We start from the raw sequence: 57,671 nt of genomic DNA, 5'->3' as shown, positions 1-57,671 counted from the left end.
TTCGCCCACCGCGGGTTACGGGGTGCCGGTGACGGCGGCGGGGACCGCGCTCCTGATCTCCCTCGCCGTGTTCACCCGATCGAATCGCTTCACCCATCTCCGCGCTAACCATTGACGAAGCCCCGTCCCATCTCTACCTTCGGCCGTCGAAGCGCTTCGACACCGCCGTCGAACGGGTTCGATGTCCGACGGCGGTGCCCTGTTCCCATCCGACTCCCCTGGAGGCACTGGATGTTGACGGCACGACGGCGTGTGGTGGCGACGGCGGTGATCCTGGCCGGATCACTGCTGCTGGCCTCCTGCGGTGGTTCGGACAGCGGCTCGGGCGGCGACGGCAGGACGCTCCGCCTCTGGCACTACGAGGCCCCGAACAGCGCGATGGGCGTGGCCTGGGCGGAGGCGGTCAAGGAGTTCGAGGCCAAGCACCCGGGCGTGGAGGTGAAGTTCGAGGAGAAGAGCTTCGAGCAGATCCAGAAGACCGCGCCCATGGTCCTGAACTCCTCGGACGCCCCCGACCTCATGGAGTACAACAAGGGCAACGCGACGGCGGGCCTGCTCTCCAGGCAGGGCCTGCTCACCGACCTGAGCGCGGAGGCGGAGAAGCGCGGCTGGGACGACAGGCTCGGCGCGGGCGTCCGCACCACCAGCACGTACGACGAGAACGGCGTGATGGGCTCCGGCAACTGGTACGGCGTCCCGAACTACGCCGAGTACACGATGGTCTTCTACAACAAGGACCTGTTCAAGGAGTACGGCGTCGAGGAGCCCACCTCGTTCGACGAGCTAACCGCCGCGATGGACACGTTCGTCGACAGGGGCGTCACCCCGCTCGCCAACGCGGGCGCCGAGTACATCGCCCACCAGTACCTCTACCAGCTGGCCCTCTCCCGGGCCGACCGCTCCTGGGTCGACGCCTACGAGCTGTACCAGGGCGAGACCGACTTCCACGACGCGGCGTGGACGTACGCCGCCGACACCTTCGCCGACTGGGTCGACAAGGGGTACATCGCCAGGACGTCCAGCGGGACGAAGGCGGAGGCGGCCGGGGTGTCGTTCATCCGGGGCGACGCGCCGATCCTGTTCTCCGGGTCCTGGTGGTACGGCCGCTTCCAGGACGAGGCGGAGTTCGACTGGGGCACCTTCCTGTGGCCGGACTCCGACCTCACCCTGGGCTCGGGCGGGAACCTGTGGGTGGTCCCGGAGAACGCCCCGAACAAGGAACTCGCCTACGACTTCATCGACATCACCCTCAGCAAGCGGATCCAGAACCTGCTGGGCGAGAAGGGCGGCGTACCGGTCGCGGCCGACGCCGACGCCGTCACCGACCCGAAGTCGAAGAAGCTCATCGAGGACTTCAACACCCTCTCCGACCGCGACGGACTCGCCTTCTACCCGGACTGGCCCGCACCCGGCTTCTACGACGTGCTCGTCTCCGAGACCCAGAAGCTGATCACCGGCAGCGCGTCCACGGACGCCTACCTCGACGCGTTGCAGGAGGCGTACGACAAGGGCGTACCGAAGCGATGACGGGCACCGTCGAGAAGCGGTCACCCCATCGGCGGGTCTCCGGGAACAGCCCCCGCCGCCGCGACTCCTACGCCCTGTTCCTGCTCCCCGGCGCCCTCGCCTTCCTCGCCGTGATCGTGCTGCCGTTCGCGATGAACACGGGCGTCAGCCTCACCGACTGGCAGGGCGTGGGCGCCCCCGGCGCCGACGACTTCACGGGTCTGGAGAACTACCGGGAACTGCTGGACGACAGCGAGTTCTGGGCGTCGTTCCGGCACAGCCTGTTCATGGTGGTGGCGATGGCGGTCGTCCCGACGCTGCTCGGGCTGGTCCTGGCGGCGGCGCTGTTCGACTTCGTCGGCAAGCACTTCGGCAGCAGGACGGTCGCCGTGCTGCGGGCCTGCTTCTACCTGCCGCAGGTGCTGCCGATCGCGGTCGCGGGCATCGTGTGGAGCTGGATCCTCGACCCCGGGAACGGCTCCCTCAACGCGCTCCTGGAGGCGGTCGGGCTCGGCTCCTGGCAGCAGGACTGGCTGGGCGATCCCGACCTCGCGCTCTACACCGTGATGGGCGTCCTGGTGTGGGTGCAGCTCGGGTTCCCGCTGGTGGTGTTCATGGCCGGACTCCAGCGCGTCGACCCGCAGCTGTACGAGGCGGCCGAGCTGGACGGGGCCGGGTGGTGGCGCCGGTTCCGGCACGTCACGCTGCCGCAGATCCGGCCGGAGACGTACGTCGTGCTGACGTGGTGCTCGATCGCCGCCCTGAAGGTGTTCGGCGCGGTGTACGTGCTGACGAAGGGCGGTCCGGGCGGCGCCACCAACGTGCCGTCGTACTTCTCCTTCACCACGTTCTTCGAGAAGACCCAGGTCGGCTACGGCGCGGCGATCTCGACGGTGCTGACCGTCGTCATCCTCGCCCTGTCGCTGCTCGGGCTGAGGCTCCAGACCCGCGCGGAGGACGCCGAGGAGGGACTGAGGACATGAGCAGGTTCCCACGGCGCTACCCGGTGCTGGCCGCGCTGGTCATCGCGGCCCTCTTCATGGTCGTACCGTTCCTGGTCGTCGCCGTGAACGCGGTGAAGTCCCCGGCGGAGTACTCGCGGAACGGGCCGCTCGCCCTCCCCGAGGGGCTGTACCTGGACGGCCTGCGGGACTTCTGGGAGCGCGTCGACTACGGGCGGAAACTGGTCAACTCCGTGCTGATCAGCGGCTCGGTGGCGGTGCTCGCCGCGGTCGTCTCGGTGCTGAACGCCTACGCGATCGGCATCGGCCGGGTGCGGGGCCGCACCTGGGTGCTGGCGTTCTTCGTGCTGGCGAACATGCTGCCGCAGGAGGCGCTGGTCTACCCGGTGTACTACCTCAGCAAGGAGGCCGGCCTGTACGACACCAGGCTGAGCGTGATCATCGTCTTCACGGTGATCCAGTCGGCCTTCGGGACGTATCTGCTGGCCAGCGTGCTCGGGCAGTTCCCGCGCGAGGTCATCGAGGCGGCCCGGATCGACGGGGCGAACAAGTGGCAGGTGCTGTGGCGGATCGTCGTACCCGTCAGCCGCCCGACCCTCGGGGTGCTGCTGGTGTTCTTCTTCATCTGGACCTGGAACGAGTTCCTGCTGCCGCTGGTGATGCTGATCTCCAACGACAACCAGACGGTGTCGGTGGCCCTCGGCGTCCTCCAGGGCCAGCGGCTGATGGACGCCACCATGACCAACGCCGCCGCGCTGCTCGGCGTGCTCCCGGCGATCGTGTTCTTCCTCGTCTTCCAACGGACCCTCACCCGCGGCATCGCCGTCGGTGCGGTCAAGTGACCCGCGACTGAAGGGGGACCCCCCACGTGAAGTTCACCGACGGCTACTGGCTGCTCCGCGAGGGCGTCACCGCGGCCCACCCGGTCGAGGTGCTCGACGTCGCCGAGCAGGACGGCGCGCTGGCGGTCCACGCGCCGACCCAGCCCATCCGCCACCGCGGCGACCTGCTGAAGGGACCGGTCGTGACGATCACCGCACACGCCCCGATGCCCGACGTCATCGGCGTCACCGTCACCCACTTCCAGGGCGAGCAGCCCCGCGGCCCGGAGTTCGACCTGCACCGCACCGACTTCACACCGCAGCTGTCGTACGACGACGAGCACGCCACCCTCATCTCCGGCGCCCTGTCGGTGCGGATCGCCCGGGGCGGGCCCTGGCACGTCGACTTCCTCGCCCACGGCCGCGCCCTCACCACCAGCGGCCCCAAGGGCATCGGCATCATGCGGGACGCGACCGGCGCCCACTACCTGCGCGAACAGCTCGGCCTCGGCGTCGGCACCTGCGTGTACGGGCTCGGGGAGCGGTTCGGGCCGCTGGTGAAGAACGGGCAGGTCGTCGACGTCTGGAACGCCGACGGCGGCACCGCCACCGAGCAGGCGTACAAGAACGTGCCGTTCTACCTGACGGACGCGGGCTACGGCGTCTTCGTCGACCACCCGGGCAAGGTGTCCTTCGAGGTCGGCTCGGAGACCGTCTCCCGGGTGCAGTTCAGCGTGGAGGCGCAGGAGCTGACGTACTACGTCATCCACGGGCCGTCCCCGAAGGAGATCCTGCGCAAGTACACCGCGCTCACCGGGCGTCCGGCGCTGCCGCCCGCCTGGTCGTTCGGGCTGTGGCTGTCGACGTCGTTCACCACGTCGTACGACGAGGAGACCGTCACGTCGTTCATCGAGGGGATGCGGGAGCGGGAACTGCCGCTGTCCGTCTTCCACTTCGACTGCTTCTGGATGCGGGAGTTCCACTGGTGCGACTTCCAGTGGGACCCGCGGGTCTTCCCCGACCCGGAGGGGATGCTGGCCCGGCTGAAGGAGCGCGGGCTGCGCGTGTCGGTGTGGATCAACCCGTACATCGCGCAGCGTTCGCCGCTGTTCGCGGAGGGCAAGGCGCTCGGGCACCTGCTGAGACGGCCGGACGGCAGCGTCTGGCAGTGGGACCTGTGGCAGCCGGGCATGGCGCTGGTGGACTTCACCAGCCCGGCCGCCCGCGACTGGTACGCGGCGAAGCTGGAGGCGGTGCTCGCGCAGGGCGTGGACTGCTTCAAGACCGACTTCGGCGAGCGGGTGCCCACGGACGTGGTGTGGGCGGACGGCTCCGACCCGGAGCGGATGCACAACTACTACACCTACCTCTACAACCGCACCGCCTTCGACGTGCTGCGCAAGCACCGCGGCGAGGGCGAGGCGGTCGTCTTCGCCCGGTCCGCGACCGCCGGGAGCCAGAAGTTCCCGGTGCACTGGGGCGGCGACTGCGAGGCGACGTACGAGTCCATGGCGGAGTCCCTGCGCGGCGGACTGTCGCTGGGCCTGTCCGGGTTCGGGTACTGGAGCCATGACATCGGCGGCTTCGAGGGCACCCCGACGCCCGCGCTGTTCAAGCGGTGGCTGGCCTTCGGGATGCTCTCCTCGCACAGCAGGCTGCACGGCAGCTCCTCCTACCGGGTGCCGTGGCTGTTCGACGAGGAGTCGGTGGACGTGCTCCGGCACTTCACGGCACTGAAGCTCCGGCTCATGCCGTACCTGTACGAGGCCGCCCGGACCGCCCACACCGAGGGCACGCCGGTGATGCGGGCGATGGTCCTGGAGTTCCCGGACGACCCCGGGTGCGCGCACCTGGAGCGGCAGTACATGCTCGGTCCCGACCTGCTGGTGGCACCCGTCTTCAGCGACGACGGGGACGTCACGTACTACGTCCCCGAGGGCACCTGGACGCACTTCGTGACCGGCCAGACGGTGACCGGGCCGCGCTGGGTGCGTGAGCGGCACGGCTTCGACAGCGTGCCGCTGCTGGTGCGGCCGGGGGCGGTGCTCCCGGTGGGCGCGGTGGCCGACCGGCCCGACTACCCGCACGCCGACGGGGTGACCCTGCGGGCGTACGGCCTCCAGCGCGGCGCCCAGGTGACGGTGGCCGTCGGGGACGTCGCCTTCACCGTCGTCCGCGAGGGCGACGTACTGCGCGCCTCGTGCAGCGCCCCCGGCGCCCCGTGGGCGCTGGCCGCCGGGGCGGCGACGGCGCGGGCGGCGGCCGGGACCGGGTTCCTCACCCTGGAGCTGGGCTGATGGTCAGGATCACCGATGTGGCCCGGCACGCCGGGGTCTCCCCCAGCACCGTGTCCTACGCGCTCAGCGGCAAGCGTCCGATCTCCGAGGAGACCCGGCGCCGCGTCGAGGCGTCCATCCGCGCCCTCGGCTACCGCCCGCACGCCGGCGCCCGCGCCCTGGCCAGCAGCAAGTCGAACGTGCTGGCGCTGGCGGTGCCGTTACGCGCCGGGATCCACGTCCCCGTGGTGATGCAGTTCGCGGTGTCCGTGGTGACCACCGCCCGCGCCCACGACCACGACGTGCTCCTGCTCACCCGGGAGGAGGGCGAGGAGGGGCTGGGCCGGGTCGCGGACACGGCGCTGGTGGACGCGCTGATCGTGATGGACGTCGCGCTCGACGACCCCCGGCTGCCGTTGCTGCGTTCCCTCGAACGGCCGTCCGTGCTGATCGGGTTCCCGGCCGAGCCGACCGGGCTGACCTGCGTCGACCTGGACTTCAGGGCGGCCGGTGAGCTGTGCGTGGAGCATCTCGCGGGGCTCGGGCACCGGACGGTGGCGCTGGTCGGCTCGGCGCCGGAGGTGTACGTGCGGCGGACGGCGTTCGCTCAGCGCGTGGTGCGGGGGTTCACCGCCGCCGCCGACCGGTACCGGCTGTCGTCGTCCGTGCACCCCTGCGGGTCCTCGCCCGCCGCGGCCCGCGCCACCGCCGAACGGCTGCTGCGCGAACAGCCCGCGCTGACCGGTGTCGTCGTCCACAACGAACCCGTCCTCGAACCGCTGATCGACGCCTTCGAGCAGCTCGGACTGCGGGTGCCCGAGGATCTCTCGGTCACCGCGATCTGCCCGCGCGAGCTGGCGGAGTCGCTGCGCGTCCCCGTCACCTCCGTCGCCCTGCCGTCCGCGGAGATCGGCACCCGGGCGGTGGAGTTGCTGATGGGCAAGCTCGACGGCGCCCCCGTCGCCGGGTCCACCCTGCTGCCTGCCCAGCTCACCAGCCGGGCGAGCACGGCACCGCGGCGGCTGGCGTGAGGGCCGCTGGGGCGTGCCGGGCGTCGGGCGGCAGGCGGGACTCCCGCACCACGCCCTAGCCGGTGAGGCCCCACGTGGTGGCCAGCCGGTGGGCGGCGCACAGGTTCACGTCCAGGAAGTAGGCCCCGGCGGTGCCGCACTGGGTGGCGGCGGCGCCGGGGTCGACGGGCTGGCCGTGGCCCATCCCGGTCAGGGCGTACGTCTCGACGACCGTGCGCCCGGCCGGGCTGCGGAAGACCTGGTGCGGGTACCCGGCGACGGTGTCGCCGGCGTCGGCGGTCTGGTCGGCGCCGTGCACGTCGGTCCACTGCCGCATCAGGTCGGTCATGTTGACCGGCTTCACGGTGTAGTCGGCGGTGCCCTGGAACACGGTGAGCGTCGGCCACGGCCCGGTGTACCCGGGGCGCGCGGCCCGCACCCGGTCACCCCACTGCGCCGGGGTCTGGGTGGCGCCGACGTACATGCACACGTACGGCGACCCGGCGGCCTGCGCACACCCGTACGGCAGCCCGGCGACGACGCCGCCCGCGGCGAACTTCTCGGGGTACGCCGCCATCAGCACGGACGTCATGCCGCCTCCGGCGGACAGGCCGGTGACGTGGACGCGGGAGGGGTCGGCGCCGGTGTCGGCGAGGTGCCGGTCGACCATCTGGGCGAGGGAGGCGGCCTCGCCCTGGCCCCGGGTGGTGTCGCCGGTCTGGAACCAGTTGAAGCAGGAGGAGAGGTTGTTGCCGCTCTGCTGCTGCGGCAGCACGACGGAGAAGCCGTAGCGGTCGGCGAGGGGGAGCCACCCCGAGCCGGTGCCGTACCCGGAGGCGTTCTGGGTGCAGCCGTGCAGGGCGACGACGACCGGACGGCCGGAGGGCAGGCCGTCGGGGACGTAGCGGTACATCCTCAGCGCGCCGGGGTTGCTGCCGAAGCCGGTGACCTCCGTGAGGGAGGCGGCGGCGGCCGGGGTCGGGGTGAGCAGCACGGAGAGGAGGGCGGTCAGGGCGGCCAGGAGTGTCGCGGCTCTGGTCTGTCTCATGGGGAGGGACCGTAGGGGGAGAGCCGGGCCCCCGATATGGGGGCAGGCCCCATAAACACGAGGAGGACCCGGTGGCGCGCGGCCACCGGGTCCTCCTCGTGATGCGTCACATGGGAATTGTGGAGATGGCGGGAATCGAACCCGCGTCCAACGGTGCGGAACCAGGGCTTCTCCGTGTGCAGTCCGCTGCGCTTTTCTCAGCCCCGGAGATCACGCGGACGAGTCTCCGACGGGCTCAGTCACTGTTTGGTTTCCCTCTACACCCCGTGACCGGGTTTAGAGGTTTAGTCCCCTAGTCGATGCCAGGATCCGGGTCGGGAACATCCCCGGGCTGACACTCCCTTTAGTAGGAGGCTCGCTCGCGCTGCCTATCAGGCAGCGAGGGCGAAGGCCTGCTGGGAGGAATCGCGCTTGGAGTTGGCGATTATTGGTTTCGGCCTGTGGTTTACGAGATCATGGCCGCTTCCTCGACACGCTTCCCCTGCTTCGACAGCCGCTGTCGAAACCGATCATCCCCATGTTGATTTTTCAAACCGGATCGTGCGATCCAAGCGCACCCGCCGTGGGGTGCTGGTGCCATCGTACGTGACCAACGCGGGCGGAGGCCAGCGTATTCCCGGCGCCCCGGCCGGGGCTCAGGCGCGCTGCTTGCGGCGCACCGCGGACATGGCCCGCTCCGCCTCGCGGCGGTCCTGCTTCTCCCGGAGGGTCTGGCGCTTGTCGTACTCCTTCTTGCCCTTGGCCAGCGCGATCTCGACCTTGGCGCGGCCGTCCTTGAAGTACAGGGCGAGCGGCACGATCGTGTGGCCCGACTCCTGGGACTTCGACTCCAGCTTCTCGATCTCCGCGCGGTGCAGCAGCAGCTTCCGCTTGCGGCGGGCGCTGTGGTTGGTCCAGGTGCCCTGGCTGTACTCGGGCACGTGCACGTTGTACAGCCACGCCTCGTGTCCGTCGAGCTGCACGAAGCCGTCCGCGAGCGAGGCCCGTCCCTGGCGCAGCGACTTCACCTCGGTGCCGGTGAGGACCAGCCCGGCCTCGTAGGTGTCGATGATGAGGTAGTCGTGCCGCGCCTTCTTGTTCTGCGCGATCAGCTTGCGCCCTTTTTCCTTAGCCATAGTCAGGCCATTTTCGCACCATGGAGGGGGTGCGCGGGAAGTCGTTTACGGCTCCTGCCGCCCGAGCCCGTCGAGGACCGTCTCCGCGCGGCTGAGGGACTCCTGCCCGGCCTCCAGGTCGGGGGTGATGCCGTGGCCGTCGACACCGCGGCCCGCGGGGGTGCGGTAGTGGCCGACGGTCAGCTCGGCGACCGAGCCGTCCGGCAGCTCGCTGGGCATCTGCACGGAGCCCTTGCCGAAGGTGCGGGAGCCGACGACGACTGCCCGGCCGCGGTCCTGGAGGGCGCCGGTGAGCAGTTCGGCGGCGCTCATCGTGCCGCCGTCGACGAGGGCGACCAGGGGCCGCTCGGTGTCGCCGCCGGGCTCGGCGTGCAGGACCTGCTGCTCGCCGGCGACGTCGTAGGTGGCGACCAGGCCGCCGTCGAGGAACGCGGAGGCCGCGGTGACGGCCTCGGTGACCAGGCCGCCGGAGTTGCCGCGCAGGTCGAGGATGACACCGTCGCCGTCGGGTGCCCGGTGCACCGCCTCGCGCACGGCGTCGCCGGAACCCCGGGTGAACGCGGCGACCTTGATCACGGTGGCGCCGTCGGCGAGCCGCCGTACGGTCACCGAGTCGGTGGACAGGCGGGCGCGGCGCAGGGTGAGCGTCCACGCGCGCGTGCCGCGTTCCACGCCGAGCCGGACCGTGGATCCGGCGGAGGCGTCGGGCGCGTCGGTGTCCTCGGCGTCCCCGCGGAGCAGGGCGACGACCTCGGTGACGGGCCGCCCGTCGACACTCTCGCCGTCGACGCTGCGCAGCCGGTCCCCGGCGCGGATCCCGGCGTCGGCGGCGGGCGACCCGGAGTGCACCCTGGTCACCTCGATCCGGCCGGACCGCTCACGCCGCGTCCACAGGCCGACACCGGTGTACTCGCCGTCGAGGGCGTCCTCGAACTCCTCGTACTCGCCCTTGGAGTAGACGGCGCCCCAACGGTCCCCGCTGCGGCTGACGGCGCGCTCCGCGGCCTCCACCGGGGACTGGCCGGACTCCATCGCCTCCTCGGCGGCCCGCGCCACCTCCTCGGGGCGGCTGCTCGCGGCGGTGGCGCGCGCGGCGTCGGGCTGCCGTCCGCGGTCGGAGCCGGGCAGCGCGCCGGTCGCGGCACCGGCCACCAGGACGCTGGCGAAGACCAATGTCAGGGCGGCCCCGCGGCGGATGCGGCGGGGCGGACAGAACAGGTCGCGGCCTGACATGGCGGTGAGTCTAGGACAACGGGAAGGGCCGCACGGCCCGTTGACCGTACGGCCACCTTGGGTTACGTCACACCTTCAGGTACTTGCGCAGCGCGAAGAACGCTGCCAGCGCGGGCATGAGCACACTCGTCGCCAGGATGAGCGGCAGCTTCGTCAGCACCGCGTCCCAGCCGATGAAGTTGATCAGGTTCAGCTTCTCGGAGAGCGCGAGCCCGTTGTCGATGATGAAGTACCGCCCGACCAGCAGGAATCCGCACGCGAGCCCGCCGCCGATGAGACCCGCGACCGCGGCCTCCATGATGAACGGCGCCTGGATGTAGAAGCCGGAGGCGCCGACGAGGCGCATGATGCCGGTCTCACGACGACGGCTGAACGCCGAGACGCGCACCGTGTTGACGATCAGCATCAGCGCCACCACCAGCATCAGCGCCATGATCGCGCGCGCGGCCCAGTTCATGCCGTTCAGCAGGCCGAAGAGGTTGTCCAGGATGCCCTTCTGGTCCTGCACGGACTGCACGCCGTCGCGCCCGTCGAAGGCGGTCGCGATGACCTGGTACTTCTCCGGGTCCGTCAGCTTGATCCGGTAGGACTCCTGCATCTGGTCCGGGGTGAGCGAGCTGGCCAGCGGGGAGTCGCCGAACTGCTCCTTGTAGTGCTTGTACGCCTCGTCCTGCGACTCGTACGTCACCGAGTCCACGACCGACATCTTCTCCAGGTCGGTCTGGATCTGCTCCTTCTGGTCCTTGGTGACCGCGCCCTTGGCACAGTTGGGGTCGGACTCGGCGTCGCTCTTGTTGCACAGGAACACCGAGACGTTGACCTTGTCGTACCAGTACCCCTTCATGGTGCTGACCTGGTCGCTCATCAGGAGCGACCCGCCGAACAGGGCGAGCGACAGGGCCACGGAGACGACGACCGCGAACGTCATCGTCAGGTTGCGGCGGAGACCGACACCGATCTCGGACAGAACGAACTGGGCGCGCATGGCGTCTTCTTCAGGCCTTTCCGGGGACGTCTGCGAGGTCTGCCACGGCGGCCGTGGCCGCGGCGGCTGCGAACAGGGGCGGCATCAGTGCTGGTAGCCGTAGACGCCACGGGCCTGGTCGCGGACGAGGCGGCCCTTCTCCAGCTCGATGACGCGCTTGCGCATCTGGTCCACGATGTTCTGGTCGTGCGTCGCCATCACCACGGTCGTGCCGGTCCGGTTGATCCGGTCGAGCAGCTTCATGATGCCGACCGAGGTCTGCGGGTCCAGGTTGCCGGTGGGCTCGTCGCAGATGAGCAGCTTGGGCCGGTTGACGAAGGCCCGCGCGATGGCGACGCGCTGCTGCTCACCGCCGGACAGCTCGCCGGGCATCCGGTCCTCCTTGCCACCGAGCCCGACCAGTTCGAGCACCTGCGGCACGGACTTGCGGATCTCGCCGCGCGACTTGCCGATGACCTCCTGGGCGAAGGCCACGTTCTCGGCGACGGTCTTGTTCGGCAGCAGCCGGAAGTCCTGGAAGACCGTCCCCAGCTGGCGCCTGATGTGCGGCACCTTCCAGTTGGAGACGCGGGCGAGGTCCTTGCCCAGGACGTGCACCTGGCCGTGGCTGCACCGCTCCTCGCGGAGGATCAGCCGCAGGAAGGTGGACTTTCCGGAGCCGGAGGACCCCACGAGGAACACGAACTCGCCCTTCTCGACCTCCAGGGAGACATCCCTGAGGGCTGGACGGGTCTGTTTGGGGTAGACCTTGGAGACGTTGTCGAATCGGATCACGGATGCACCACGGGTCGCCGGGGGTAGATGAGCGTGACCATACGCGAACCGGGTGCACCAGCGCAGGCGCCGGTAGGGGTTGTGAGGGGGATGTGTGCTTTTGTTCCCGTCCGCCTCTTCGAGCGCCCGCGCCCTTTCCCGGGGAACCTGGCACAGTGGGAGGGGAACGTTCGCGGCCAGGCGGGCGTTCTAGAGGGTGTGACCGGCACGAGGAGGGCGAGCGCATGACGTACGACCGGCTGGTGTGCGCGAGCTGCGCCGCACCCGTGAGCGAGGGCCGTTGCCCCGTGTGCCGGGCCAACCGCCAGCGGCTTCAGCAGGAGAACCCCTTGGCGGCCCTGACCCCGGTGGCGCTGATCGCCCTGCTGGTGGTGCTGGTCGCGGCGGTGGCGCTGTTGGCGGCCCACCAGACCGCGTAGAGACCGACCGAAAGGGCCCGGAGCGTGCGCTCCGGGCCCTTTCGGTATGCCTACCGCTTACGTCCGGCTACCGTCAGGCAGCGGCGCCGCGGCCGCCCATGAGGCGGGGCAGCACCCGGAAGCCGACGCCACCGGCGATCATCGTCGCGGCGCCGACCACCAGGAAGGTGGTCTCCGCGGCACCGGTCTCGGCGAGTTCGTCGCCGCCGCCCTGCGCGGAGGGGTTGGCGGAGGGCCCGGAGCCGGTGTCCGTCAGCGCCGAGGAGCCCTCGTTCTGCGCGGAGTCGTTGGAGCCGCCGTCGGTGTCGGTGTTGCTGTTGCCACCACCACCGTTGTCGTTACCACCGTTGCCGTTCCCGTTGCCCGGGTTGCTCGGGGTCGGGTCTTCCTCGACCGGGTCCTCGGGCTCGCTGGGCTCCGGGTCCTGGGTCTCCGACTCACTCGGGTCCGGGTCCGGGGTGTCCGGGATGCTCGGGCCCGGGTCCGGGTCGTTAGTCTCGGACTCGGTCGGACTCGGGCTGGGCGACTCGGTCTCGCACAGCGCGAGACCGAGCTGGCACTCTTCCGACGGGTTGGCGGAGGCCACACCGGCGATGGTCAGCGACGCGCCCGCCGCGACCATGGCGCCCGCCGCGATCCGCGCGACGCGCACCCGCGTCTTGTTGGTCATCAGTTGCTACCCCCAGTAGCTCATCGTCAATGAGGCGGCGCCCAGGGCCGTGATCAACGGAGGTAGCTGAAGTGAAGCCCCCCGGTTCACATGCGCCCCATACATGCGCACGCCGCACCCCACCCTTCCCATTTTCCAAGAGAGCGTCAAGGCCGTTGCGGGCGGGATGTCCCGTTGCTGGGCTTTTGCCGGGGGTTTGAAGTGTGGAGGTGTGATGTAAACGGCAACTGCCGCCCTTGGGGCGGCAGTTGCCAAGTCGACAAAGCGTCGCGCTTACTTCTCCTGCTGCTTGCGCCAGCGAATCCCGGCCTCCAGGAACCCGTCGATCTCGCCGTTGAACACGGCCTCGGGGTTGCCGACCTCGAACTCGGTGCGCAGGTCCTTCACCATCTGGTACGGGTGCAGGACGTACGAACGCATCTGGTTGCCCCAGGAGTTGCCGCCGTCGCCCTTCAGGGCGTCCATCTTGGCCTGCTCCTCCTGACGGCGCCGCTCCAGGAGCTTGGCCTGGAGGACGTTCATCGCGGTCGCCTTGTTCTGGATCTGCGAGCGCTCGTTCTGGCAGGAGACGACGATGCCGGTGGGCAGGTGGGTGATGCGCACCGCGGAGTCCGTGGTGTTCACGCCCTGACCGCCGGGACCGGACGACCGGTAGACGTCGATGCGCAGCTCGGACTCGTCGATGTCGACGTGGTCGGACTGCTCGACGACGGGCAGCACCTCGACACCGGCGAACGACGTCTGCCGCCTGCCCTGGTTGTCGAAGGGCGAGATCCGCACCAGCCGGTGCGTGCCCTGCTCCACGGAGAGGGTGCCGTAGGCGTACGGCACCTGCACGGCGAAGGTGGTGGACTTGATGCCCGCCTCCTCCGCGTACGACGTCTCGTAGACCTCGGTCTTGTAGCCGCGCTGCTCGGCCCAGCGCAGGTACATGCGCTGGAGCCGCTCGGCGAAGTCGGCGGCGTCCACGCCGCCGGCCTCGGCGCGGATGTTGACCAGCGCCTCACGGGAGTCGTACTCACCGCTGAGCAGGGTGCGGACTTCCATCTCGTCCAGCGCCTTGCGGACGGCGACCAGCTCGGACTCGGCCTCCGCGCGGGTGTCCGGGTCGTCCTCCTCCTCGGCCATCTCGAACAGCACGGCGAGATCGTCGATCCGTCCGCGCAGCGCCTCGGCCTTCCTGACCTCGGCCTGGAGGTGGGAGAGACGGCTGGTGATCTTCTGCGCCTCGTCCGGGTTGTCCCACAGGGACGGCGCGGCCGCCTGCTCCTCGAGCACGGCGATGTCTGCCCTCATCCTGTCGAGGTCCAGGACGGCCTCGATCGACTCCATGGTCGAGGAGAGGGACTTCAGCTCTTCGGATACGTCGACGACTGCCACACCTCCAGCGTAACGGCTCCGTCAGGCGGTCCACGCCGGGACGTCTCGCCCTCGTGGAAAGGGCGGGGGTCAGGGGGACTCCGGGGCGGAGTGCCGGGTCTCCCCCGGGGGCGCGGAGGAGTCGTCGTCGGACGTGGCCAGCCAGGTGCCGACGCCCGCCGCCGCGGCGAGGACCACCGCGGCCATGCCCAGCGTCACCCGGCGGCGCCGGGCCGCCGCCCGGTTGCGGGCCGAGCCGGGGCGGGGGGCGCCGCTGGGGCGGGGGGCGCGGGCGGTGCCGCGGGCGCCCCCGGCCAGCTCATCGGGTCCGGGTACCCGCATCGACGTATGGGTGTCGCGGTTGGAGTCGGGCTGGGCACCGGGGACGAGGGGGACCGCGCCGCGCCGCACGCGGGCGGGGGCCGCGGGCTCGCCGGAGGCCGCCGGGGCGGAGGGCTCCTCCGGGGCGGCGGCGGTCTCCGCGTCGGGCTCGTCGACGTCCAGCGGGGGCATCCCGGACAGCAGCGGGAGCTGCTCGCGCAGCCGGGCGGCCAGCTCCGAGGCGCGCAGCCGGGACGCGGGGGCCTTGGCCAGGCACTGCACGAGCAGCTGCCACAGCTCCTCGGGGATGCCGGGCAGCGGGACGACGGTCTCGGTGACGTGGCGGCGCAGGACGGCGCCGGGGTGACCGCCGCCGAACGGGGTGAACCCGGCGAGCAGCTCGTACAGGACGGTCGCCAGCGCGTAGATGTCCACGGAGGCGCGCGGCGGCAGGCCCTCCACGATCTCCGGGGCGAGGTAGTCCGGGGTGCCGATGATCTTCGTGGCGCGGGTGCGCTTCGGGGAGTCGATCAGCTTGGCCACGCCGAAGTCGGTGAGCAGCGCGCGGTGCGAGCCGCCGGGTCCGAGCGGGCCCTGCATGTCGAGCAGGATGTTCTCCGGCTTGACGTCCCGGTGCACCACCCCGGCCGCGTGGGCCGCCGCGAGCCCCTCGGCCACGTCGGCGGTGATCGCCACCGCCGCCTCGGGCGCGAGGCGCCGCTCGCGCTCCAGGCGGGTGCGCAGGTCGGTGCCGCGGACCAGGTCCATGACGAGCGCGAGGTCGTTGCCGTCGACGACGAGGTCGCGGACGGAGACGACGTTCGGGTGTTCCAGCCCGAGCAGGGCGGTGCGCTCCTGGACGAAGCGTCCGACCAGTTCCTCGTCGGAGGCGAGGTCTTCGCGCAGGAGCTTGATGGCGACGGGCCCCTCGGGCCCCTCACCCAGCCACACCGTCCCGGCGCTGCCCCGTCCCAGGATCTGGTTCGCGGTGTACCGGCTGCCGATCTTCCGTGCCAAGACTGCTCCTACAGACGCGTGTTGTCGCTCAAACTACGCGTCCGACGAGCCAACCTTCACCGTGGAGCCGGAAATCACCCGCCGGGTGTCGACAAATCCACCGGCTGAGGTGTTTCGCGGGGCCTAGGACGTGGAGCCGCTGAGGTCGTCGAGCCAGCCCGTCACGGTGGAGACCAGGTCGCTGAGCTGCTCCCAGTAGCCCTTGCCGGTGCCGATCCAGTCCTGCAGCGGGCTCAGCTCCCAGATCAGCCAGCTCGCCACGAACAGGATGACGATCGTCACCAGGCAGCCCTTGAGACAGCCGAGCCCGGGGATCCGCGTCGGGTTGGCGCTGCGCTGCCGCGGCTGCCTCGGCTCACGCTGCGGCGCCTGGGGCTGCTGGGGCTGCGGCGGGGGCGCGTACCGCTGGGGCTGGCGCGGTTGCTGGGGCGGCTGGGACTGCTGGGGCGCGTAGTGCTGCGGCTGGGGCTGCTGCGGATAGCCGTACCCCTGCGGTGGGCCCTGTTGCGGGCGCTGCTGGGGCTGCCGTTGCGGCGGCTGCTGCGGGCGGGAGACCTGCCGCTGGGGGCGGCGGCGCAGCGGGTCCTCGTCGGGGTCGAGGTACTGGATCTGCGTCTGCTCGTTGCGGTCGCGGGCCGCCCGCAGCTGGGTCTGCCAGGGGTGCGGCTGCTCGGGCGGCGGCCCGCCCTGCTGGCCGTGCTGGCCCTGCGGTCCGCCCGGGGTGTGCGGGAGTACGGCGGTGGGGTCGGCGGCGCCCCCGGGGCCGCCGGTGTGCGGCAGGACGCTGGTGGCGGCGTTGGGGTCGTAGGAGCCCGCGCCGTGTGGCAGGACCTGGGTCGGGTCGGCGTCGCCGGGCGCGCCGGGGACGGGCGCCGGGGACGGGTCGGGGGCGAGCAGCGCGCCGACGTCCTCGGCCGCGGCGATCTGCGCGGCGTTGGCGTGCACGCCGACGCCCTGGGCGACGACGCGCAGGCCGCGCGCGAGGTTCTCGGCGCTGGGCCGGTCGTCGGGGTTCTTGCGCAGGCAGCGCTCGATGACCGTCCACAGCGGCTCGGGCACCGTGGAGGGGCGGCGCGGCTCGGCGCTGAGGTGCTGGTGCAGGACTTCGAGGGCGGAGCCGCCGGAGAACGGCGGACGGCCGGTGAGCAGCTCGTACAGCAGGATCCCGGCGCCGTAGACGTCGACGGCGGAGGTCTGCGGGCGGCCCTCGGCGGACTCCGGCGCGACGTACGCGGGCGTGCCGACGAACTCCTGGGTGCGGGTCAGGCCCGGGGAGTCGGCGAGGCGGGCGATGCCGAAGTCGGTCAGCAGCGGGTGGAGCTGGCCGCCGCTCTGCTGGAGCAGGACGTTGGCGGGTTTCAGGTCGCGGTGCACGACGCCGTCGGCGTGGCTGGCGGCGAGCGCGTCGGCGATCTGCGCGGTCATCAGGGAGGCGGCGACCGGGGTGAGCGGCCCGTTCTCGCGGAGGTAGCGGTGCAGGTCGGGGCCGTCGACGAGGTCCATCACCAGGGCCAGCAGCTCGCCCTCGACGACCAGGTCGCGGACCCGGACGATGTTCGGGTGGGTCAGGCGCAGCAGCACCGACCGCTCCCGCAGGAACCGCATCACGATGTCGGGGTCGCTCGCCAGCTCCTCCTTGAGGACCTTGATCGCGACGGTCTCGCCGGGCTGTCCGGGAACGGCTGCCTCGGCACCGGCGGTCTCCCGCTGGCGGGCACGCCAGACGGTTCCCGTGGCGCCGCGTCCGAGCGGCTCCTCAAGGAAGTACTTGCTGCCTACCGGCCGCACGTCATGCGCTCCCTGCTGCTTGCGTGGTTGTTCCGACCCACTGTAATGGCGAGGCCGCCGCTGCCCACCGGTCTGCCGTCCTCCCGCTTCCGGTACCTGTGCGAGGGCCCGCTTCCGGAAGATGTTCGAAGGAAAGACGCTCTCCTCGGTCCCCCGGTTGCCCAACCCGGGCATGATCGATCCCAAGCGGTCATCGGCGGGTCAATGTTCGGGCACTTTTGCGGGCAGAGCCGACCAATCAAGATCACTTGCCGGTGGGCGGCGGGCGCGCTGTCAGTGGCAGGTGCGAGGATGCGGGAAGTACTTGGCCGATGTGCTCGTGTGGGGTGGGGGGAGTCCGCGCCCGCGCCCGCGCAGAAGGGACCGCTGACGGCGATGCAGATCCGGCTGACCGTCGTAGACCCGCAGGGTCCGCCCCCCGAGGCGCGGGGTCGCGCCGCGAGCTGCGACGTGCTGGTCACCGCCCCCGCCGGTACGGCCCTGTCGGCGGTGGCGTCCGCGCTCGCCTCGGCGGTCTCCGACGGCCCCGCCGTGCTCTACGCGGGCGCCGAGCGGCTCGACGCCCAGCGCTGCACCCTGGGCGAGCCGCCGCTGGTCGACGGCGCCGTGCTGTCGGTCGGCGCCCCCGCCGAGCCCGAGCCGCACCCCGAGCTGGCCGACGCCCCGGCCCGCCTCGACGTGGTCGCCGGGCCGGACGCGGGCGGGGTCCACCTGCTGCACGGCGGCGAGGTCCGCGTCGGCCGCTCCGCCGACGCCGACGTCCCCCTCGACGATCCCGACGTCTCCCGGCTGCACTGCGCCGTGACCCTCTCCGCCGACGGCCGCGTCACCGTCGCCGACCTCGGCTCCACCAACGGCACCGCCCTGGACGGCGCCCGCGTCACCGCCCGCCCGGTGCGCTTCACGCCGGGCGCGCTGCTGCGGATCGGCGAGTCGACCCTGCGGCTGGCTCCCGCCGGGGGGCTGGGGGCGCGGGTGGCGACCACGCCGGACGGGGAGGGGTGCGTGCGGGTGGCGGTGGGGGGTGAGGGCGATGACGGTGGCGTGCCCGCGTCAGGGGGGACCGCCGGCGGCAGCGGGGTGGCCTCGCTGGTTCCGGGTGAGCCGCCCGTCAGTCACGGCCCCGCTCACTGGGACGCCGTCGCGGTGGTCCCGGGGACGCAGGGGCACGATCCCGTCGAACCGCCGGTGCCGGGACAGGCGGCGCCGCCGTGGGCCGAGCGGCAGGGCTCCCGTCCGCCCGGCACTCCGCCCGGGGCCGAGACCCACGGCGGCCGTCACGGCATAGGCCCGCTGGACGCCCCCGGCGACTCCCCGGCCGCGCCCCAGAGCCGCCGCAAGGGCACGCCCCTGCGCGGCACCGACGTGCCGCCCGGCGTGCGCAGGCGCGGCGGGATCGGTGCCTGGGCGCGGCGGCTGACCGGTACCCGGGGCGCGGAGCAGGGCGGCCCCGGGCAGGACGACGGCTACGACGGCTATGGCGCCTATGACGGCTATGACGGCTATGACGGTCATAGCGACGGCGACCACGGCGGTCACGGCGTCGACGCGGGCGCCCCGGCGGCCACCGCCCCGCACCGACCGGAGGCCTGGCCGGACCCGGCGGCGCTGCTGCTGACCGCCCTGGGCCCCGGACCTCGGCTGTGGGAGCGCGGGCCGGGACACCCGGAGGCGCTCACCGTGCGCCTCGGCACCGCCGACCGCACCACGCCGGACGGCTCGGGACTGCTGCCCGCGGTGCCGGTGACGACGGACCTGCGGGAGGCCGGTGCGCTGGGCCTCGCCGGACCACGGCCCCGGCTGGCGGGGCTGGCGCGCGCGGTGCTGGCCCAACTCGCCGCGCTGCACGCGCCCGACGCCCTGGAGATCGTGCTGATCAGCGCGGACCGCGCGCGCCCCGAGCGGGAGCGCGCCGCCGAGTGGTCCTGGCTCGGCTGGCTCCCGCACCTGCGCCCCGGACACGGCCAGGACTGCCGACTCCTCCTCGCCCACGACCGCGAACAGGCCGCGGCCCGCACCGACGAACTCCTGCGCCGCCTGGACGACCACGCCCCCGCCCCCGCCCCCACCGCCCAGGTGCCCGCCCCCAGACAGGGCGACGCCCCCACCCGGCCGCGTCCGTCCTGGGCGCGGGAGGGCGACCACGCGGGCACCGGCTCCCCCGACGGTCCGTACACGGTGGTCGTCGTCGACGGTGACCCCGGTGGCGCGGATCTGCGCGAGGCGGTCGCCCGGCTGGCGGTGGCCGGGCCAGGCGCCGGGATCCACGTCGTGTGCCTCGCGGAGACGGCGCCCGCCTCGCCCGCGTCGCCGGTGACGGAGACGTACGAGGCGGCCTGCGCGGTGACGCCCGTCTTCCGGGAGTGCGGGGCCGTCGCCCTGCTCAGCGGCGACGTGGCGACGGCGCTACGGCTGCTGCGCGTCCCCCGCGTGACCACCACCGCCGCGTCCGGGGCCGCCTCCCCCGCCACCGGCCCGGTCGGGCACGGCACCCTCGGCACGGTGGACGCGGTGTCCCGGGCCTGGGCGGAGCGGTTCGCGCGGGCGCTGGCCCCGCTGCGGCCGGACGGCGTGACCGGGGAGCGGCACGCGCGCGTGTCGGCACCGCTGCCGCAGGCGGCCCGGCTCCTCGACGAGTTGGGGCTGGCCCGCGCCACCCCGACGTCCCTGATGGCCCGCTGGGCGGACGCGGCCGACGACACGGAGGCCCTGGGCGGCCGTGCCTGGGCGGTGCTGGGCGCCGGACCGCGCGGCCCGGTCCCCGCGGACCTCGTCGGCGACGGGCCGCACCTGCTGGTCGAGGGCCCGCCGGGCAGCGGCCGTACGGAGCTGCTGCGGGCGGTCGTCGCGTCGCTCGCGGCGGCCGAGCGCCCGGACCGGCTCGGCGTCGTCCTGATAGACGGCCGGGACGGCGTGACCGCGGGCGGCGCCCACGGCGAGGGGCTGCGGGTCTGCGCCGACGTCCCGCACGTGACGACCCACCTCACCGCCAACGACCCGGTGCGGATGCGGGAGTTCGCGCAGTCCCTGACCGCCGAGCTGAAACGGCGCGCCGAGTTGCTGGGGCGGCTGGACTTCGCGGAGTGGCACGCGAGCCGTGAGCTGTCCGGCCGGGTGGTCGCCCAGCGCACGGCGACGGCGGGACGCCGGGTCTCCGGCGGTGCCGTCCGGGCGGCCCCGGGCGCGGCACCGGCACCGCCCCTTCCCCGGGAGCCGCAGGACACCGGCGACCTGGACGCGCCGCCGAGTTCCACCATCCGGCTGCGGCCCGGCGCGCCCGCGCGGCGGGCCGAGAGCGTGCCGCCGCCGCTCCCCCGGCTCGTCGTCGTGGTGGACGACCTGGACGCGCTGGTCTCCCCCGCCCTCGGCTCACCGGGCCGCCCCACAGCCGGTTCGGTGATGCGGGCGCTGGAGGCCGTCGCCCGTGAGGGTGAGCGGCTCGGCGTGCACCTGGTGGCGGCGACGGCGCCGTGCGCCCGTACGGCGGAGACGGAACCGGCCCGCCGGGCCACCCTGCGCGTGATACTCGACCCGCCCCCGACCGGCCCGGACGAACCGGCGCCGGGCCGTGGCCGTCTCGTGGCGGCCGACGGGCGGACGACGCCGTTCCAGGGCGGCCGGGTGACGGGCCGTATCCCGCGCACCGCGACCCTGCGGCCCACGGTCGTCCCGCTGGAGTGGCAGCGGATGGGCGATCCGCCGACCCGGCGCCACGTAAGGGAGTTGGGCAACGGGCCGACGGACCTGGCGCTGCTGGCGAGCGCGCTGGAGCGGGCGGCGCGGGAGGTCGCGGCGGCGGAGGTGCCCTCGCTGCTGTAGCCCGGGCCCGCCCCCGCCCCCGTCTGACGAGTCACGACGCGGTCACGATCCCCGGGTTGACACGGCAGGCGCACTTGCCGACCTCGGTCACCCGGCGTAGACCAGAGCGCACGGGACAGCGTTCGGGCGTTCGACGAGGAACGAAGAACGGGGCAGTGATGCGCACCACTAGCAGCACCATCCGTACGAGCAGCAGCAACCGTGAACACACCGTCAGCCACGGCAAACGGGCCCGCCGGGCCGCCGCGGCCCTCGCCGCCGGGGCACTGGCGCTCTCGCTCGCCGCGTGCGGCGGCGATGACGACGACGGCGGCGACGAGAACACCGGCGGCGAGAAGACCACCGGCTCCCTGACCCTCCCCAAGCTGGACGGGGAGACCATCTCCGTCGCCGCCGTGTGGACGGGCACGGAGCAGAAGAACTTCAAGACGGTCCTGTCGGAGTTCGAGGACCGCACCGGCGCGAAGGTCACGTTCGTGCCCGCGCAGGACCCCATCATCAACTTCCTCGGTTCGAAGATCGCGGGCGGCCAGCCCCCGGACATCGCGATGCTGCCGCAGCCCGGCGCCATCAAGCAGGCCGTGGAGAAGGGCTGGGCCAAGCCGCTCGGCACGGAGGCGCAGGAGCAGCTCAAGAAGAACTACTCCCAGGGCTGGCAGGACATCGGCTCGGTCGACGGCAAGCCGTACGGCGTGTACTACAAGGCCGCCAACAAGTCGCTGATCTGGTACAACACCCAGGTCTTCGAGAACGCGGGCGCCGCCGAGCCCAAGACCTGGGACGAGCTGCTCAACACCGCGCGCACGGTCTACGACTCCGGGGTGACCCCGTTCTCCGTGGGCGGCGCCGACGGCTGGACGCTGACCGACTGGTTCGAGAACGTGTACCTGTCCCAGGCGGGCCCGGAGAAGTACGACCAGCTCGCCGCCCACGAGATCAAGTGGACGGACCCCTCCGTCAAGGAGGCCCTGACCACGCTCGCGGAGGTCTGGGGCAAGGCGGACTACGTCGCGGGCGGCGCGCAGGGCGCCCTCCAGACGGAGTTCCCGGCGTCCGTCACCCAGACCTTCACCGGCGGCGACCAGCCCAAGGCGGGCATGGTCTACGAGGGTGACTTCGTGCAGGTCAACATCGGTGAGACCAAGGCCGAGGTGGGCACGGACGCCAAGGTGTTCCCGTTCCCGGCGGTCGGCGACGAGGCGCCGGTGGTGTCCGGCGGTGACGCGGCGGTGATCCTGAAGGACTCCAAGGCGGCACAGGCGCTGGCGACGTTCCTCGCCTCCCCGGACGCGGCGACCATCCACGCGGGGCTGGGCGGCTACCTGTCGCCGAACAAGAACGTGGACGCGTCGGCGTACCCGAACGACGTGCAGAGGAAGATGGCCGAGGCGCTGGTCGCGGCCGGGGACGACTTCCGCTTCGACATGTCCGACCAGGCCCCGCAGGCGTTCGGCGGCACCCCGGGCAAGGGCGAGTGGAAGGCGCTGCAGGACTTCCTGAAGAACCCCGGGGACGTCGCGGGCACCCAGCAGCAGCTGGAGGCCGACGCGGCGGCGGCCTACGGGAACTGAGCCGACGATGACGTCGTCGGCGCCGGCGGCAGGAGTCCCGGAACCGAGGAACTCCGGGGCCCCTCCCCGCAAGAACAAGAGCGTGACCGGCACCCGCAGGACCGTCGCGGCGCTGTTCCTGCTGCCCGCGCTGGTGCTGCTCGGCGCGCTCGTGGTCTACCCGATCGGGTACTCGGTCTTCCGCAGCTTCTTCGACCAGTCCGGCGACGGCTTCGCCGGTCTCGACAACTACGAGGCGCTCTTCACGGACGACGGCATCCGTACGGCGCTGAAGAACAACATCATCTGGGTGGTGTTCGCGCCGACGGTCGCGACCGCGCTCGGTCTGGTCTTCGCGGTGCTCACCGAACGGGTCCGCTGGGGCACGGCGTTCAAGCTGGTCGTCTTCATGCCGATGGCGATCTCCATGCTGGCGGCGGGCATCATCTTCCGCCTCGTCTACGACCAGGACCCGGACAAGGGCGTCGCCAACGCGGTGTGGGTGGGCGTGCACGACACGTTCGCCGAGTCGTCGGCGTTCCCGAAGGCTCACCCGGGACGGCAGTCGCCGCTCAAGGCGGCGGGCGGCGGCGCCTTCGTCACCAAGGACCCGGTCCGCGCGGGCCAGCCGGTGGCGCTGCCGCTCGTCGGTGTCGCGCCGGATGTGATGCCGGACGGCGCCAAGCCCGCCCAGCGGGCGCAGGCCGACCCGGAGCAGGTCACCGGCACCACCTGGCAGGACTTCACCCGCGGCAAGGGCGTCGGCACCCTCGGCGCCCCGGACCCGGCCGAGTTCGGCTACCCGGGGATGCGGATCGAGGCGGTGAAGGACGGCGAGGTCGTCGCCTCGACGAAGGCGGCCGACGACGGCACGTTCACGCTGCCCGCCGCCGCGGACGGGGCGCTGCTGCGGCTGCCGGAGAGCAACTTCAAGGAGGCGTACAACGGTCTGGACTGGCTCGGCCCGTCGCTGGTGACACCGGCCATCATCGGGTCGTACATCTGGATGTGGGCGGGCTTCGCGATGGTGCTGATCGCGGCCGGGCTCGCGGGGGTGCCGCGGGAGCTGCTGGAGGCCGCGCGCGTCGACGGCGCCAACGAGTGGCAGGTGTTCAGACGGGTCACGGTGCCGCTGCTGGCGCCGGTCCTCGCGGTCGTCACCGTCACCCTGATGATCAACGTCCTGAAGATCTTCGACCTGGTCTACATCATCGCCCCGGGCTCCTCCCAGGACGACGCGAACGTGCTCGCGCTGGAGCTGTACCGCAAGGGCTTCTCCGAGGACCAGCCCGGTGTCGCCAGCGCCATCGCGGTGTTCCTGCTGCTGCTGGTGATCCCGGTGATGTGGTTCAACATCCGCAGGCTCAGGCGGGAGGTCAGGCGATGACGGCGACGGACGTACCCAACGCGCCGGACGCGCCAGGCGTCAGGAAGTCGGCCCCCGTGGACGGCCGTCCGCCCGGGGAGTCCCTGGGCTCGCGGCTGGCGCGCGGCGTCAGCGGCGGGCTGGTGCAGGTGTTCCTGGTCGTCGTCGGGCTGTTCTGGCTGGTGCCGACGATCGGGCTGCTGCTGTCCTCGCTGCGCACCCCGGAGGACATGAACGCCAGCGGCTGGTGGAAGGTGTTCACCGAGCCCGCCCAGCTCACCGTCGACAGCTACCAGACGCTGCTGGAGAACGACGACATCACCAACTCCCTGGTGAACACCGTCCTGATCACCGTCCCGGCGACCGTCCTGGTGGTGGTGATCGGCTCGCTCGCGGGCTACGCGTTCGCGTGGATGGAGTTCCCGGGCCGCGACTGGTGGTTCCTTGCGGTGGTCGGGCTGCTGGTGGTGCCGGTGCAGGTGGCGCTGATCCCGATCGCGGAACTCTTCGGCAAGGTGGGTCTGTTCGGCTCGATCATGGGCGTGATCCTGTTCCATGTCGGCTTCGGGCTGCCGTTCGCGGTGTTCCTGCTGCGGAACTTCTTCGCGGAGATCCCACGCGAGCTGCTGGAGGCCGCCCGGCTGGACGGCGCGGGCGAGCTGCGGCTGTTCCTGCGCGTCGTGATGCCGCTGGGCGGCCCGGCCATCGCCAGCCTGGGCATCTTCCAGTTCCTGTGGGTGTGGAACGACATGCTGGTCGCGCTGGTCTTCTCCGACGCGGGCAGCCAGCCCATCACGGTCGCCCTCCAGACGCAGGTCCGGCAGTTCGGCAACAACATCGACGTGCTGGCGCCGGGCGCGTTCATCTCGATGGTGATCCCGCTGGCGGTGTTCTTCGCCTTCCAGCGGCAGTTCGTGTCGGGGGTGATGGCGGGGGCGGTGAAGTAGGTGTACGCGGCGTGACCCGGTTGGCGTACGTGGCGTAACCCGCGGCACCCCGCTCGCTACGCCGTCCGGGACCGCCTGATCGTCCTGCACACCGGCGACCAGGCGGTCTACGAGGCGACCCACGGCCTCTACGTCGATCTGCGGGCGTCCCCGCCAGGGGCGACCGCCCGCGGCGAGGACGAACTGGTCGACATCTTCACCAGCGGCTGCCGGCACGGCGTCCGCGCCACCCAGCTGCGCTCGGCGTTCCGGTCCCGCTTCTGCCCGTGGGACGACGGCGCAGCGGCCGAGCGCGTGGTACGCCGGGTGGTGCTCGGCGAGGCCGTGGTCCCCCCCTACTCGACCACCAGCTCCACCTCGATGTTGCCCCGAGTCGCGTGGGAGTACGGGCACACCTGGTGCGCCTGCTCCACCAGCTTCCGCCCGGTCTCCGCATCCACCTCAGACGGCAGCTCGACCCGCAGCGTCACGGCGAGCCCAAACCCTTCCCCCTGCTTGCCTATACCGACCTCCGCGGTGACGGCGGCGTCGCTCACGTCCACCTTGGCCTGCCGTCCCACCAGCCCCAGCGCGCTGGCGAAGCAGGCGGAGTACCCCGCGGCGAAGAGCTGCTCGGGGTTGGTGCCCTGGCCGCTGCCCCCCATCTCCACCGGGATGCCCAGCTGGAGGTCCAGCTTGCCGTCGGAGGAGACGGCGCGGCCCTCACGGCCGTGGGTGGCGGTGGCGACAGCGGTGTAGAGCGCGTTCATGGAAGAACCTTGCCTCTCGGTGGATCGGGAACCGAACCGGACGACCCCCAGTAGAGCACACTCATGGCACACAATTCAATTGCGCACAACTAAATGACGGCCGAGAGCTACCCTGGACCCATGAGCACGCCCACGGCGGAATGGCTCCGCCTCGACCATCAGATCTGCTTCTCCCTGAGCGCCGCCTCACGCGCCTTCGGCGGCGTCTATCGCGTCATCCTCAAGGACCTCGGCCTCACCTACCCGCAGTACCTGGTGATGCTCGTGCTGTGGGAACACGAGGACCGCGCCGTGCCGGTGAAGGAACTCGGCGCCCGGCTCCGACTCGACTCGGGCACGCTGTCCCCGCTGCTCAAGCGGCTGGAGACGGCCGGTCTGGTGCGCCGCGAGCGCAGCGCCCGCGACGAGCGCTCGGTGGAGGTCCAGCTCACCGGGGAGGGCGTCGCCCTGCGCGAACGGGCGCTGGAGGTGCCGCGCCGCATCGCCGCCGCCACCGGCTTCGGCGTGGACGAGATCAGCGACCTGCGCGCCCGCCTCGACCAGCTCACCAGCGCCCTCGACGCCGCCGTGGAAGCCGAGGCGGACCGCGCATGACCTGGCTGATCACCGGCGGCGCCGGATACATCGGGGCGCACGTCGTCCGCGCGCTGACCGCGGCGGGCGAGCGGACCGTGGTCTACGACGACCTGTCCACCGGTCTCGCCGACCGCGTCCCCGCCGACGTGCCCCTCGTCACCGGCTCCACCCTGGACGCGGACCTCCTGAGCCACACCCTCACCGCCCACACCGTCACCGGCGTCGTCCACCTGGCGGCGAAGAAGCAGGTCGGCGAGTCGGTGGAGCAGCCGCTGCGCTACTACCGCGAGAACGTCGAGGGCCTGCGCGTCCTCCTGGACGCGGTCACCGCCGCCGCTGTCCCCTCGTTCGTCTTCTCCTCCTCGGCGGCCGTGTACGGCACGCCGGACGAGGAGCTGGTCACCGAGGAGACCCCGTGCGCGCCGATGAGCCCGTACGGCGAGACCAAGCTGGCCGGTGAGTGGCTGGTCCGGGCGGCGGGCCGGGCGGCCGGACTGTCCACGGCCTGCCTGCGCTACTTCAACGTCGCGGGCGCCGCGAGCCCGGAGTTGGCCGACACCGGCGTGTCCAACCTGGTCCCCATGGTCTTCGAGCAGCTCACGCGGGACGCGCCCCCGCGCGTCTTCGGCGACGACTACCCGACCCCCGACGGCACCTGCGTCCGGGACTACATCCACGTGGTCGACCTGGCCGAGGCCCACGTCGCCGCCGCCCGCGCGCTGGCCGCCGCCCCGGGGCGCGACCTCACCCTCAACATCGGGCGGGGCGAGGGCGTCTCCGTCCGGGAGATGATCGACCACATCGGTGCCGTCACCGGGCACCGCCGCCCCGCCGCCGTCACCGCGCGCCGTCCCGGCGATCCCGCGCGGGTCGTCGCCTCGGCCGAGCGCGCCGCCGCCGAACTGGGCTGGAAGGCCCGACACGACGTCCACGACATGATCACGTCGGCGTGGGCGGGCTGGCTGCGGCTGCACCCGGAGGCTGCGGCGGTCCCGGAGGCTGCGGCGGTCCGGGAGGCGGCGGCGGTCCGTCAGCTGGGGGTCACAGCGCCTTGATCGCCTCCGCGGTCGCGTGCGCCAGCGCGTGCAGGTAGCCCTTGGGGAGCTTGCGGGTGCGGATGACCACGGAACGCCAGTACAGGGGGCCGGAGATCAGGTCCAGCGCCAGTTCGTCGTCCAGGCCGCGGCGCACCTCCCCGCGCCGCTCGGCCGCCGCCACGACCTTGAGGGCGACGCTCTCCTGCCCGTCCCGCAATGCCTTCTGCATCGCCTCGGCGATCTCGGGGCTGCGGGCCGCCTCCGCCTGGAGGTCCGGGATGATCTGCGAGGCCACCGGGTGCCGCAGCAGCCGCGAGGTCACCTCGAACAGCACCTGGAGGTCACCCTCCAGCGTGCCGGTGTCCGGCACCGGCAGGCCCTGCACCGCGAGCGCCGAGACCACGTCGAGGACCAAGTGCAGCTTGGACCGCCAGCGCCGGTACACCGCCGTCTTGCCGACGCCCGCCCGGCGCGCGATGCCCTCGATCGACATCCGCGCGTAGCCCACGGCCGCGAGTTCCTCGAAGACGGCCGCGCGGATCGCCTCCGTCACGTCCTCGCGGAGTACGGCCGCACCCGCGGGGGTCCGGCGGCGGGATCGCGGCTGGGGCCCGTCGGCGTTCGTGGTCATGCGGGACAGCATAGGGCGTAGCGACGAAACGGTTACGTTCCGACGTCAACTCGTGACGACGAGACGGCCTCGTCGTCACGTAGCCGTCCCGAACCCCCGCCGTGACGACGAAACGGTTGCGTTCCGACGCTCGTACGGCCTACGCTCGCGTTGCGACGATACGGTCCCGTCCCGACGCTGGGAAACGCGCCACCGCACCCCCCCCCACCCCCCGACCGAAAGCAGCGGAAGTGAGCCAGGTCCTCGACGCACCGCCCCGACCACCGGCCCCGGTCGCCCCCGAAGACGACCTCGCGGCGCTCGCCGCCCGCCACGGCCTCACCGTCAGCGGCGCCCGCCCCTCCCTGCCCGAGTACGTCCGCCAGCTGTGGGCGCGCCGCCACTTCATCACGGCGTTCTCCACCGCCAAGCTGACCGCGCAGTACAGCAAGGCCAAGCTGGGCCAGGTCTGGCAGGTCCTGACGCCGCTGCTGAACGCCGCCGTGTACTACCTGATCTTCGGCGTGCTGCTGCAGACCAGGCGGGGCGTACCGGACTACGTGCCGTTCCTGGTCACGGGCGTGTTCATCTGGACGTTCTCACAGAGTTCGATCCTGGCGGGCACCCGCGCCATCTCCGGCAACCTCGGCCTCGTCCGGGCGCTGCACTTCCCGCGGGCCGCGCTGCCGATCTCGTTCTGCCTCCAGCAGCTCCAGCAGCTGCTGTTCTCGATGGCGGCCCTGGTCGTGATCCTGCTGGCGTTCGGTGTGCCGGTGGCCGCGTCGTGGCTGCTGGCCGTCCCGGCGCTGGTACTCCAGTTCGCCTTCAACGCCGGCGTCTCGATGGTCATGGCCCGGCTGGGCGCGAAGACCCCGGACATCGCCCAGCTGATGCCGTTCGTCCTGCGCACCTGGATGTACGTCTCCGGCGTGATGTGGAGCATCGACCACCTGCTCAGCAGCCACGACGACCTGCCGTCCTGGGTGGGCCCGCTCCTCCAGGCGAACCCGGCCGCCGTCTACATCGACCTGATGCGCTTCGCGCTGATCGACAGCTTCACCGCCGCCCAGCTCCCGTCCCACGTCTGGCTGCTGGCGACGGGCTGGTCCCTGGTCGCCGGTGTCGGCGGCTTCATCTACTTCTGGAAGGCTGAGGAGACGTACGGCCGTGGCTGAGCACACCGAGGACAGGATCCCCACCGTCATCGCCGACGACGTCGACATCGTCTACCGCGTCAACGGCACCGGCGGCGGCCGGGGTTCGGCGACCGCCGCCCTCAACCGCATCCTGCGCCGCAAGCAGACCGAGAAGGCGTCGGGCGTGCGCACGGTGCACGCCGTGCGCGGGGTCTCCTTCGTCGCCTACAAGGGCGAGGCGATCGGCCTGATCGGCACCAACGGCTCCGGCAAGTCCACCCTGCTGAAGGCGGTCGCGGGACTGCTCCCGGTGGAGAGCGGCCGCATCTACACCGGCGGCCAGCCCTCCCTCCTCGGCGTCAACGCGGCCCTGATGAACGACCTCACCGGCGAGCGCAACGTCCACCTCGGCGGTCTCGCGATGGGCATGTCCCGGGAGCAGGTCAGGGAGCGCTACCAGGGCATCGTCGACTTCTCCGGCATCAACGAGAAGGGCGACTTCATCACCCTGCCGATGCGCACCTACTCCTCCGGCATGGCGGCCCGGCTGCGGTTCTCCATCGCCGCCGCCAAGGACCACGACGTCCTCCTCATCGACGAGGCGCTCGCCACCGGCGACGGCCGCTTCCGCAAGCGCTCCGAGGCCCGCATCCGCGAGCTGCGCAAGGAGGCGGGCACGGTGTTCCTGGTCAGCCACTCCAACAAGTCCATCCGCGACACCTGCGACCGCGTGCTCTGGCTGGAGCGCGGCGAGCTGCGCATGGACGGCCCGACCGAGGACGTACTGAAGGAGTACGAGGCGTTCACCGGCGACAAGCCGACCAAGCCCCGGCAGCGGCGCCAGGAAAGGCAGGATAGGCAGGGGAAGCAGGGGAAGCAGGAGGAGCCGGACACGGCGGCCGTGGCGACGGCGGGCTGACCGGCCGCAGCACCGCACCGCGACACCAGGGCGCCCGAGCCGATGACCGGCCCGGGCGCCCTGACCGTCGTAGGACGGACCGCGTGCGGAGGACTACGAATGCGTCCGCAGCAGGGTGCGCATCGTGCGCATCGCCACCGACAGGTTCGCCAGGTCGAAGGCGTCCGAGCCCTGGATCTCCTCCAGCGTGGTGCGCGCCCGGCTCAGGATGGGCGCGTTCTTCTGCTGCCACACCTCGAACCGCTGCTCCGGCGTCGAGGTGCCGTTGCCCACGGCGAGGACGTCCGCGGTGAGGGCGGCCTGGGCGGCGTACAGGTCCTCGCGGATGGCGGCGCGGGCCATGGACTGCCAGCGGTCGGCGCGGGGCAGCTCGATGATGCGGTCCATGAGCTGGCTGATGCCGAGCCGGTCGGCGAGGTCGTAGTAGACCTCGGCGACGTCCATCGGGTCCTTGCCCGTGCGGTCGGCCACCGAGACGATGTCGAGCGCCGGGAAGGCGGAGGAGAACCCGGCGACGCGGGTGGCGAGTTCGTCGGGGACACCGGCGCCCGTCAGCTCGTCGTAGATCTTCTGCCACCACTCCAGGTCCGCGCCGCGCATCAGCTTGGGCAGCGCGGACCAGACCTGGGCGACCCGGTCGGCGAAGAACTCGACGGTCTCGGCGATCTCCAGCGGCTGCGGCCGGTTGTTGAGCAGCCAGCGCGTGCCGCGCTCCACCAGACGGCGGGAGTGCAGCCGGATACGGGTCTGCACGGCGGCGTCGACCCTGGTGTCCAGGGCCTCCACGCCGTCCCACACCGCGGCGGCGCGGAAGATCACCCGGGCCGCCGTCTGCGCCCGCACGATCTCCTCCAGCGAGGCGCCGGTCTCCTCGCGCAGCCGGTGCAGATACGTCGTACCACCGGTGTTGACCGTGTCGTTGACCAGCACGGTCGTGGTGATCTCACGACGCAGCGGGTGGCTGTCGATCCGCTCGGCGAACCCTTCACGCAGCGCGGTCGGGAAGTACGTGTGCAGCAGTCCGCGCAGGTAGGGGTCGTCGGGCAGGGAGGTGCGCAGCAGCTCCTCCGCGACCGTGATCTTCGTGTACGCCAGCAGGACGGCCGTCTCCGGGCCGGTCAGGCCCTGCCCCGTGCCGAGGCGTTCGCGGATCTGGCGGTCGGTCGGCAGGAACTCCAGCGCCCGGTCGAGGTGGCCCTCGCGCACCAGGTGGCGCAGGAAGCGCTGCTGGGCGTGGAGCATGTCCTTGGACTGGGCGAGGGCGTTGGCGATGGCGGTGTTCTGCGCGTAGTTGTTGCGCAGGACGAGACGGCCGACCTCGTCGGTCATCTCGGCGAGCAGCTTGTTGCGCTGCTTGACGGTCATGTCGCCGTCGGTGACCAGGCCGTTGAGCAGGACCTTGATGTTCACCTCGTGGTCGGAGGTGTCCACGCCCGCGCTGTTGTCGATGGCGTCGGTGTTGACCTTGCCGCCCGCCTGCGCGAACTCGATCCGGCCGAGCTGGGTCAGCCCGAGGTTGCCGCCCTCACCGACGACCTTGACGCGCAGGTCGCAGCCGTCGACGCGGATGGCGTCGTTGGCCTTGTCGCCGACGTCGGCGTGGGACTCGCTGGCCGCCTTCACGTACGTACCGATGCCGCCGTTCCACAGCAGGTCCACCGGCGCCTTGAGGATCGCCCGCATCAGGTCGGCCGGGGTCAGCTTGGTGACGCCGGTCTCGATGCCGAGGGCCTCGCGGACGTGCGCGTTGACCGGGATGGCCTTGGCGGAGCGGGGGAAGACGCCGCCGCCCGCGGAGATCAGGCTGGTGTCGTAGTCGGCCCAGGAACTGCGCGGCAGTTCGAAGACGCGGCGCCGCTCGGCGTAGGAGGTGGCCGCGTCGGGGTTCGGGTCGATGAAGATGTGCCGGTGGTCGAAGGCGGCGACCAGCCGGATGTGCTCACTGAGCAGCATCCCGTTGCCGAACACGTCACCGGACATGTCACCGATGCCGACGACCGTGAAGTCCTCGCTCTGCGTGTCCACGTCCAGCTCACGGAAGTGCCGCTTGACGGACTCCCAGGCGCCGCGCGCGGTGATGCCCATGCCCTTGTGGTCGTAGCCCGCCGAGCCACCGGAGGCGAAGGCGTCCCCGAGCCAGAAGTTGTACGCCACCGCCACCTCGTTGGCGATGTCCGAGAACCTCGCCGTGCCCTTGTCGGCGGCGACGACGAGGTAGGTGTCGTCCTCGTCGTGCCGGACGACGTCCGCGGGCGGTACGACCTGGCCCGCCACCATGTTGTCGGTGATGTCGAGCAGCGCCGAGATGAACGTCTTGTACGCCGCCACGCCCTCCGCCAGCCAGGCGTCCCGGTCGACGGCCGGGTCCGGCAGGTGCTTGGCGACGAAGCCGCCCTTGGCGCCGACCGGCACGATGACGGTGTTCTTCACCATCTGCGCCTTGACCAGGCCGAGGATCTCGGTACGGAAGTCCTCCCGGCGGTCGGACCAGCGCAGCCCGCCGCGCGCGACCTTGCCGAAGCGCAGGTGCACGCCCTCGACGCGCGGGGAGTACACCCAGATCTCGAACGCCGGGCGCGGCGCGGGCAGGTCGGGGATGGCCTGCGGGTCGAACTTCATGGAGACGTAGTCGTGCGGCCTGCCGCCGCTGGCCTCCTGGAAGAAGTTGGTGCGCAGGGTCGCCTTGATGACGGTGAGGAAGGAGCGCAGGATGCGGTCCTCGTCGAGGGAGGCGACCTGGTCCAGCGCGGCGTCGAGTTCCTCCAGGAGCGCGTCGACGATCTCGTGCCCGGCGCGCTGCCGGTCCGGCGACATCCGCGCCTCGAACAGGGAGACGAGCAGCCGGGTGGTGTGGACGTTGTTGCGGAGGGTGTCCTCCATGTAGTCCTGGCTGAACGTCGAGTTCGCCTGCCGCAGGTACTTCGCGTACGCCCGCAGCACCACCGCCTGCCGCCAGGTCAGCCCGGCGCCCAGGACGAGCGCGTTGAAGCCGTCGTTCTCCGCCTTGCCGGTCCAGGTCGCGGCGAAGGCGTCCTGGAACCGCTCACGGGCGTCGTCGGCCAGGTAGTCGGTGACGGCGCCGCTCCTCGTCTTCGGCAGGCGCAGCCCGAAGTCGTAGATCCAGGCGTTGCTGCGGTCGGCGCAGCGCAGTTCGTACGGCCGCTCGTCGACGACCTCGACGCCGAGCCGGTTGAGCACCGGCAGGACCGCCGACAGGGAGATGGCCTCGCCCTTGCGGTAGATCTTGAAGCGGCGCTCCTCGGGGGCGGCGCCGACCGGTTCGTACAGGCTGAGCGCGAAGTCCCTGCCGTCGCCGAGCTGTTCGAGCTGGCCGAGGTCGGCGACGGCGGAGCGCGGGCTGTGGTCGGCCTTGTAGCCCTCGGCGAACGCGCCCGCGTACCGGCGCAGCAGCTCCGCCGCGCGCTCCTCACCGAACTCGGCGTTCAGCGCCTCCGCGAAGCCGTCCGCCCAGGAGCGGGCGGCCTCGACGAGGCGGGCCTCGATGCGCTCCTTGTCGGCGTCGGACAGCTCGGGCAGCTCGGTGCCCTGCGGCACCCGCACCACGAAGTGCAGCCGGGAGAGGATCGATTCGGTGTTCCAGGCGGTGAAGTCGACGCTGATGCCGTCGAGTTCCTCCTTGAGGATGTCGATGATCCGCAGGCGCACGCCGGTGGTGTAGCGGTCGCGCGGCAGGTAGACGAGGGCGGAGTAGTAGCGCCCGTACTCGTCCTGGCGCAGGTACAGCCGCAGCCTGCGCCGCTCCTGGAGGTAGAGCACGGAGGTGACGATCGACTGGAGCTCGTGCACGGGCGTCTGGAACAGTTCGTCGCGCGGGTAGGTCTCCAGGATCTGGAGCAGGTCGCGCCCGTCGTGGCTGTTCGGCGAGAACCCGGCGCGGCTGAGCACCTGCGCCACCTTCCGCCGGATCACGGGCACCCGGCGCACCGACTCGGTGTACGCGGCGGACGAGAACAGTCCGAGGAAGCGCCGCTCCCCGACGACGTTGCCCTGCTCGTCGAACTTCTTCACGCCGACGTAGTCCAGGTACGACGGCCGGTGGACGGTGGCGCGGCTGTTGGCCTTGGTCAGCACCAGCAGCTTGTGCTCGCGCGCCTTGGCGCGGGCGTCGGCGGGCAGCCGCTCGAAGGAGTGGCTGACGGGGTGGCTGTCGTCACCGGCGTGGTGCGGGTCGGAGCGCAGGATGCCGAGCCCGGTCCCGGCCACGGCGGCCAGCGAGTCGTCCTCGCGCAGCTGGTACTCGCGGTAGCCGAGGAAGGTGAAGTGGTCGTCCGCGAGCCAGCGCAGCAGCTCACGGGCCTCCTCCACCTCGGGCTCACCGAGGTCGGCGGGCGCGGGCTCCCTGGGCAGTCCGTCGGCGAGGCGCACGGCGGCGTCCCGCATCTTGCCCCAGTCCTCGACGGCCTCCCGTACGTCCGACAGGACGCGCAGCAGATCGGCGGTGATCTGCTTCAGGTCGGCCCGGTCCGTCTCGCGGTCGATCTCGACGTGGATCCACGACTCGATGTGCGCGTCGTGCGGCAGCTCGGTCTCGTGGGGTGCCGTGGCGAGGAGTTCGATCAGCCGCCCGGTGACGTCGCGCCGGACGACGACCTGCGGGTGGATGACGACGTGGATGCCGCGGCCCTGCCGGGTCAGCTCGTTGGTGACCGAGTCGACGAGGAACGGCATGTCGTCCGTGACCACCTCGACGACGGAGTGGCTGCACGTCCAGCCGTTCTCCTCCACGGTCGGGGTGTGCACGCGCACGCTGGCGGTGCCCTGGGGGCGGTTCTCGGCCAGTCGGTAGTGGGAGTAGGCGGCACCGAAGATGTCGACCGGGTCGCGGTCGCCGAGGTCCTCGGGTGCGGTGTGCAGGTAGTAGCGCTGGAGGAACGCGAGTACGGCATCCGGGTCCGGATCGCCGCCCTCCGTCGTCCCAGTCGGTAGGTACCCCCCGACCGGGCTGTTCTCAGCTACCCGGGCGGCCCGATCGAGCAGCTCGGCCTTGGCTTCGTCCAGCTTGGTCTGCATTGTCCTCTGGCTCCTGTCGCGCGCCGTTGCGTGACGTAGAAGGAAGTACGGCCTCTGCCCTTCCGACGACGCGACGCCGTGACGCGGGGTCTCCGGTCCGTACCGACGCTATGCCGCAAGGGGAGAAGAGCGGGGGAGAATCGGCCATCCTCGGCCACTGCACCGCCGGCGACGCCTTCGTATACGACGCCAGCCGGGCCCCAGCCCGCCCGCGGGGACCAGCGACCGCCGCCCGGTCACGGACATCGTCCGTGCGCTCCGGGCGCAGGGCAGAGGCGCCATCGCCCCCGCGAACTATCGCGCTGATCACGCCACCAAGGCTATCGCTCCCTCCCGCCCCCTCGTCATGAGCCGTATGTGTACAAAACCAGCCCGGGAACTTTGACGTTCTGCACAGGGTGAAACCGGCCCTGGAGTGTGGTGGGACCACGAACGCGGTGGTTGCCGTCGCGGCGTCCGTACCGCGCTCTGTGCCCGCGCCCACGCCCTTCCGGGAACACAGCTCTCCCGGTGCGTCCCCTTGGCGACCCCCGGCTCCGGAGGCACGTCGCCAAGGAGGACAGCACCCCGGAGGCAGCCATGACCGACTCCGAGACGGCCGTGGACGGCACCCTGGTCTCGGCCCGGGCCTGGCCGGACCACCTGGATGCGGGAGTTCCTGACGGTACTGAGGGCCAAGGCACCCCTGACCGAGAATCCCCGGCGCCCCACGACCGCGCGGGTCAGAGGCGCCCCGCAGGCGGCCCGGGCAGCCTCACGCCGCCATCCGCTCCGCCTCCACCACGGCCTCCGCCAGCGTGTCCACCACGGGCACACCCGCGGACTCCAGGCTGGCCCGACTGTGCGACCCGCCGGTGTACAGCACGGCCCGCGCCCCCACGTGCAACGCCGCCACCGCGTCGTCCGCGGCGTCCCCGATCACCACGGTCCGGTCCGGCGACACCGCCCCGTCCAGCGCCCGGAGGTGCCGCACCATGTGCTCGGCCTTGCTGCCACCGGACGGCCCGGTCCGCCCGTCCACCCGTATGAAGTGGGTCTCGATCCCGAACCCCCGCACCAGCGGCAGCAGCTCCTCGTGCCCGTACATGCTCAGCAGCGACTGGCTACGCCCCGCCGACCGCCACTCCGCCAGCAGCTCCGCCACGCCCTCGGTGAGCCCGCACCGCGCCCGCTCCTCGGTGTAGTACCGGTGGAAGGTCGCGTCCATGACCTCCCACTCGGCGTCGGTCGGCAGCCGCCCCATCAACCGCTCGTAGAACTTCGGCACCGGCACGCAGTACAGCGCCCGGTACCGCTCCATGGTGATCGGTTCCAGCCCCAGCTCGGCGAAGGCCGCGTTCGTCGCCCCGATGATCGCGTCATTGTCGTGGAACAGCGTGCCGTTCCAGTCCCACACAATGTGCGCGGCGTTCTGCATCCCCATGACGGAGAACGTACCCGCCACCACTGACAACCAGAACCACTCGCCCGAGACGGGCGGCTCAGTCCCCCAGCCCGACCAGGTTCACGATCTCCTGCGTCGCGTACCACAGCAGTTCGTGGTCGTCGGCCCCGTCCACGGTGGACTGGGCACCGTCGTCCCCGCCGTCCGCGGCCTCCAGCGCGTCCGCCGCCGCGGCCACGTCCGCCGCCGCGTCCTCCGCGTCGACATGCACCGCGGCGGCCTTGGCCAGCGCGACGCCGCCCGCGACCCGCACCTCACCGAGCGCCGCCGGATCCGGGCCGGGGCGGGGATCGGCCGTCGCGGCGCCGTCCGCCACGTCCACGGCGACCACGACCCGCCGCCGCGGCGCCCCCGGATCCGCCGCGAGCAGCCGCAGAGAGGCGAGCGCGGCACGGGTCAGCGCGGCGTACTCCAGCTCCTCGACGTCGTCGGAGAGGTACCACTCGCGCAACGCGGGCGTCACGGCGTAGGCGGTGAACGGCCCGGTCCCCAGCTCACCCGTCTTGTGGGCCTCGGCGAGCCCGGGGAGGGTCAGGGGGACGTAGACGCGCATGTCTGGCCGCTTTCGTGGTCGGGTCGAAGGGCCTTCAGGATACGTCCGGATGTCCCCTTTCGGGTTCCCGTCTCCGGCCCCGGAGGCGTCCATTCCGGCCATCGGAATTCACCCCCGACACCCCCACCACCTGGGCCTTCCGCCACATGACCACCCAGAAGGGTGAAACCGACCACCTCGAGACGCACCTCATCACGTCCTTGCCGCCGCCCTCCCTCTCCCGTACAAGATCACCACAGCAAGTTACTGCCCGGTATCACCGGGCCGCCGAAACGGGGACCCATGTACAAGCTCACGACAAGGACCGTCGGCACCGCGACCCTCGCCGAACCCCCCACCGCCACCCTCACCACACCCACCGCCCCCCGCACCCGCCGCACACCCCAAGCCGCCGCCACCACCTCGCGCCCACCCAGCCGCCGCGACTCCCGCCGTCCCACCGGCCCCTCCCGCAGCGGCCCCACCGACGGCCGCCCGCCCACGACCCCACGCCACGCCACCTCCCGGGCCACCACCCGCCCCCGCCCCACCGACGTCTTCGCCGACCGCCTCCTCGCCGTCCTCAGCGGCAGGCGTCCCGTCCACTGGATGCTCGGCCAGACCGCCGGCCGCGCCTACGACGAACTGACCCACCTCGCGGAGCACGGCCCCCTGCGCCCCCTCACGGGCGCCCGCACCGCCCACCCGGTCATCCGGGACGTCGGCTACTTCGAGCCCCGTCCCGGCGCCCTGGAAGCCTTCGCCCGCGTCCTCACCGGCGACCGGCTGCGCGCCATGGCCTTCCGTCTGGAACTGGGCCACGACCTGCGCTGGCGCTGCACGGCCGTGGAACTCGACGGCCCCCGCCCACCCCACCGCGGACACGAAGCCTGACACCCCCCTGCCACCAGGCACGCCACATGCCGGTGGGCCGGGCACCCTCAGGATGCCCGGCCCACCGGTCGGCTTCAGCGCCCCACGCGGAGCGCCCACGCGCCGCAGCGCGGCACGTGACTTCATGTCACTTCTTGCGACGCCGCCCACCACGGGACTGCTTGCGCCGCTCCGCCCGCGTGAGACCGTCGGCCGACGAACGGACCGGCTCCGGCTCCTCGTCGCTGGGCAGGTCACCCTCGACGACACCGCCCTCACCGTCCACGGTCGGCGCGGAGAAGTGCAGCCGCTCCCGGCGCTGCGGGGCCTCCAGGCCCTTGGCGCGGATCTCCGGACGCCCGCCCGTCTGCGCGGGCACCGCGTCCTGCTTCTCCAGCGACGGCGCGGCGTCCTCGACCGGGACCTCCTCGACCTGCTGCTCGACCTGGACCTCCAGGTTGAACAGGTAGCCGACGGACTCCTCCTTGATGCCCTCCATCATGGCGGTGAACATGTCGAAGCCCTCGCGCTGGTACTCCACCAGCGGGTCCTTCTGCGCCATCGCGCGCAGGCCGATGCCCTCCTGGAGGTAGTCCATCTCGTAGAGGTGCTCACGCCACTTGCGGTCCAGGACCGACAGCACGACCCGGCGCTCCAGCTCACGCATGATCTCGGAGCCGAGCTGCGCCTCGCGCGCCTCGTACTGCTCGTGGATGTCGTCCTTGATGGACTCGGCGATGTACTCGGCGGTGAGACCCGCCCGGTCCCCGGCCGCCTCCTCCAGCTCCTCGACGGTGATCTTCACCGGGTAGAGCTGCTTGAACGCGCCCCACAGCCGGTCCAGGTCCCACTCCTCCGCGAACCCCTCGGCGGTCTCCGCGGCGACGTAGGCGTCGATCGTGTCGTCCATGAAGTGCTGCACCTGCTCGTGCAGGTCCTCACCCTCCAGGACCCGGCGCCGCTCGCCGTAGATGACCTCACGCTGGCGGTTGAGGACCTCGTCGTACTTCAGGACGTTCTTACGGGTCTCGAAGTTCTGCTGCTCGACCTGCGACTGGGCGGACGCGATCGCGCGGGTGACCATCTTGTTCTCGATCGGCACGTCGTCGGGGACGTTCGCCATCGACATCACGCGCTCGACCATCTGGGCCTTGAACAGCCGCATCAGGTCATCGCCCAGGGAGAGGTAGAAGCGGGACTCACCCGGGTCGCCCTGACGGCCGGAACGACCGCGGAGCTGGTTGTCGATACGGCGCGACTCGTGCCGCTCGGTGCCGAGCACGTAGAGACCGCCGAGCGCCTCGACCTCGTCCTTCTCGGCCTTGACGGCCTGCTCGGCACGCTCCAGGGCGGCGGGCAGGGCCGCGGCCCACTCCTCGATGTGCTCCTCCGGGTCGAGGCCGCGCTGGCGCAGCTCCGCCTCGGCGAGGTCCTCGGGGTTGCCGCCGAGCTTGATGTCCGTACCACGACCGGCCATGTTCGTGGCGACCGTGACGGCGCCCTTGCGTCCGGCCTGGGCGACGATCGTCGCCTCCCGGTCGTGCTGTTTGGCGTTGAGCACCTCGTGCTGCACACCGCGCTTGCTGAGCTGCTGCGAGAGGTACTCGGACTTCTCGACCGAGGTGGTGCCGACGAGGATCGGCTGACCCTTCTCGTGCTTCTCGGCGATGTCGTCGACGACCGCGTCGAACTTGGCGACCTCGGTGCGGTAGATCAGGTCCGACTGGTCCTTGCGGATCATCGGCCGGTTGGTCGGGATGGGCACCACGCCGAGCTTGTAGATCTGCTGGAACTCGGCGGCCTCGGTCATCGCCGTACCGGTCATGCCGGACAGCTTCTTGTAGAGGCGGAAGAAGTTCTGGAGGGTGATCGTGGCGAGCGTCTGGTTCTCGTCCTTGATCGGTACCGCTTCCTTGGCCTCGATCGCCTGGTGCATCCCCTCGTTGTAGCGGCGGCCCGCGAGGATACGACCGGTGTGCTCGTCGACGATCATGACCTCGTCGTCGATGACGACGTAGTCCTTGTCCTTCTTGAAGAGTTCCTTGGCCTTGATGGCGTTGTTCAGGTAACCCACGAGCGGCGTGTTCACCGACTCGTACAGGTTGTCGATGCCCAGCCAGTCCTCGACCTTGCTGACGCCGGACTCGTGGATGGCGACCGTGCGCTTCTTCTCGTCGACGTCGTAGTCGCCGGTCTCCTCGATGCCCTTCAGGGGCTGCCCGGCCTCACCGCGCTTGAGGCGCTTGACCAGCTTGGCGAAGTCGCCGTACCACTTCGTGGCCTGGTCGGCGGGGCCGGAGATGATCAGCGGCGTACGGGCCTCGTCGACGAGGATCGAGTCGACCTCGTCGACGATGGCGAAGTTGTGGCCGCGCTGGACCAGTTCGTCCTTCGACCAGGCCATGTTGTCGCGCAGGTAGTCGAAGCCGAACTCGTTGTTCGTGCCGTAGGTGATGTCGCACGCGTACTGCTCGCGGCGCTGCGCGGGCGTCATGTTGGCGAGGATGCAGCCGACCTCGAGGCCCAGGAACTTGTGGACGCGGCCCATCATCTCCGAGTCACGCTCGGCCAGGTAGTCGTTGACCGTGATGATGTGGACGCCGTTGCCGGAGAGGCCGTTCAGATATGCGGGCAGGGTGCCGACCAGGGTCTTGCCCTCACCGGTCTTCATCTCCGCCACGTAACCCAGGTGCAGGGCCGCGCCGCCCATCAGCTGGACGTCGTAGTGCCGCTGGCCCAGGACGCGCTTGGCGGCCTCACGCACGGTGGCGAACGCCTCGGGCAGCAGGTCGTCGAGGCTCTCACCGTCGGCGTAGCGCTGCTTGTACTCGTCCGTGAGGGCCCGCAGCTCAGCGTCGGAGAGGTCGACGAAGTCCTCTTCGATGGAGTTGACCTGGTCCGCGATGCGGTGCAGCTTGCGCAGGATCTTGCCTTCGCCTGCACGCATGATCTTCGAGAGGACGGACACGGGGGTTGGTCTCCTTGCCGGTCGGGCCTGGCACGGTCGGTTTCCGTTTTGACTTACTGAGCAACGGCCATCGTATGCGAGGACCCGGCCGCGCCGGGAGGTCTGCCGTGACGACGACAATGCGCTGTTTCCAAGGGGACAACGTCCGGGCCGCCCGGATAGTGCCGCACCACCCCGACGGATTGACGGAACGTGACCACACGCGCACCCACCGTCGCGCACATGGCGTCCCCGCCCCGTCCCCCGACAGAATCGGCCGATGGACCCCGTCAGACTCACCACCCCACGCCTCGTCCTCCGCACGGTGGACTCCGACGACACCGACGCCGTGTACGCCGCCGCCCAGGACCCCGACATCCAGCGCTGGACGACCATCCCCTCGCCCTACCTCCACGAGCACGCCGAGAGCTTCACCCGCCAACTCGTCCCCGAGGGCTGGGCCAACGGCACCATGTTCACCTTCGGCGTCTTCCTCCCGCACGGCCCCCTGACGGGCATGATCGGCATCACCATGCGCTCCCTCGGCGTCGCCGAGATCGGCTTCTGGGCCGCCAGGGAACACCGTGGCCACGGCTACACCACCGAGGCCACCGTCGCCGCCAGCCGCTGGGCCTTCACCCACCTCGCCGTCGACCGCATGGAATGGCGCGCCGAGGTCGGCAACCACGCCTCCCGCGCGGTCGCCAGGAACGCCGGATTCACCCTGGAGGGCACCCTCCGCTCAGCCCTCAACAACAAGGGCACCCGCCGGGACTCGTGGGTGGCGTCCCTGCTCCCCTCGGACCTGAACCTCCCCTCGACGTCCCCGTACCTCCCCCGTACGACGGCATGACCTCCTAGCCGCACACCCCCCACCACCGCCCCCTCACCCCCGACCCGGGCACCGGACCCCCCACTGTCAGTGCCGCCCTCTATCGTGCCGACCATGACCACCCCGCGCCCCGCCACCACCCTCAGCGCAGCAGACGCCCGCCGCATCGCCCTACGGGCCCAGGGCTTCCTGGGCGCCCCCAACCGCCGCGCAGGCGCCCGAGGCGTCCTGCGCCACCTGGGCGCGGTCCAGCTGGACACCATCTCCGTCCTCGCCCGCTCCCACGAACTGGTCCCCTACGCCCGCCTCGGCGCCATAGGCCGCACCACGGTCGAGCACGCCTACTGGAAGGACACCCACGCCTTCGAGTACTGGTCGCACGCCGCCTGCATCCTCCCCATCGAGGAGTGGCCGCACTTCGCCTTCCGCCGCCGCGCCTACCGCGACCGCCCGCACTGGAACCACGAACTCCCCGACGGCGCATACGACCAGGTCATCAAGCAGCTCCGCACCGAAGGCCCCCTCACCGCGACCGAACTCGGCGGCGCGAAACGCACCAGCGAGTGGTGGGACTGGTCCGGCTCGAAGGTCGCCGTGGAGCGCGCGCTGATGTACGGCGAGGTGGTCTGCGTGGAGCGCCGTGGCTGGAAGCGCGTCTACGACCTCGCGGAGCGTGCCATCCCGGCGCACCTCCTGCACGACGACCTGGACGACGCCGAGTGCCTCCGCCGCCTCGTCCGCCTGGCGGGCGAGGCCCTGGGCGTCGGCACCCGCGCGGACATCGCCGACTACCACCGGCTGAAGGCGGAACAGGTCGACGCGGTGATCGCGGACTCCGGCCTGGTCCCGGTCACCGTCGAGGGCTGGGGCAAGCCCGCCTGGGCGGATCCGGCGGCCCTGGCGACACCTCCGCGCGGGCGCCACCGTACGACGCTGCTGTCCCCCTTCGACTCCCTGATCTGGGAACGCGCCCGCACCGAGCGGATCTTCGGCTTCACCCACCGCCTGGAGGCCTACGTCCCCAAGCCGAAGCGGGTGCACGGCTACTTCGCGATGCCCGTCCTGGCGGGCGGCCAGCTGGTGGGCCGCGTGGACCCGGCCCGTGAGGGCCGCACCCTGGTGGCCAAGCAGGTCACCCTGGACGGCGTGAAGGCGGCCCCGGCGGTCGCCCAGGCCCTGGTCGAGGCGGCGACCTGGGTGGACTGCACGGACGTACGCGTCGAGCGAGTGAGCGCCCCGGAACTACGCGAACCCCTCGTCAGGGAGTTGTCCCAGGCCCTCACCTGAGCCGGAGCCTGAGCCTGAAGTCGCCGTCACCGGATCTCGAGGATCTTCTCCCGCATCGCGTACACCACGGCCTCCATCCTGGAGTGCAGTTGCAGCTTCTCCAGGATGTTGCGCACATGGTTCTTCACGGTGTTCTCAGAGATGAACAACTCCTTGGCGATGTCCCGGTTGTTCATCCCCGTGGCGACGAGCTTCAGCACCTCCAGCTCACGGTCGGTGAGCCGCGGCGCCGGGACGAGCCTGCGCTCGTCGGTCCGCTGGATCATCGACTTGAACTCGGTGAGCAGCTTCGACGCCATGGACGGGCTGATCTGCGACTGCCCGTCGGCCACCGCGCGAATCGCCGTGGCCACCTCGTCCGTCGAGATCTCCTTCAGCAGGTAACCGGTCGCGCCCGCCTTGATGGCGTCGTAGAGATCCGCTTCCTCGTCACTGATCGTCAGCATGATGATCTTCGCGCTCGGCGCGACCTCCTTGATGGAGGTGCACGCCTCGATCCCGCCCCGTTTCGGCATCCGTACGTCCATCAGGATGATGTCGGGAAGCAGGTCCGCCGCCTTCTCCACGGCCTCGGCCCCGTCGCCCGCCTCACCGACGACCTGGATGTCCTCCTCGGCCGCGAGCACGATCTCCAGGCCACGACGGAAGAGGGCGTGGTCGTCCACGACCAGGACACGGATGGGCTCCGTGCGTGAAGAGCCCGCTTCCGGGCCCATGCCCACGGCGCCGCGGTCGGCGTCCCCGTCATGCATCGGTCCGAAGGTGTCCGCCATCGTTCCTCCCCCTGAAGGCTGTGGCCCGTGGTCCCGTGCCATCGCCAACCCAAGGCAACGGCCCACCGGTTGGGCCATTGCCACCATGATTCCATGCCCGGACGGCACCCCGGTGACAGCGGTGGGCGAACTCGTCGCACGCCGGTGCCCCTGGGGGCGCACACGCACTCCAGGGGCACCGGATCAGCTGTCACCCGGCGAGGTCAGCCGCCAAGCGCACCGCCCGGGGACGGCGGCTGGCCCTGGGCCACCATCGGGTCGGTGTTGAGGTGGATGACGCCGTAGTCGTACGCGTGCCGCCGGTAGACGACACTGGGTTCCTTGGTCTCGGAGTCGACGAACAGATAGAAGTCGTGCCCCACCAGCTCCATCTCGTAGAGAGCCTGGTCCAGGGTCATGGGGGCGGCGACGTGGGTCTTCTCGCGGACGACGAGGGGGCCTTCGCCCTTGACCTCCAGCGAGCCGATCCTCTTGGTCGGCACCGCGTCCGGCTCTTCCTCGCGGACGGCGGCGCCGTTGCCGTTCAGCGTGGCCACGCCCGGGACGTGGTCCGCGACCTCGGCTGCCGTCAGCCGGCCCGCGCCTCGGCGCGTGTACCGCTTGTCGTGCTGCTTGCGCAGCCGGGCCTCCAGTTTGTCCGCCGCCAGGTCGAGCGCCGCGTACGGATCGCTGGCCGATGCCTCCGCCCGGATGACCGGACCACGGGAGCGGAGCGTGATCTCCACCCGGTCGGAACGGTCCGCCTGTCGGGGGTTGGGCTCCTTGGACACCTCGACGTCGAGGCTAATCACCTTGCCATCGAGCTTCTGGATCTTGTCCAGCTTCAGCTTCTCGGCCACGTGCTTGCGGAACCGCTCGGGCACCTCGGTCTTGCGGCCCTTGACGACGATGTCCACGCAGAACTCCGTTCCCGGATCGCTCCGCTCCAGTGGCGGAGCATCTCCCTTGTGCACCAGGTCCCGGTGGGCCCCGGGACCTCGGACTTGGTGACGTCCACCTCCTCCCCCGCGGGCGAGATCTCCGCCCCACCGGCCCGGGCAATTACGGAAACCCGTGGCACGGCATTCGGATAAGTGAGGTGTGGCCTGCGCCTTTCCCTCACAACCGAACATATCTCGCTCGGCCGGATGTCGTCACCCTCTACTGCCACATACCTCCGTTCCGGTGAATTGACCCTCTCATTACCTGCAACGACGCAGGTCAGCGGTCAGTTCCGGTTTATGGGAAAGCGGCGGGCGTCGCCGCGACCACCGCCGCGCACACCACGTCGACCAGGCCGTCCGGCCCCGCCCTTCGCTTCCTGGCAGCACATGCCTCAGTCCTTTCCCGGGAGGGAGCCGTGTACACGGCCGTCACTCGCGCGCCTTCCTCGGGGGGTCCCCCTCCCTCCCCCTCCCCACCCACCCCCGTCCCCACCCCCACCCGCACAGCCCGCGCCCCCTCCGCCAGCGAAGCCCCGGTCGTCATCAGGTCATCGACCAGCACCACGGCCCTCCCCCGCAGCAGCCCCGCCCCACCGGGCGCCACGGTCAACGCGCCCGCGAGGTTCTCCAGACGCTGCCGCGAGTCCAGTCCCGCCTGGTCGGCCACGGCCCGCCGCTGCCGCAGCGCCGCGAGCACCCGCGCCGACGTCCCGGTCCGCCGCAGTTCCCCCGCCGCGGCCAGCGCGATCCGCCGTACGGGGTCATGCCCCCGCGCCCGAACGGCCGCCCGCGCCGACGGCACGGGCACGAGCAGCACCTCGCCGCCAACGGCGCCCTGACCGCCGTACGCCGCACCACCCCGCTCTCCCCGGTCGCCCTGCTCCGCCCGGTCCCTCCACGCCCTCACAAGCCCCGCCCGCACGGCGCCCGCCAAAGCCACGCCCAGTGGCCGGGCGAGTGCCAGCGCGCCCCGCTCCTTGTGGGCCAGCAACACCGCACGCACCTCGTCCGAGTACCCCGCCGCCGCGTACACCACCGGCAACCCGGGCGGCTCCGGCTCGGGCCGCACCCGGCGCGGCTCGACTCCGCTCAGGGCCGCACGGCACTCCGGGCAGAGCAGCGTGCGCGGCCGTCCACAGCCTCCGCAGTCGTCCGGCAGCACCAGGTCGGTGAGGTCCCGCCACAACCCCCGCATGGCGACCACTCTGCCAACGTCCGTCTCGTCCGGCCACCCCTGTGGATAACCCTTGTGGATAACTCGTCGACCAGGGCGGGAAGGAGAAAACGCCCCCGGACGTCACCCGGGATAAACCGGCGCCGCCCCTTCCTTGACCACCTTCTGCCACTGTGTCCCGGACTCCATCCGCACGATCCCGTCCTCCGACGAGAACGCCACCAGCGGCAGCCGCTCGTCCTCGGACGCGGCGATCTCCCGCACGCCGGTCAGGGCGTCGGGCGCGGGCCCTTCCGGGACGGAGCCGTCGACCTGGACGTAGCGCATCTGCTGCACGCCGTCCTCCTCGCGGCCGACGACGACGAGGCGGCTGTCACCGGCCCACGACATGGCGGTGACCTCGGACAGTTCGGGGGTCGCGGAGCGCAGTTCCCGGATCCACACCGCCCGCTGCTCTCCGACCCGCTCCCACTCGATCCGCCCGACGAGGAGTGACTGCTCGTCGTCCTTCTCGACGACGAGGGCGATCCGCACCCCGTCGGCGGCCACCCGCAGGGACTTGATACGGCCGTCGAGGCTGGGAGTGCGCACCTGGAGCGGCTCGCCCTTGCCGTCGCGCAGCATCAGCAGCCGCGGGTTGCCGGGGTCGCGGTCGGCGACCCACAGGTTGCCGTGCGCGTCCCAGCTGGGCGCCGTGAGCCGGTCGGCCTCGGTCTTGCCCGCACTGAGCAGCACGGGGTCGCCGAGGGAGCCGCCGGAGGCGAGTGAGCCGACGTAGAGGGCCTTGCCGTCGAGTCCGACCCCGGCGGCGGTGTGTTCGTCCCGCGCGACCGCGGCCGACCGCAGGGAGGCGACGCCTTCGCCGAGCGCGCCCGGTACGGCCTCGGGGCTGGTGGTGCTGGTGGTGCTGGTGGCCCCGCTGTCGGCGGGGATGCGGACGAGCCGGTGCTTGCCGTCGAGGAAGTACAGGTAGTCGGCGTGCCGTGCCGAGCCGACGGCCGCGACGGCGGAGGCGCGGTCCTCGCGCAGCTCGCACAGTTTCCGGTCGCCCGCGCGGAGCTCGACCTCGTCCACCGCGGGGGTGAGGTTCTGCAGGGTGAACAGCAGTTGGGCGGCCATCTCGTTGCACTTGGCGGAGCCGACCCGCGCGGCCTTGCCGTTGAGCGGCACGGTCAGCCGGTTCTGCTCGTCGGGGGTCAGGACGGCCCCCTTCGGCAGCGCCGTGCCGGTCGGGAAACTCGACCTGACGACGTCACCGAGCCAGTTGGTGGGCCCGTTGAGCAGCGAGTGCACGACGTGGGTCATGGGGGCCACGCGGCGGCGCACGTACACGGGGTCGGCGACGGCGGCCGGCTGTGCGCCGGTCCCGGCCTCCGGGTCGGCGGCGTTGGAGGCGAAGTAGTACTTGTTGACGGACATGTAGTTGCGCTGGAAGTCCGACTCACCGATGACGATGCCCTGCGGCAGTCCGTCGATGCGCCACTGCTCGCTCTTCTTCTCCCGGATGAGGCGCACCTGTCGGCTGTACTGCCCGTCGGCGGGCGCGTACGACTGCTGCGCGTCCACCAGGGCGATCTTGGTGCCGGTGAGGGTGAAGGAGTAGTCGTCGTCGTCCTCGACGTCGCCGGTGAGGTCGGTCGCGGTGTCGGGTCCGTTGGCGAGCACGGTGGTGGACAGTTCGGGGCGCCAGTTGCGCGCGGCGTTGTCGGTCAGGTACTGGCGTGCCGTCTCGTACTGCGGGTCGTCGCTGGTCAGGGCCTCCAGGAAGCCCTGCATGATCTCGGAGGGCTCGGCGTCCTCCCGGGGCGGCATCGCGAAGACGCGCACCTGGGTGTCCTGCCGCGGGGTGGACTCCACGTCCCGCAGGTCCCCGTGGTCCGGCATGGAGGCGCACCCCGCCAGCAGGACGACACCGCAGGCGGCGTACGCCAGCGCTCGCCCCGGTGCCCGCCGGGCGGCGCCTCCCGCGCGCTCAGTGCCCACGAACAGCCTCTCCTCCGCGGTCAGCGCCCACGAAATGCCTCCCCTTGTCCCCGGGGCTGCTCCGCCCCGGTGTCGGCTCCCCCGGCGTCCGGGCGGTCCAGAGCGGTCCCGTGCGGGGGCTGTACGGTCCCGTGCGGGGGCTGTACGGCGGCGGGGCGGGCCACCACGCGCGCGCCGCTGCCGGGCAGCGCGGTCGGGTCGGCCGCCGGGGTGACGGACCCGAGTCGGGCCGCGGCTATCGGGTCGCGGGGCGGGACCTGTCCGCTGCCGGTGGCCTGGGCGGGGACGGTCGCGGTCTTCTGTCCGTCGCGCGCGGTAGCGCCGTCAGCAAGTCCTCCGCTGGGTCCCCGGTTGGGCCCTCGACTGCCGCGGGAGTCCTTGGGTTCCAGCGGTATGGGTGAGCCCCGCAGCGGCTCGTCCGCGGTCCGCGGCAGAGTCAGCCGGAACTGTGAGCCGCCGCCCGGCTCGCCCCACGCCTGGAGCCAGCCGCCGTGCAGCCGCGCGTCCTCCAGGGCGATGGACAGGCCGAGGCCGGTTCCGCCGGTGGTACGCGCGCGTGCCGGGTCGGCCCGCCAGAAGCGGCTGAAGACGCGGGTGGCCTCGCCGGGCTTGAGCCCGACGCCGTAGTCGCGTACGGCGACGGCGACGGCGCCGCCCGCGGAGGCGAGCTTGACGACGACGTCGCGCCCTTCGCCGTGCTCGACGGCGTTGACGACGAGGTTGCGCAGGACGCGTTCCACGCGCCGGGCGTCGGCCTCCGCGACGACGGGCTGCTGGTCGCCCAGCACCCGTATCCGGGTGCCCTTGCGTTCGGCGAGCGGTTCGGCGCCGCTGACGACCCGCCGTACGACCTCCCTGAGGTCTATCGGCTCGGCCTCCAGTGCCGCCGCGCCCGCGTCGAAGCGGCTGATCTCCAGCAGGTCCGACAGCAGCGACTCGAACCGGTCCAGCTGGTCGGCGAGCAGTTCCGCCGACCGCGAGGTGACCGGGTCGAAGTCCTCGCGCGCCTCGTGGATGACGTCCGCGGCCATCCGTACGGTCGTCAGCGGTGTCCGCAGCTCGTGCGAGACGTCCGACACGAACCGCCGCTGCATCCGTGACAGGTCCTCCAGTTGCTGGATCTTCAGCTGGAGGTTCTGCGCCATCTTGTTGAACGCTTCGCCGAGCCGTGCGATGTCGTCCTCGCCGGTGACCTTCATACGTTCCTGGAGGCGCCCGGCGGACAGTCGCTCGGCGATGCCCGCGGCCATCCTCACCGGCGTGACGACCTGCCGTACCACCAGCCAGGCGATCGCCCCGAGCAGGACGACGACGAACAGTCCGGCGGTCGCCAGGGTGCCCTTGACCAGGCTCAGCGACTTCTCCTCCTGGGTGAGCGGGAAGAGGTAGTACAGCTCGTAGGGGTCGCCGTTGGGGTCCTCGACCTGTTTGCCGATGACGAGGGCGGGCTGGGAGGGCTTGTCGCCGTCGAGGTAGACGATGCGGGTGTAGCTCTGCGCGGCGACGGAGCCGCTGTTGACGCGGGCGCGCAGGTCGGCGGGCACGCTCTTGTGGTCGACGCCGCCGGAGGCGCGCGGTCCGCGTCCGCCGCCGCTGTCGTCGCCGGTGGGCAGGGTGACCACGTCGAAGGCACCCTGGCCGCCGCTGGAGAGCGAGGAGACGAGGTCGCTCATCCACTGGATGACGTTCTGGGAGGACTGGCCGTCCACCGGGACCGGTTTCTCCCCGGCCGCGCCGCCCGCCTCGTCGGCTCGCTGCTTGGCCACGGCGAACCCGCCGGTGGCCTGGCTCTGCGACGCCTTGACCTTGGCGTCGAGCAGCCCGTTGCGTACCTGTCCGATGACGACGAAGCCGAGCAGCAGGACGACGCCGAGCGACATCAGCAGGGTGGTGGCGACGACCTTGAGCTGGATGTTGCGGCGCCACAGCCGCATGACGGGCAGCAGGGGTCGGCGCACCCAGCGTATGAGCAGCCGCAGGACGGGACTGCCCTGTACGCCGCCCTGCAGCAGTCCGCCCTCCAGGAGGCTTCGCCAGCGGGAGCCTGGCCGGTCCGGGCCGACAGGCCGCCCCGCGCGGGCCCCGGACCGGCCGGGCGCCGAAGCGGCACTGTCACCGGACATGTCAGCTCGGCCCCGCCTTGTACCCGACACCACGGACGGTCACCACGATCTCCGGCCGCTCGGGGTCCTTCTCGACCTTGGAGCGCAACCGTTGCACGTGCACGTTGACCAGCCGGGTGTCCGCCGCGTGCCGGTAGCCCCAGACCTGCTCCAGGAGCACCTCCCGGGTGAACACCTGCCACGGCTTGCGCGCGAGCGCCACCAGCAGGTCGAACTCCAGCGGCGTCAGCGCGATGGACTGCCCGTCCCGCTTCACGGAGTGCCCGGCCACGTCGATGACCAGGTCACCGATGGCGAGCTGCTCGGGTGCCGGTTCCTCGGACCTGCGCAGCCTGGCCCGGATCCGGGCCACCAGCTCCTTCGGCTTGAACGGCTTCACGATGTAGTCGTCGGCCCCGGACTCCAGGCCCACCACCACGTCGACGGTGTCGCTCTTGGCCGTGAGCATCACGATCGGAACCCCGGACTCCGCCCTGATCAGACGGCACACCTCGATCCCGTCACGCCCCGGCAGCATCAGGTCCAGCAGCACAAGGTCCGGTTTGGCCTCGCGAAAAGCGGCCAGCGCCTTGTCGCCGTCGGCTACGAAAGACGGCTCAAAACCCTCACCACGCAGCACAATGCCGAGCATCTCGGCCAGTGCGGTGTCGTCGTCGACGACAAGGACTCGTCCCTTCATAAACGACATCATCCCATTAGCTAATCGTTACCTGGCGTGACCTGGCACACAGCTCGGCGAGTGCCTCGCCCGTCACGGGTGAGACGACGCCCTCCTCGGTGACGATCGCCGTCACCAGTTCGGGCGGTGTCACGTCGAACGCCGGGTTGTACGCCTGGGTCCCCAGGGGTGCCACCGGTATCCCGCCTCCCGCTCCGGCCACCGGCACCTGAGGTGCTGTGATCTCGGTCACTTCGAATCCGGGGCGCTGTTCCACCTCGATGGACGCCCCGTCCAGCGTGTCCGCGTCCACCGTCGTGGCGGGCGCCACCACGATGAACGGCACGTGGTGGTACCGGGCGAGCACCGCGAGCGGATAGCTCCCCACCTTGTTCGCCACCGAGCCGTCGGCCGCGATCCGGTCGGCACCGACCAGCACCGCGTCCACCTCCCCGGCCGCGAACAGCGAACCCGCCGCGTTGTCGGTGAGCAAGGTGTACGCCATGTCGTTGCGCGCCGCCTCGTACGCCGTCAGGCGAGCACCTTGCAGCAAAGGACGCGTTTCGTCCACCCACAGCCGCCGTAGCTCCCCCCGCCGGTGCGCCGCGAGCGCCACCGCGAAGGCCGTGCCCTCCCCGCCCGACACCAGCGCCCCGGTGTTGCAGTGCGTGAGGATCCGGTACCCGCCGCCGGGCAGCAGCTCCTCCAGCAGGGCCAGCCCGTGCGCCGCCATCCTGGCGCTGGCCTCGGCGTCCTCGCGGTGCAGCTGCCGCGCCGCCGCCAGCGCCGCCGCGGCGGCCCGCTCGGCGTCCTCGCCCCGCGCGAGCGCGGCGTGGTGGGCGGCCTGGGCCCTGCGCACCCCCACGGAGAGGTTGACCGCGGTGGGCCGGGCACCCGCCAGCGCCGCCGCCGCGTCGTCCACGTCGAAGCCGCGGACGGCGGCGAGCGCGACACCGTAGGCGCCCGCGATGCCGAGCACCGGCGCCCCGCGCACGGCGAGCGAACGGATCGCCTCCACCAGCGCGGGCGCGTCCGTACAGACCAGCTCGACCTCCTCGGCCGGCAGCCGCGTCTGGTCCAACAGGACCAGAACAGGGCCTTCAGGTGGTTCTTCCCAACGGAGTACCGGTATTCCGGTCGGCCGCTTGTCCTCGCCGGATTGCGCCTGCTGATCAGCCATGCCGTCAGTCTGCCCGCTAACCGGCGGACAATTGAAGGTGCACAGCCCCTACCTCGGCCGGTCACTCCCCGACCACCCCATGGCACGATGTTGGCCAACCTGCCGCCGCACCCGCGGACGGGCACCGTGAAGGAGCGACGATGAACGACACTCCGGGCTGGGCCTCGCCCGGATCCGCCCCGTCGGACGGCCAGCAACCGGGCACCCCCGGCTCCAGCGGCCCGGCCGACCGCCCCGACGACGCGCCGCCGCCCGCGGCGCCCACGGAGCAGCCGGGCACGGACCCACAGGGCCCCGGTTCGAAGTGGTCCAAGGAGCAGCCGCCCCCCGCGCAGTGGTCCGCCCCTACAGGCCCGCAGGGCCCCGCCCAGGCGCCCCCGCCACCGCCCCCCGGCCCCGGCTGGGGCAGCCAGCCCCCCGGCGGCCACAGCGGCGGCCAGGGCGGCTGGGGCACCCCGGGCGGACACGGCGGCCCGGGCGGCGGATACGGCGGGGCCTGGGGCGCCGGCTGGGGCGGCCCCCCGCCCGCCGCCAAGCCCGGCGTGATCCCGCTGCGCCCCCTCGGCGTCGGCGAGATCCTCGACGGCGCCGTCTCCACCATGCGCACCTACTGGCGCACGGTGCTCGGCATCTCGCTGACCGTCGCCGTCCTCACCGAGGTCATCGCCATCCTCGTCCAGGGCTTCTTCCTGAACGACTACGCCGACACCTCGGCCCTCGACGACCCCAGCGCCACCTTCGACGAACTCGCCAGCGCCATGGGCAGCGCCCTGCTCGGCTCCGGCGTCGTCTTCGTGATCTCGCTCATCGGCACCGTCATCGCCACCGCCCTGCTCACCACCGTCACCAGCCGCGCCGTCCTCGGCCGCCCGGTGACCACCGGCGAGGCATGGCGCGACGCCCGCCCCCAGGTGCTGAAACTCTTCGGCCTGCTCATCCTGCTGCTGCTCATCGCCATCGGGATCACCGTCGTCGGCGCGCTGCCCGGCCTGCTGATCACCCTCCTGGGCGACGGCACCGCGGGCGCCGTGCTCATCGTCCTGGGCAGCCTCAGCGGCGGCGTCGTCGCCCTGTGGCTGATGATCCGCTTCTCCCTGGCCTCGCCCGCGCTCATGCTGGAGAAGCAGGGCATCAAGAAGGCGATGGCCCGCTCCACGAAGCTGGTCCGCGGCTCCTGGTGGCGGGTCTTCGGCATCCAGCTGCTCGCCGCGATCATCGCGAACATCGTCGCGGCGATCGTCGTCATCCCCTTCACCTTCCTGGCCGCCGCCCTCAGCGGCGACGGCGTCGGCAGCTTCCTCAACGGCACCGGCGACTTCGGCTGGACGTTCCTCGTCGTCAGCGGCATCGGCTCGGTGATCGGCTCCATGATCACCCTCCCGATCACGGCCGGCGTCACCGTCCTGCTCTACATCGACCAGCGCATCCGCCGCGAGGCCCTCGACCTCGAACTGTCCCGCGCCGCAGGCGTCCAGTACCCCGCCCCCGGCACCACCCCCGGGAGCTGATGCGGTGATCCTCGCCGGGGGAGTCCTCACAGCACTACCGGCAGCCCTGCCGCACACCGCACACCAGGCCGTACGGTCCCTGCTGGCCGCCGACGACGAGCCACCGCTGACGATCCCCCGCGACCCCGCGCGGGACGCGGCCCGCCGTGAGCTGTCCAAGCGGATGTACCACGAGGACGACCCCGGCCTGTTCCAGCGCGCCCTCGACGCCTTCTGGGGCTGGCTCGACGATCTCCTCAGCAGCGCGGCCTCCGTGACACCCGGCGGCACCGTCGGCCTGGTCGTCATCGCCCTGGCCGTCCTCGCGGTGCTCGGCGCCCTGTGGTGGCGCCTGGGCACCCCGCACCGCGAACCCGCCACCTCCACCACCCTGTTCGACGACCGCCCCCGCAGCGCCGCCGACCACCGCGCCACCGCCGAGGCACACGCCGCCCAACGCCACTGGAACCAGGCCCTCCAGGAACGCGTCCGCGCCGTCGTCCGCGCCCTCGAAGAACGCGCCCTCCTCGACCCCCGTCCCGGCCGCACCGCCGACGAGGCAGCCGCCGAAGCGGGCCGCGCCCTGCCCGACCACGCCGACCGGCTCCGCGCCGCCGCCCGCGACTTCGACGACGTCACATACGGCGGCCGCTCCGCCACCGAAGAGTCGTACCACCGCGCCACCACACTCGACCGCGACCTGGACCGCGCCAAACCACGGCTCACCACCAGCGCCCACAGCACGGACAGCACGGCCGACACCCGCAGGGGAGCCGCCGGATGACCACCGAGGCCACGAGCCCGCCCGCCTCGGCCTCCCCCACCGCCCGCCAGGTGTGGTCCCGCACGCGAGGCATCCTGCTCGCCGCCGTCCTCCTCCTCGTCGGCGCCACCGTGATCGCCGTCATCCGCTCCGACGCCAGACACGGCACCCTCGACCCGCGCTCGGCCGACCCCCAGGGCAGCCGCGCCGTCGCCGAACTCCTCGCCGACCGCGGCGTGTCCACCCGCGTCGTCACCACCCTGGCCGAGGCCCGCACCGTCGCCGCCCCCGACACCACCCTCCTGGTCGCCCTCCCCGACCTGCTGACACACCGTCAACAGGAGCTGCTGCACTCCTCCGTCGCCGGATCCGGCGCCCGCACCATCCTCATCGCCCCCGGCAGCCCCTCCGTCGGACGCCTCGCCCCCGGCACCACGACCGACCCCGCCACCAGCCTCGAATCGGCCCTCGACCCCGACTGCCCGCTGCCCGCCGCCCAGCGCGCGGGCACCGCCGACACCGGCGGAATGCGCTACCTCACCCCCCACCCCGACGCCGTCCGCTGCTACCCCAGCGACCGCCTCGCCACCCTCGTCCAGATCCCCGACCAGTCCGGCGACGGCGACACCATCGTCCTCGGCGCGCCCGACATCCTCTACAACGACCACCTCGACGAGCAGGGCAACGCCTCCCTCGCCCTCCAACTCCTCGGCTCCCGCCCCCATCTGGTCTGGTACCTCCCCTCACTCTCCGACGCCTCCGCCACCCCCGACGACGGCGACAGCAGCTTCTTCGACCTGCTCCCCTCCGGCTGGCTTTGGGGCACCCTGCAACTCTTCGTCGCCGCCGCCCTCGCCGCCCTCTGGCGGGCACGCCGACTCGGTCCCCTGGTACCCGAAAGACTCCCCGTCGCGATCCGCGCCTCCGAGACCGTCGAAGGCCGCGCCCGCCTCTACCACAAGGCGAACGCCCGTGACCGCGCCGCCGCCGCTCTCCGCTCCACCACCCGCACCCGCCTCGCCCCCCTCGTAGGCGTCCCCGTCCCCCAGGCGCACACACCCGAGGCCCTGCTCCCCGCCCTCTCCACCCACCTCCGCGGCAACGGCGACGGGCAGTACCTGCACACCCTCCTCTTCGGCCCGCCGCCCAGCGACGACACGGCCCTGATCGCCCTCACCGACCAACTCGACGCCCTCGAAAGAGAGGTACGCCGTCCATGATGGACCCGACCACTGACAACGCCGGGCAGCCCGGCGACCCGGGCGACGCCCGAGCCGCTCTGGAAGCCCTGCGCGCCGAGATCGCCAAGGCCGTGGTCGGCCAGGACCCCGCCGTCACCGGCCTCGTCGTCGCCCTCCTGTGCCGCGGCCACGTCCTCCTCGAAGGCGTCCCCGGCGTCGCCAAGACCCTCCTCGTCCGCGCCCTCGCCGCCGCCCTCGACATCGACACCAAGCGCGTCCAGTTCACCCCCGACCTGATGCCGAGCGACGTCACCGGCTCCCTCGTCTACGACACCCGCACCGCCGAGTTCTCCTTCCAGCCCGGCCCGGTCTTCACCAACCTCCTCCTCGCGGATGAGATCAACCGCACCCCTCCGAAGACCCAGTCGTCCCTCCTCGAAGCCATGGAGGAACGCCAGGTCACCGTCGACGGCACCCCCCGCCCCCTCCCCGACCCGTTCCTGGTCGCGGCCACCCAGAACCCGGTCGAATACGAGGGCACCTACCCCCTCCCCGAAGCCCAGCTCGACCGCTTCCTGCTCAAACTCACCATCCCCCTCCCCTCCCGCCAGGACGAGATCAACGTCCTCACCCGCCACGCCGAGGGCTTCAACCCCCGCGACCTGCACGCCGCGGGCGTACGCCCCGTAGCGGGCCCCGCGATCCTGGAAACGGCCCGCGCGGCGGTCGCCAAGACGACCGTCTCCCCCGAGATCACGGCCTACGTCGTCGACATCTGCCGCGCCACCCGCGAATCGCCGTCCCTCACCCTCGGCGTCTCCCCCCGCGGCGCCACCGCCCTCCTGGCGACCTCCCGCGCGTGGGCCTGGCTCACCGGCCGCGACTACGTCACACCCGACGACGTCAAGGCCCTCGCCCTGCCCACCCTCCGCCACCGCGTACAACTCCGCCCCGAAGCGGAGATGGAGGGCGTGACAGCCGACTCGGTCATCAACGCCGTCCTCGCCCACGTCCCGGTCCCCCGCTGATGGCCCTCACCGGACGTGCCGCACTCCTCGCGGCCCTCGGCTCCCTCCCCGTCGGCCTCTGGGACCCCAGCTGGACGGGCATCCTCACCGTCAACGCCCCCCTGGCCCTCGCCTGCGCCTGCGACTTCGCGCTCGCCGCCCCGGTACGACGCCTGCGCCTGACCCGCTCCGGTGACACGTCGGTCCGCCTGGGCGACCCCGCGGACGTCACCCTCACCCTGGCCAACCCGTCCCGCCGCCCCCTGCGCGCCCACCTCCGCGACGCCTGGCCCCCCAGCAGTTGGCAGCCCGGCACGGAGGTACCAGCCTCCCGCCACCGCGTCACCGTCCCCGCGGGCGAACGCCGCCGCGTCACCACCCGCCTACGCCCCACCCGCCGCGGCGACCGCCACGCCGACCGCGTCACGATCCGCTCCTACGGCCCCCTGGGCCTGCTGACCCGCCAGGGCACCCACCGCGTCCCCTGGACGGTCCGCGTCCTGCCACCCTTCACCAGCCGCAAACACCTCCCCTCCAAGCTCGCCCGCCTCCGCGAACTCGACGGCCGCACCAGCGTCCTCCAACGCGGCGAGGGCACCGAGTTCGACAGCCTCCGCGAATACGTCCCCGGCGACGACACCCGCTCCATCGACTGGCGCGCCACCGCCCGCCAGACAGCCGTCGCCGTGCGCACCTGGCGCCCCGAACGCGACCGCCACATCCTCCTGGTCCTCGACACCGGCCGCACCTCCGCGGGTCGCGTGGGCGACATCCCCCGCCTCGACGCCTCCATGGACGCCGCCCTCCTCCTCGCCGCCCTGGCCTCCCGCGCGGGCGACCGCGTCGACCTCCTCGCCTACGACCGTCAAGCCCGCGCCCTGGTCCAGGGCCGCACCGCAGGCGACGTCCTGCCTTCCCTGGTCAACGCCATGGCGACACTCGAACCCGAACTCGTCGAAACGGACGCCCGCGGCCTCACCGCCACAGCCCTCCGTACGGCCCCCCGCCGCTCCCTGATCGTCCTCCTCACCACCCTCGACGCGGCCCCGGTCGAAGAAGGCCTCCTCCCCGTCCTGACGAAGCTCACCCAACAACACACGGTCCTCCTGGCCTCTGTAGCCGACCCCCACGTCGCCCAGATGGCCAAGTCCCGAGGAACGACAGAGGCCGTCTACGAGGCCGCAGCCGCCGCCCAGGCCCAATCCGAGCGCCACCGCACCGCAGACCAACTCCGCCGCCACGGCGTCACCGTCGTCGACGCAACACCGGACGACCTGGCTCCAGCACTGGCCGACGCCTACCTGACCCTCAAGACATCGGGACGCCTGTAATCACGGCGGGGCTCTTCCCCTTGCAAGAAGGGCTCCGGAAACGCAGAAAGCCCCGCATCCGAAGATGCGGGGCTTCCCCAAAAATTGTTCGGCGGCGTCCTACTCTCCCACAGGGTCCCCCCTGCAGTA

The 57,671-nt window shown here is 71.8% G+C and carries 45 protein-coding genes, 1 other RNA gene and 1 pseudogene (1 of these 47 running past the window's edge); 24 read left to right on the top strand and 23 right to left on the bottom strand.

The features are described from left to right. From ABZ659_RS29070 to ABZ659_RS29045, 6 genes are all read left to right on the top strand, one after another. Positions 1 to 115, top strand: partial view of an MFS transporter gene (locus ABZ659_RS29070; RefSeq protein ID WP_360225523.1) — the end only. The gene continues 1,130 nt to the left of window position 1, outside the view; only the last 115 of its 1,245 coding nucleotides appear in the window; its start codon lies beyond the left edge, outside the window; it ends in the stop codon at positions 113 to 115. Positions 116 to 231: 116 nt separating this feature from the next. Continuing rightward, a complete protein-coding gene (locus tag ABZ659_RS29065; protein WP_360225521.1) occupies positions 232 to 1,527 on the top strand; it encodes an extracellular solute-binding protein in 1,296 nt (431 codons plus the stop codon). Continuing rightward, positions 1,524 to 2,489: a sugar ABC transporter permease gene (locus ABZ659_RS29060; RefSeq protein WP_360225519.1), complete on the top strand. Its 966-nt coding sequence runs from the start codon at positions 1,524 to 1,526 to the stop codon at positions 2,487 to 2,489. Before ABZ659_RS29065 ends, ABZ659_RS29060 begins: the two co-directional genes overlap by 4 nt. Then, a complete protein-coding gene (locus tag ABZ659_RS29055; RefSeq protein ID WP_360225517.1) occupies positions 2,486 to 3,310 on the top strand; it encodes a carbohydrate ABC transporter permease in 825 nt (274 codons plus the stop codon). The genes ABZ659_RS29060 and ABZ659_RS29055 overlap by 4 nt, the downstream gene beginning before the upstream one ends. Before the next feature lie 26 nt (positions 3,311 to 3,336). Beyond that, positions 3,337 to 5,586 (top strand): alpha-xylosidase, encoded by a 2,250-nt coding sequence (gene yicI, locus ABZ659_RS29050; protein WP_360225515.1) that lies wholly within the window; start codon positions 3,337 to 3,339, stop codon positions 5,584 to 5,586. Further along, entirely contained in the window at positions 5,586 to 6,596 is a 1,011-nt protein-coding gene (locus ABZ659_RS29045) for a LacI family DNA-binding transcriptional regulator (RefSeq protein ID WP_360225513.1), read from the top strand. Before yicI ends, ABZ659_RS29045 begins: the two co-directional genes overlap by 1 nt. A gap of 55 nt (positions 6,597 to 6,651) precedes the next feature. On the opposite strand, the gene ABZ659_RS29040 is transcribed toward ABZ659_RS29045, so the two are convergent. From ABZ659_RS29040 to ftsE, 6 genes are all read right to left on the bottom strand, one after another. Continuing rightward, entirely contained in the window at positions 6,652 to 7,623 is a 972-nt protein-coding gene (locus tag ABZ659_RS29040; RefSeq protein WP_360225511.1) for a PHB depolymerase family esterase, read from the bottom strand. Between the two features lie 117 nt (positions 7,624 to 7,740). Beyond that, positions 7,741 to 8,140, bottom strand: a transfer-messenger RNA (tmRNA) gene (gene ssrA, locus ABZ659_RS29035). 118 nt (positions 8,141 to 8,258) lie between these two features. Further along, complete coding sequence (gene smpB, locus ABZ659_RS29030) at positions 8,259 to 8,738, bottom strand: SsrA-binding protein SmpB (RefSeq protein WP_360225509.1); 480 nt, start codon at positions 8,736 to 8,738, stop codon at positions 8,259 to 8,261. A gap of 45 nt (positions 8,739 to 8,783) precedes the next feature. Further along, positions 8,784 to 9,971, bottom strand: a complete 1,188-nt coding sequence (locus ABZ659_RS29025; RefSeq protein WP_360225507.1) for a S41 family peptidase — start codon at positions 9,969 to 9,971, stop codon at positions 8,784 to 8,786. Positions 9,972 to 10,038: 67 nt separating this feature from the next. Further along, positions 10,039 to 10,956 carry a permease-like cell division protein FtsX gene (ftsX, locus tag ABZ659_RS29020; protein WP_360225505.1) on the bottom strand — a complete coding sequence of 306 codons (918 nt, stop codon included), beginning with the start codon at positions 10,954 to 10,956 and terminating at the stop codon, positions 10,039 to 10,041. A gap of 84 nt (positions 10,957 to 11,040) precedes the next feature. Then, positions 11,041 to 11,730 (bottom strand): cell division ATP-binding protein FtsE, encoded by a 690-nt coding sequence (gene ftsE / locus ABZ659_RS29015; RefSeq protein ID WP_360225503.1) that lies wholly within the window; start codon positions 11,728 to 11,730, stop codon positions 11,041 to 11,043. Between the two features lie 224 nt (positions 11,731 to 11,954). On the opposite strand from ftsE, the gene ABZ659_RS29010 reads away from it, so the two are divergent. Continuing rightward, complete coding sequence (locus tag ABZ659_RS29010) at positions 11,955 to 12,149, top strand: hypothetical protein (protein WP_360225501.1); 195 nt, start codon at positions 11,955 to 11,957, stop codon at positions 12,147 to 12,149. Between the two features lie 73 nt (positions 12,150 to 12,222). Here the strand turns inward: ABZ659_RS29010 and ABZ659_RS29005 are convergent, their stop codons facing one another. The 4 genes from ABZ659_RS29005 to ABZ659_RS28990 form a co-directional block, all read right to left on the bottom strand. Further along, on the bottom strand, positions 12,223 to 12,819 hold the full coding sequence (locus tag ABZ659_RS29005; RefSeq protein ID WP_360225499.1) for a hypothetical protein: 597 nt from the start codon (positions 12,817 to 12,819) through the stop codon (positions 12,223 to 12,225). A 273-nt stretch (positions 12,820 to 13,092) separates the two neighbouring features. Continuing rightward, positions 13,093 to 14,199: a peptide chain release factor 2 gene (gene prfB / locus ABZ659_RS29000; RefSeq protein ID WP_360225497.1), complete on the bottom strand. Its 1,107-nt coding sequence runs from the start codon at positions 14,197 to 14,199 to the stop codon at positions 13,093 to 13,095. A 69-nt stretch (positions 14,200 to 14,268) separates the two neighbouring features. Continuing rightward, complete coding sequence (locus ABZ659_RS28995) at positions 14,269 to 15,516, bottom strand: protein kinase (protein WP_360225495.1); 1,248 nt, start codon at positions 15,514 to 15,516, stop codon at positions 14,269 to 14,271. 123 nt (positions 15,517 to 15,639) lie between these two features. After that, positions 15,640 to 17,304: a serine/threonine-protein kinase gene (locus ABZ659_RS28990; protein ID WP_360225493.1), complete on the bottom strand. Its 1,665-nt coding sequence runs from the start codon at positions 17,302 to 17,304 to the stop codon at positions 15,640 to 15,642. Positions 17,305 to 17,679: 375 nt separating this feature from the next. Between ABZ659_RS28990 and ABZ659_RS28985 the strand changes: the two genes are divergently transcribed. The 5 genes and pseudogenes from ABZ659_RS28985 to ABZ659_RS28965 form a co-directional block, all read left to right on the top strand. Next, positions 17,680 to 21,123 carry an FHA domain-containing protein gene (locus ABZ659_RS28985; protein ID WP_360225531.1) on the top strand — a complete coding sequence of 1,148 codons (3,444 nt, stop codon included), beginning with the start codon at positions 17,680 to 17,682 and terminating at the stop codon, positions 21,121 to 21,123. A 158-nt stretch (positions 21,124 to 21,281) separates the two neighbouring features. After that, entirely contained in the window at positions 21,282 to 22,694 is a 1,413-nt protein-coding gene (locus ABZ659_RS28980; RefSeq protein WP_360225491.1) for an ABC transporter substrate-binding protein, read from the top strand. 82 nt (positions 22,695 to 22,776) lie between these two features. After that, positions 22,777 to 24,060, top strand: coding sequence for a sugar ABC transporter permease (locus ABZ659_RS28975; RefSeq protein ID WP_360225489.1), 1,284 nt, complete (start codon positions 22,777 to 22,779; stop codon positions 24,058 to 24,060). Continuing rightward, the gene (locus ABZ659_RS28970; protein WP_360225487.1) at positions 24,057 to 24,986 is read left to right on the top strand and encodes a carbohydrate ABC transporter permease; all 930 of its coding nucleotides are present in this window, start codon (positions 24,057 to 24,059) and stop codon (positions 24,984 to 24,986) included. The genes ABZ659_RS28975 and ABZ659_RS28970 overlap by 4 nt, the downstream gene beginning before the upstream one ends. A gap of 57 nt (positions 24,987 to 25,043) precedes the next feature. Further along, positions 25,044 to 25,310 (top strand): annotated as a pseudogene (locus ABZ659_RS28965) (CDP-glycerol glycerophosphotransferase family protein); the annotation flags it as partial. A gap of 11 nt (positions 25,311 to 25,321) precedes the next feature. On the opposite strand, the gene ABZ659_RS28960 reads toward ABZ659_RS28965, so the two are convergent. After that, positions 25,322 to 25,735, bottom strand: a complete 414-nt coding sequence (locus ABZ659_RS28960; RefSeq protein ID WP_360225485.1) for an organic hydroperoxide resistance protein — start codon at positions 25,733 to 25,735, stop codon at positions 25,322 to 25,324. A gap of 120 nt (positions 25,736 to 25,855) precedes the next feature. On the opposite strand from ABZ659_RS28960, the gene ABZ659_RS28955 reads away from it, so the two are divergent. Both ABZ659_RS28955 and galE read left to right on the top strand, forming a co-directional pair. Continuing rightward, on the top strand, positions 25,856 to 26,329 hold the full coding sequence (locus ABZ659_RS28955) for a MarR family transcriptional regulator (RefSeq protein WP_360225483.1): 474 nt from the start codon (positions 25,856 to 25,858) through the stop codon (positions 26,327 to 26,329). After that, positions 26,326 to 27,366, top strand: a complete 1,041-nt coding sequence (galE, locus tag ABZ659_RS28950) for a UDP-glucose 4-epimerase GalE (RefSeq protein ID WP_360225481.1) — start codon at positions 26,326 to 26,328, stop codon at positions 27,364 to 27,366. The genes ABZ659_RS28955 and galE overlap by 4 nt, the downstream gene beginning before the upstream one ends. On the opposite strand, the gene ABZ659_RS28945 is transcribed toward galE, so the two are convergent. Further along, positions 27,353 to 27,979, bottom strand: coding sequence for a TetR/AcrR family transcriptional regulator (locus ABZ659_RS28945; protein WP_360225479.1), 627 nt, complete (start codon positions 27,977 to 27,979; stop codon positions 27,353 to 27,355). The two genes, galE and ABZ659_RS28945, sit on opposite strands and share 14 nt — an antisense overlap. A gap of 230 nt (positions 27,980 to 28,209) precedes the next feature. Between ABZ659_RS28945 and ABZ659_RS28940 the strand changes: the two genes are divergently transcribed. Together ABZ659_RS28940 and ABZ659_RS28935 are read left to right on the top strand one after the other, a co-directional pair. After that, on the top strand, positions 28,210 to 29,133 hold the full coding sequence (locus tag ABZ659_RS28940) for an ABC transporter permease (RefSeq protein ID WP_360225477.1): 924 nt from the start codon (positions 28,210 to 28,212) through the stop codon (positions 29,131 to 29,133). Continuing rightward, positions 29,126 to 30,013: an ABC transporter ATP-binding protein gene (locus ABZ659_RS28935; RefSeq protein WP_360225475.1), complete on the top strand. Its 888-nt coding sequence runs from the start codon at positions 29,126 to 29,128 to the stop codon at positions 30,011 to 30,013. Before ABZ659_RS28940 ends, ABZ659_RS28935 begins: the two co-directional genes overlap by 8 nt. A gap of 93 nt (positions 30,014 to 30,106) precedes the next feature. Here the strand turns inward: ABZ659_RS28935 and ABZ659_RS28930 are convergent, their stop codons facing one another. From ABZ659_RS28930 to ABZ659_RS28920, 3 genes are all read right to left on the bottom strand, one after another. Then, complete coding sequence (locus ABZ659_RS28930) at positions 30,107 to 35,044, bottom strand: NAD-glutamate dehydrogenase (protein ID WP_360225473.1); 4,938 nt, start codon at positions 35,042 to 35,044, stop codon at positions 30,107 to 30,109. 754 nt (positions 35,045 to 35,798) lie between these two features. Next, a complete protein-coding gene (locus tag ABZ659_RS28925; protein ID WP_360225471.1) occupies positions 35,799 to 36,467 on the bottom strand; it encodes an HAD family hydrolase in 669 nt (222 codons plus the stop codon). A gap of 58 nt (positions 36,468 to 36,525) precedes the next feature. After that, positions 36,526 to 37,041 (bottom strand): hypothetical protein, encoded by a 516-nt coding sequence (locus tag ABZ659_RS28920; RefSeq protein WP_360225469.1) that lies wholly within the window; start codon positions 37,039 to 37,041, stop codon positions 36,526 to 36,528. A 282-nt stretch (positions 37,042 to 37,323) separates the two neighbouring features. Between ABZ659_RS28920 and ABZ659_RS28915 the strand changes: the two genes are divergently transcribed. Continuing rightward, positions 37,324 to 37,914, top strand: coding sequence for an Rv3235 family protein (locus ABZ659_RS28915; protein ID WP_360225467.1), 591 nt, complete (start codon positions 37,324 to 37,326; stop codon positions 37,912 to 37,914). A 127-nt stretch (positions 37,915 to 38,041) separates the two neighbouring features. Here ABZ659_RS28915 and secA read toward each other — a convergent pair whose 3' ends face one another. Next, positions 38,042 to 40,861, bottom strand: a complete 2,820-nt coding sequence (gene secA, locus ABZ659_RS28910) for a preprotein translocase subunit SecA (protein ID WP_360225465.1) — start codon at positions 40,859 to 40,861, stop codon at positions 38,042 to 38,044. Positions 40,862 to 41,120: 259 nt separating this feature from the next. On the opposite strand from secA, the gene ABZ659_RS28905 reads away from it, so the two are divergent. Continuing rightward, positions 41,121 to 41,693 (top strand): GNAT family N-acetyltransferase, encoded by a 573-nt coding sequence (locus ABZ659_RS28905; protein WP_360225463.1) that lies wholly within the window; start codon positions 41,121 to 41,123, stop codon positions 41,691 to 41,693. A 93-nt stretch (positions 41,694 to 41,786) separates the two neighbouring features. Continuing rightward, positions 41,787 to 42,959, top strand: a complete 1,173-nt coding sequence (locus ABZ659_RS28900; RefSeq protein WP_360225461.1) for a crosslink repair DNA glycosylase YcaQ family protein — start codon at positions 41,787 to 41,789, stop codon at positions 42,957 to 42,959. 26 nt (positions 42,960 to 42,985) lie between these two features. On the opposite strand, the gene ABZ659_RS28895 is transcribed toward ABZ659_RS28900, so the two are convergent. The 7 genes from ABZ659_RS28895 to mtnA form a co-directional block, all read right to left on the bottom strand. After that, positions 42,986 to 43,732, bottom strand: a complete 747-nt coding sequence (locus ABZ659_RS28895; RefSeq protein WP_360225459.1) for a response regulator transcription factor — start codon at positions 43,730 to 43,732, stop codon at positions 42,986 to 42,988. Positions 43,733 to 43,935: 203 nt separating this feature from the next. Beyond that, complete coding sequence (gene raiA, locus ABZ659_RS28890) at positions 43,936 to 44,661, bottom strand: ribosome-associated translation inhibitor RaiA (protein ID WP_360225529.1); 726 nt, start codon at positions 44,659 to 44,661, stop codon at positions 43,936 to 43,938. Positions 44,662 to 44,950: 289 nt separating this feature from the next. Then, complete coding sequence (locus tag ABZ659_RS28885; RefSeq protein ID WP_360225457.1) at positions 44,951 to 45,850, bottom strand: ComF family protein; 900 nt, start codon at positions 45,848 to 45,850, stop codon at positions 44,951 to 44,953. A 102-nt stretch (positions 45,851 to 45,952) separates the two neighbouring features. Beyond that, positions 45,953 to 47,812 carry an LpqB family beta-propeller domain-containing protein gene (locus ABZ659_RS28880; RefSeq protein ID WP_360225455.1) on the bottom strand — a complete coding sequence of 620 codons (1,860 nt, stop codon included), beginning with the start codon at positions 47,810 to 47,812 and terminating at the stop codon, positions 45,953 to 45,955. Between the two features lie 20 nt (positions 47,813 to 47,832). Beyond that, a complete protein-coding gene (gene mtrB, locus ABZ659_RS28875; RefSeq protein ID WP_360225453.1) occupies positions 47,833 to 49,935 on the bottom strand; it encodes an MtrAB system histidine kinase MtrB in 2,103 nt (700 codons plus the stop codon). Between the two features lies 1 nt (position 49,936). Further along, on the bottom strand, positions 49,937 to 50,626 hold the full coding sequence (mtrA, locus tag ABZ659_RS28870; RefSeq protein ID WP_187283109.1) for a two-component system response regulator MtrA: 690 nt from the start codon (positions 50,624 to 50,626) through the stop codon (positions 49,937 to 49,939). 4 nt (positions 50,627 to 50,630) lie between these two features. Beyond that, the gene (gene mtnA, locus ABZ659_RS28865) at positions 50,631 to 51,773 is read right to left on the bottom strand and encodes an S-methyl-5-thioribose-1-phosphate isomerase (protein WP_360225451.1); all 1,143 of its coding nucleotides are present in this window, start codon (positions 51,771 to 51,773) and stop codon (positions 50,631 to 50,633) included. A gap of 140 nt (positions 51,774 to 51,913) precedes the next feature. On the opposite strand from mtnA, the gene ABZ659_RS28860 reads away from it, so the two are divergent. The 5 genes from ABZ659_RS28860 to ABZ659_RS28840 are packed head-to-tail and all read left to right on the top strand — an operon-like array spanning position 51,914 to position 57,542. Continuing rightward, positions 51,914 to 53,281 carry a glycerophosphoryl diester phosphodiesterase membrane domain-containing protein gene (locus ABZ659_RS28860; RefSeq protein WP_360225449.1) on the top strand — a complete coding sequence of 456 codons (1,368 nt, stop codon included), beginning with the start codon at positions 51,914 to 51,916 and terminating at the stop codon, positions 53,279 to 53,281. Between the two features lie 4 nt (positions 53,282 to 53,285). Then, positions 53,286 to 54,044: a DUF4129 domain-containing protein gene (locus ABZ659_RS28855; protein WP_360225447.1), complete on the top strand. Its 759-nt coding sequence runs from the start codon at positions 53,286 to 53,288 to the stop codon at positions 54,042 to 54,044. Continuing rightward, positions 54,041 to 55,243 carry a DUF4350 domain-containing protein gene (locus ABZ659_RS28850; RefSeq protein WP_360225445.1) on the top strand — a complete coding sequence of 401 codons (1,203 nt, stop codon included), beginning with the start codon at positions 54,041 to 54,043 and terminating at the stop codon, positions 55,241 to 55,243. The genes ABZ659_RS28855 and ABZ659_RS28850 overlap by 4 nt, the downstream gene beginning before the upstream one ends. Next, positions 55,243 to 56,232 (top strand): MoxR family ATPase, encoded by a 990-nt coding sequence (locus ABZ659_RS28845; RefSeq protein ID WP_360225527.1) that lies wholly within the window; start codon positions 55,243 to 55,245, stop codon positions 56,230 to 56,232. The genes ABZ659_RS28850 and ABZ659_RS28845 overlap by 1 nt, the downstream gene beginning before the upstream one ends. Next, entirely contained in the window at positions 56,232 to 57,542 is a 1,311-nt protein-coding gene (locus tag ABZ659_RS28840) for a DUF58 domain-containing protein (RefSeq protein ID WP_360225443.1), read from the top strand. The genes ABZ659_RS28845 and ABZ659_RS28840 overlap by 1 nt, the downstream gene beginning before the upstream one ends. Positions 57,543 to 57,671: the final 129 nt, after the last annotated feature.

Source organism: Streptomyces sp. NPDC006997, from assembly GCF_040635175.1.
Lineage (GTDB): Bacteria > Actinomycetota > Actinomycetes > Streptomycetales > Streptomycetaceae > Streptomyces.
Note: the sequence above shows the minus strand (reverse complement) of the source record. Positions and strands in the feature narration are given on the sequence as shown.

What these genes read in the sequence shown, in the direction of transcription:
- ABZ659_RS29065 (WP_360225521.1), top strand. Translation starts at nt 232, where the DNA reads ATGTTGACGGCACGACGGCGTGTGGTGGCGACGGCGGTGATCCTGGCC.
- ABZ659_RS29060 (WP_360225519.1), top strand. Translation starts at nt 1,524, where the DNA reads ATGACGGGCACCGTCGAGAAGCGGTCACCCCATCGGCGGGTCTCCGGG.
- ABZ659_RS29055 (WP_360225517.1), top strand. Translation starts at nt 2,486, where the DNA reads ATGAGCAGGTTCCCACGGCGCTACCCGGTGCTGGCCGCGCTGGTCATC.
- ABZ659_RS29045 (WP_360225513.1), top strand. Translation starts at nt 5,586, where the DNA reads ATGGTCAGGATCACCGATGTGGCCCGGCACGCCGGGGTCTCCCCCAGC.
- ABZ659_RS29040 (WP_360225511.1), bottom strand. Translation starts at nt 7,623, where the DNA reads ATGAGACAGACCAGAGCCGCGACACTCCTGGCCGCCCTGACCGCCCTC.
- smpB (WP_360225509.1), bottom strand. Translation starts at nt 8,738, where the DNA reads ATGGCTAAGGAAAAAGGGCGCAAGCTGATCGCGCAGAACAAGAAGGCG.
- ABZ659_RS29025 (WP_360225507.1), bottom strand. Translation starts at nt 9,971, where the DNA reads ATGTCAGGCCGCGACCTGTTCTGTCCGCCCCGCCGCATCCGCCGCGGG.
- ftsX (WP_360225505.1), bottom strand. Translation starts at nt 10,956, where the DNA reads ATGCGCGCCCAGTTCGTTCTGTCCGAGATCGGTGTCGGTCTCCGCCGC.
- ABZ659_RS29010 (WP_360225501.1), top strand. Translation starts at nt 11,955, where the DNA reads ATGACGTACGACCGGCTGGTGTGCGCGAGCTGCGCCGCACCCGTGAGC.
- ABZ659_RS29005 (WP_360225499.1), bottom strand. Translation starts at nt 12,819, where the DNA reads ATGACCAACAAGACGCGGGTGCGCGTCGCGCGGATCGCGGCGGGCGCC.
- ABZ659_RS28985 (WP_360225531.1), top strand. Translation starts at nt 17,680, where the DNA reads ATGCAGATCCGGCTGACCGTCGTAGACCCGCAGGGTCCGCCCCCCGAG.
- ABZ659_RS28980 (WP_360225491.1), top strand. Translation starts at nt 21,282, where the DNA reads ATGCGCACCACTAGCAGCACCATCCGTACGAGCAGCAGCAACCGTGAA.
- ABZ659_RS28970 (WP_360225487.1), top strand. Translation starts at nt 24,057, where the DNA reads ATGACGGCGACGGACGTACCCAACGCGCCGGACGCGCCAGGCGTCAGG.
- ABZ659_RS28960 (WP_360225485.1), bottom strand. Translation starts at nt 25,735, where the DNA reads ATGAACGCGCTCTACACCGCTGTCGCCACCGCCACCCACGGCCGTGAG.
- ABZ659_RS28955 (WP_360225483.1), top strand. Translation starts at nt 25,856, where the DNA reads ATGAGCACGCCCACGGCGGAATGGCTCCGCCTCGACCATCAGATCTGC.
- galE (WP_360225481.1), top strand. Translation starts at nt 26,326, where the DNA reads ATGACCTGGCTGATCACCGGCGGCGCCGGATACATCGGGGCGCACGTC.
- ABZ659_RS28945 (WP_360225479.1), bottom strand. Translation starts at nt 27,979, where the DNA reads ATGACCACGAACGCCGACGGGCCCCAGCCGCGATCCCGCCGCCGGACC.
- ABZ659_RS28930 (WP_360225473.1), bottom strand. Translation starts at nt 35,044, where the DNA reads ATGCAGACCAAGCTGGACGAAGCCAAGGCCGAGCTGCTCGATCGGGCC.
- ABZ659_RS28925 (WP_360225471.1), bottom strand. Translation starts at nt 36,467, where the DNA reads ATGGGGATGCAGAACGCCGCGCACATTGTGTGGGACTGGAACGGCACG.
- ABZ659_RS28920 (WP_360225469.1), bottom strand. Translation starts at nt 37,041, where the DNA reads ATGCGCGTCTACGTCCCCCTGACCCTCCCCGGGCTCGCCGAGGCCCAC.
- ABZ659_RS28915 (WP_360225467.1), top strand. Translation starts at nt 37,324, where the DNA reads ATGTACAAGCTCACGACAAGGACCGTCGGCACCGCGACCCTCGCCGAA.
- ABZ659_RS28905 (WP_360225463.1), top strand. Translation starts at nt 41,121, where the DNA reads ATGGACCCCGTCAGACTCACCACCCCACGCCTCGTCCTCCGCACGGTG.
- ABZ659_RS28900 (WP_360225461.1), top strand. Translation starts at nt 41,787, where the DNA reads ATGACCACCCCGCGCCCCGCCACCACCCTCAGCGCAGCAGACGCCCGC.
- ABZ659_RS28895 (WP_360225459.1), bottom strand. Translation starts at nt 43,732, where the DNA reads ATGGCGGACACCTTCGGACCGATGCATGACGGGGACGCCGACCGCGGC.
- ABZ659_RS28885 (WP_360225457.1), bottom strand. Translation starts at nt 45,850, where the DNA reads ATGCGGGGGTTGTGGCGGGACCTCACCGACCTGGTGCTGCCGGACGAC.
- mtrB (WP_360225453.1), bottom strand. Translation starts at nt 49,935, where the DNA reads ATGTCCGGTGACAGTGCCGCTTCGGCGCCCGGCCGGTCCGGGGCCCGC.
- mtrA (WP_187283109.1), bottom strand. Translation starts at nt 50,626, where the DNA reads ATGATGTCGTTTATGAAGGGACGAGTCCTTGTCGTCGACGACGACACC.
- mtnA (WP_360225451.1), bottom strand. Translation starts at nt 51,773, where the DNA reads ATGGCTGATCAGCAGGCGCAATCCGGCGAGGACAAGCGGCCGACCGGA.
- ABZ659_RS28860 (WP_360225449.1), top strand. Translation starts at nt 51,914, where the DNA reads ATGAACGACACTCCGGGCTGGGCCTCGCCCGGATCCGCCCCGTCGGAC.
- ABZ659_RS28850 (WP_360225445.1), top strand. Translation starts at nt 54,041, where the DNA reads ATGACCACCGAGGCCACGAGCCCGCCCGCCTCGGCCTCCCCCACCGCC.
- ABZ659_RS28845 (WP_360225527.1), top strand. Translation starts at nt 55,243, where the DNA reads ATGGACCCGACCACTGACAACGCCGGGCAGCCCGGCGACCCGGGCGAC.
- ABZ659_RS28840 (WP_360225443.1), top strand. Translation starts at nt 56,232, where the DNA reads ATGGCCCTCACCGGACGTGCCGCACTCCTCGCGGCCCTCGGCTCCCTC.